This is a genomic window from Methanoculleus sp., from assembly GCF_030019085.1.
Taxonomy (GTDB): domain Archaea; phylum Halobacteriota; class Methanomicrobia; order Methanomicrobiales; family Methanoculleaceae; genus Methanoculleus.
Genome location: NZ_JASEFJ010000006.1, coordinates 1 through 55,610, shown reverse-complemented (window position 1 = coordinate 55,610; position 55,610 = coordinate 1). Strand labels below are relative to the sequence as shown.

Below are 55,610 nucleotides of genomic sequence, written 5' to 3'. Positions count from 1 at the left end.
GTCCTGGTGCTCCAGAGCACCAGTTTATCGGAGAAGTAGTACTGGAGGAACGCCATAACAGCAGCTATCACCAGGAGGGACCCAAACGGAAACCCAAGCGCGGCAAGGATGCCAAGGAAGATCAGGTAGACTATGAGGAGCAGAAACGAAGTCAGGAACATCCTCATGGTTAGACCGAAGTCGCGCGTCCATTTCATGGTAGGATATATGTTGTGCCGTGCCGATATTAAGTCCTTCGTCGATATCATTCTGAATCTTCGCGCTCAAAACCGCAATCTGACGGCTTTTCGGGGCGCATGTCGGTGCCCTTATCTTTACAGGGCATCATATAGTATTAGAGCGATGACACTGAACGAAGTTACCATAAGCAGGGCAATCCTTGAAGAGCAGCACCGGGCACTCATAGACCACCTTGAGGTTGAGGCCGCCGTCATCGGCGGCGGGCCTTCGGGACTGACATGCGCCGCGCTCCTTGGCGAGCGGGGGATCCGGTGTGCCCTGATCGAGAAGAAACTCAGCATAGGTGGCGGGATGTGGGGCGGCGGCATGATGTTTCCACGGATTGTCGTCCAGGAAGAGGCAAAACGGTTACTCGACCGGTTTGAAGTCACCTTCCACGAGTTTGAGGAAGGCTACTACGTCGCGAAATCGGTTGAGGCTGTTGCCAAACTCACCGCGGCGGCATGTGACGCCGGTGTAGAGTTCTTCAACCTGGTCACGGTCGAGGATGTGATGGTCCGCGGCGACGGCAGGGTGGGGGGCCTGGTCATCAACTGGACGCCGGTCGAGATGGCCGGACTGCACGTCGACCCGCTCACCATCGCCTGCACCTGCACGGTCGATGCAACAGGACACGATGCGATGATCGCCCGGATGATCGAGCGTAAAGGTGGCAACCTTAAGGTCAAAGGCGAGAGTTTCATGTGGGCCGAGCGTGCCGAGTCCCGGATCCTGGAGCACACAAAAGAGGTCTACCCCGGTCTGTTCGTCACAGGGATGGCAGCAAACGCCGTTGCTGGTGAGTGCCGTATGGGGCCGATCTTTGGCGGAATGCTACTCTCCGGGGAGCGGGCTGCAGATCTCGTTGCAAAAGCGCTTGCCCGTTAACTTCAAAACCATTTTCATTGTTACGACGACTACCATAAGGTATGAACGAGATCGATCCGGAGACCCTGGCCGACGCAGCCTACGGGATCTTTGAGATCTACCTCAACCGCGAACTCCGGCGGCGCGGCCCTTACCTCTTTGAGCTTGTTGAGCGGGGGATCGATTTCGAGTCGGATCTCCGTGAGATATTAGGTCATTTCAGAGAAGATTACCCGGAACTTGCAGAGGCCCTGCTTAAACGATTCGGAAGTATCGATGCCATCTACGCCCCCCTGCGGGAGGGGGAGGGAGTTCTCCCCTCAAAAACGACCAGAACATACTGGATAGTCCAGGACGCGCCGGGTCCGCATGAGCGGGGGGTCGACGACGAGAGGGCAGGGAAATGGCTTATCTTCGTCCCTCCTGAAGAGGCGGACGAGGCGTGGCGGAAAGTTCGGGACGAGACGGTGAGAGGGGGACTCGGGATATCCGCGAAGGTCAGCACCGCAAAGCCTGACCCCGACTCTCGCGACAAGCGGAGGGTCATCTACGTCTACACGAAGGACTGGGCGGATGAAGCAGACGTTATGCGGGTCCGCAAACGGCTACAAGAACTCGGATTTAAAGAGCGAATCGGCTACAAACGTAACATCGAGACCTATCGTGGCGAGTACAGCGAGGAAGGCCGAAAGGTCACCTATTACTCAGCCTGAAGAACATATAACCCTGTGACTGCTCCCCCTCCTCTCGTCGGGGGCATCCTGGATGTTACCCCTGAGATTGCAACCCCAATCTCATAATGTTGATCGCCGCGTTCTGGTCGCGGTCCATCATCAACCCACAATGCGGGCAGGAATGGACTTGATCAGAGAGCGTCTTAGCGACGATCATACCACATCTGGAACACTGCTGTGATGTATTCCTGGGTTCACCAGGATCACATGAAAGCCAGTATCCTCCGCTTTGCCCCCCACTTCCCGGTTGAAGACCGCCGGACCGTGAGAGTCTTGATCGTACCCTCGATGGGGCGATAGAGGACGATCTTCACGTCTCTGATCTTCGAGAGATGGAGACGATCTCCCTCAAGTTTGAATCCATACTAGGGTATGTGAAACTGTCGTATCGCCCCATCCCCTTGAACCGTGAGGTATCCGGGGTTTTCTCCTGCCTTTACTCGCCGGAAGAAGCTTTGAACGCAAGGTCAACGCGCATGGAGACATCCTGCACCTGAGAATAGACCTGTTTCAGTTCAGGACACTCTTTTTTCCAGAGAGGGATCTGACGTTTCGACACATAACAGGAGATAGATCGCTGTTCCTGTTCCCACGTGTTCTTTCACATTGCAAGCGTCTCGTCATAGACCCATCGGCATACCTACAGCGTCTGTTCCATGTGAGAGACCTGAGATTGTGTCGGGTAGAGTAGGTAACGATGCGCTTTAGGCACAACGCCATTATGGGAGAGCGTGAACTATAACCGTAGCGGGTGGACGAGCTCTATCCCGGCTTTGAAATGGCGGGGATTAGCCCTGTATTGATCCTAAAAAGAGTATACCAGCGGCGCGCTAAAAATGGCGCACCGGTCTTTACGCCTTACGCTCCCTGGACTTTGGCCGGAGTTCGTCTGAACCACACTTGCGGCAGTGTGTCGCGCGAACTGCGTTCCGGGCATTGCATTTCATGCAGATCTTTACATTGAGGAGACGTGCTTCAGCTTCAGGAAATCTCGCCATGTCAAAAACACCACTTGTCAGCTCTATGCTATTTGTTCTTGTTCCCTCTTAACGGTTCTGTCGCTCCCCGATCTCCTGCTCGATCCAGGCCCGGAACGCCTGAAGGGCACGCGCCCGGTGTGAGACCCGGTTCTTCTCGGCAAGCGGCATCTCGGCAAGCGTCTGCCCCGCATACTCAAATATAGGGTCATAACCGAACCCCTCTGCCCCCCGCGGGGCAACGATCGTCCCGGAAATGACGCCCCGGAAGACCCGGATGCCGTCCTCCCGTGCAAACGCGATCGCCGTCTCGAAACGGGCGCTCCTCTCCTCGATGCCCTCCATCAGTCTCAGGATCCCTGCGTTGCCGATCGTATCCTGGACATAGGCGGCATATGGCCCCGGAAACCCGCCAAGCGCATCGATGAATAGACCGGTGTCATCGACTATCAGAGGCCTTGAGAGCCTCCTGTAGGCAAACTTTGCCTTCCCGCTGGCGATCTCTCCAACATCGTTATGCCGGAACTCCGGACACTCCAGGGCAACATGCTCGACCTCGAGCACCCCTTCAAAGTATGCCGCAACCTCCCGAGCCTTGTTGGCGTTGCTCGTCACCACCGCGATCTTCAGAGATAACGCCCCCGCAGTTCGATCTCGTGCTCCCGCTCAATAACCGCGTCCGCGTCGGGGAAGGCGCCAGAGTAGCCCTCGATGAACGCCTCGATCAGTTCCCCCGAATTGGCGGTGGTGCTCTCCAGCGTCTGGAAGAAGACGTGGAGATCGACCCCTCGGCTCTCGACCTCCGATGATGTCGAGGCAAGCCCGAAATCTATCAGGACACACTGACCGTTGCGGAAGATCATGTTGCTGGTCGTCAGGTCGCCGTGGACAATCCCGGCAGCGTGCAGCCTCCCTACCGTCTCGCCAGCGACCCGGATCGTTTCCGGTGTTGCAACATACTTGAGCAGATCGCCTCGAACCCGCTCCATCACGATCGTGTCGGACGTTATATCCCGGATCACAGGTGTGGGGACACCCCCCCGCCGCGCCATCGATATAAGGCGCGCCTCCGCCCTCGTCCTCTCGGCGATCAAACGGCGATCCAGTTTCGGGTGCCGGTAGCGTTTGCTCAACCGGCGCTTGACAACAGCATCCTCACCAATCTCCACGACAGCTTCCGCACCCCGGGCAATCCCATCTTCTTGCGGGCCGCCAGCAAAGATCTCGCCAGGTTCCGTCCTCCAGACAACCTCCACCTCATCAGCCCTATAACCCGGCCTGATCTGCGACTCTTCGAGAGGAAGGGTGGCACCGTGTTCCAGCATGATCCTGCCCGTATAGGCTATCATCGCGCCGTTGTCGCCGAGATAAGTCCGCTCAGGGACGGCGAACACCGCCCCCCGTTCCTCGCACATAACCCGGAGCATCTCCTGTAACCGTCTGTTTGCACCCACCCCGCCGACAAGGATCACCTCATCCTTCCCGGCGTGGGCAAGAGCCCGCTCCGTCACCTCAACACACATCGCAAACGCGGTCTCCTGGAGGCTGAAACAGACATCCTCCAGCGGGGCCGTGCTCTCCTGGGCGGCGCTGACCAGTCCGGAGAAGGCAAGATCCATTCCCTTCACGGTGTATGGAAGTTCGATATAACCACCCATGCGCGCCAGGTTCTCGATGGCCGGACCACCGGGGTGCGGCAGGTCATGGTATCGTGCAAACTTATCAAGCGCGTTTCCAAGACCTATATCCAGCGTCTCCCCGAATATCCGGTAACGACCATTGAGGTAACCGAGCACCTGGGTGTTTGCACCGCTCGCATAGAGAACGATCGGGTCAGAAAACCCCGTCGCCCATCTCCCGATCTCGATATGCGCCACACAGTGGTTAACACCAACGAGCGGCACGCCCAGGGCTATCGATAGGGCACGCGCTGCTGTCGCCACCGTCCGTAGAGATGGGCCAAGACCCGGGCCCTGCGAGAATGCAACCGCCCTGATCCGTTCAGGGTCGGTCAGCACCCTGGAAATGACATCCTTCATCACCGAAGCATGGTGCTGCGCAGCCTCCCGCGGATGGATCCCACCCTTTGGAGGGACGTATGGTGACGAATGGAGGGCGACAAGATCCTCCCCGAAGAGAGAGGCGCTGAGGTTCCACGCCGTCCCCTCAAGTCCCAGCACCAGCCCCTCTTCAGGTCGTTTATATGACATAGAACAGGTCTTGCTCCGTTATGAGGAAAAGACCGACCGCTACCAGCATAAGGCTCTCGCGGTCGTTTATCGTTATGAGTAGGTTATGGCCTACTTACGGAATTCAGTGTAACCGCACTTGCCGCAGGCCACACGATCCTCATGCTCGGCCATCAGGACGCCGGGACCGCAGCGGGGACAGTGTCGCTTCAGCAGTACCACCGCGTTGCCTTTGACCTCGTAGCACTCGTATCTCTTAGCCGCCATGCTATTCAAGCCTCGCTCTCAGCCTTCGCTTCGCCGCGCTTGAGCAGATACTTGCGCTCAGTTGAGATCTTCGTCTCCTCATCGTCATAGATCCGGGCACGGCCTACAAGTTCCATCTTCCCGAACCGGGTTCTTTCAAGGTCGAGCACGATGAGATTCTCATTCTTGTTCTGCAATGCGGCAAGTTTCTCCTGAATGCTCTTCCGCGAGGGCGTCGGTCCCTCAAAGGTGAGAACAAACTCGAGTTCTCTCCTCTTCAAAACCTCATTCCTCACATCACGGGTAATTTTGAAGTCCATCGATATCCCTAAAATATTGTTGACGGGTTTATTTATACTCTGGGATGATGGTGCGCAGGAGACCCCGGAGATACCGGACCAATGCCCCCATGGTTTGATAAATATCTACCTGGAGAGATTTCAAGCGGACTTGCCTCGCTGCTGACAACCCCCTCTTCTGATCCGTGGTTCTCCATCGAAAAATTGGCATGGAGAGTTTGTATTCTCCAGGTCTCAACAGTCTCAACAAAACCTCAAGGAGAATCCTGTTTCAGTCCCGGGCGCAGCCGTGAAGGTGCAATCTTCAATCACTACCAGAACCCTTTGAGAGTACGGCCAGCGGATTGGTCGGAAAAAAAGACATTCACCAGAGCGTTTTAGTGGTCCCCACTGCCGCGGGACATTTCACTCACGTACAAAACACTCCAGCATGACCTTTGCCTCCTGCTTTGCCGCCTCGTCCACAACCCGGAGGACCACACCCTCCCCGGGCTGACCGTACAGGACGGCGACCCCCGTCGGCGCGGCATAAACCAGCGGGATGACCGCCAGATCCTCCTCCCCCTCGACGAAGATTACAGCAGGTCGGTTCCGCACCGCCTCGTCGATAGCCGCTACCAGCTCGTCGGTGATCGTTCCGGCAGGGTTCTTCGCTGTCAACCTTCTTGCCCTGAGCAGGGGTGAACGGTTACAGGGGCTACGCATCGTGTAACCGTCGATGATGGCGATATCGGGGACAACCCCTGCAGCAAGAAGGTTGTGGGTCACCACATCACCTACGGCACAGACCACCCGCCCCTCAAGCAGGGGAAGGAGTTCAGAGATGCTCCCATAAAGGACGCCGAAGGGTTTTTTGAAGAGTTCCCGGTGGGCTTCCGGAAGCCGGAGCATCAGCGGACCTTCAGCGCGTAGCGACCCGGCAGGGTGATGTTCATCTTCTTTGCAATATCCGAGTGCTCCGGATCGATAATCACAACGTATCCTGCCCAGTCCTCGCTCAGGTTGGAGGTGCCGCAGATCACGCAACTATCACCTTCAACGACGCGGTGGCACTCGCGGCAGACCCTGACTACCTTTTTACCCCCTACTACCATATTATGTCGCCCTCCTCTTCTTCTCCTCCTCGAACTCTTCCTCCAGCCAGGCAAGTGCACCCAGGCCAGGCTGACGCATGGTAAGACCGATCTTGCTCTCCCGAGGTTCACGCTCGTTTAGCGAGAGGGCAACTATCCTGCCACGGACGCCATCGCCGACGGTGATCGACCGCTTTGAGTCCTGGCAGATCAGTCTGCCATTCACCTCATCGTAGTTGATGTACTCGTCAGAGATCTGGCTCACGTGTAGCATCGCGTCGATCGGGCCCAGGCTGACGAATGCACCGAAACTTGTCGTCTCCACAACCTCGCCCTCGATCACCTCCTGGAGCGTCAGGCGGAGGACGATCGCCTCGAACCTGACATCGTAATAGACAGCGCCGTCCCCCGGGATCAACTCCCCCTCACCGACATCGAGAATATCTGTAACCGCAATGAATATCCCGATCTCCTTTGAGATGCTGCCTTCCAGCTGTTCCTGCAGTACGTTGAGGATAACTCTCTCCAGGTCATCCCCAAGGCGGTGCGGCGGAACCCGCACCTTGTCCTCCAGCGTAACTTTATAGTACATGATTTTCACCTATCCACTTATCAGTTCCAGCGTTCTTTCCTTCCGCATCGAGACAACACCGATCCCTTCACGAAGGAGATCGTTACGCAGGCGGCGATCGTTTGTGACCACGATGCATCCTTCCCGCCTGGCATACTCGATCAGCCTATCATCCACGGATTCCGCACTACTCCCGCTAGGCACGATCCTGGAGCGCCTGGCCAGCTCAAGACCCACACGTGCGGCAGCCGCATCGCGCCCGTGCCCCCGTGCAAGCCCTGAGAGTTCACCGACCACCTCCTCGAGCGTTATCGACTCAAAATCGCCCAGGAGTGCCATCAGCCCGTCGTAGAGATCGATACCAAACTGAGCCGGCATGGTGAGAGCGTTTGTATCGAGAAGCACCTTCACTCGACCAGAACGCCCATGCCGATCAATCGCCATCGCCCGCCAACCTGCCTGCTTATGGCAATCCTCGCACCAGCCTCCGCACAGACCGCCCGTTTAAGTTGAACCTCGACCTGGTTCTTTCTGGTGCTTGTGATCACGCCAACGGTGACCGCGGTGCCGACCGCGAGCATAAGCGGCTCTTTATGCTTGAGAGGCTCGATTATCTGCTCACCGCCCACGCCAACAACCCGTTCCATTAGCGTTACATCAAACTTAAGCCGTTCCCGGACCGGCGGCAGTCTCCCGACAAGCCCTGCAACCTGACCCGCGAGAGCGTCGCTCTTAGTCAGTGCCGGATCGAGTTTGGTCGCGATGCCGAGAAGACCTCCTGGAGTGGCTTCGGTCACGCGGATCTTGCCGGCGTTGATGGAGGTGATCTTTGTTATGATGGGTTCCCACTTTGTCCGGTTCTCCACCTGCAACTGTCGGCCTGGCCTGATCTCGATCTCATCGCCCTCGTGCAGCACCCCCCGGATGAGAGACCCGCCGATGACACCGCCTTTCACATCCCGCCAGTTGCAGCCCGGTTTATTTATATCAAACGAGCGTGCGATGAGGAGAAGCGGGTCGAGATCAGGATTGCGTTCGGGTTCCGGGATGACTTCATCCAGCGTCTGGATCAGGGCGCCCATATTGACCCCCTTTTGTGCAGACACCGGGATGATGGGGGCGTTCTCGGCAATAGTACCCTTTATGAACCGTTTGATCTGTTTGTAATGCTCCAGTGCCTCCGCCTGGGTCACCACATCGATCTTGTTCTGGACGATAACAATCCTTTTTATGCCGATCAACTCGAGCGCCATCAGGTGCTCCTTCGTCTGGGGCTGAGGGCATGACTCGTTCGCAGCGATCACAAGCATCGCACCATCCATCAGCGCCGACCCGGATAGCATCGTCGCCATAAGCGTCTCGTGACCCGGGGCATCGACAAAAGATACCGTCCTGAACGGGACGGCCTTTCCTCCGCAGTTAGGGCATTCAGGGGAGGTTGTGTAAGCATCGCTACCCTCACAGTTCTCGCAGCGGTAAAAAGTCGCGTCAGCATACCCAAGACGGATGGAGATGCCACGCTTGATCTCCTCGCTGTGCCGGTCTGTCCAGGTACCGGTCAGCGCGCTGACCAGAGTGGTCTTGCCGTGATCGACATGACCCACAAGCCCAATATTGACACCGGGAATGAATACATCTCGCAAAAGTTTTCGAACCTCCTTATCCATTTTATAGTGACACTACTTATACATAATCAGTAGCGATTGCTTCCGCATGCCCTGCCACGTTTTCATACCACGCGCCGACCTTCACGCCGTTTGCCGTACCCAACTTAGCATACAAAGTGTGAATATAACCTTTATTGTTAGCGAAAATTTATACCCATAAAGGATGATATGAGAACTGATCACACCATGGCAGGTGATACAGAACTATCACGCATAGGGATCTCGCTTCCAAAGAACCTCCTCGATAAGTTTGACGAGATCCTGGAACTCCGGGGCTACTCTTCCCGGTCTGAGGGGATACGGGACTCGATACGAAATTACATCACTCACTACCAGTGGATATCCGACGTGAAAGGCGAGCGACAGGGTGTCATAACCATGGTCTATGACCATGAACAGCGTGGACTGCTCCAGACGCTCATAGATATACAGCACCAGTACACCAGCAACATTCAGGCCTCACTCCATTCGCATGTGACGCATGAGAAGTGTCTAGAAGTGATCCTGGTCAGGGGGGACGGGGCAGTAATAAAAGATATTACCGAGAAACTGATGGCACAGAAGGGTGTGGAGGCGGTGAAACTCACCACCATACCGATCGAGGATTAACCACCCCCCTCGCAACTCTGGTCGGTTCCAACCTCCCACACCTTCTCGAGCTGCTCCTGGATCTCCCTGTGTTCCCTAACATAGTCCTCGAGAGAGCGCTCTTTCTTTCTGGCCTCTTCCTCCGCCTGCTCTGTTCTGATAAGTTCATCCACCAGGTAGTAGAGGCCGGTGGTATCAAGTTCAGCATACACCCGGTCGTCGATCTCCTCGATCTTTACGACCTTCCCCATCGTGCCGGTACGGGGGTACCGGACGACCGCGCCCACTGCAATCTCATCCGTGCTCATAACATGCTAGAATAGATCTGCCACACTATTAAGGTATCACCCCCAACGGGATCATGAATGCCGATCACGATTCGCCCTGTAGAGAAGGTCTACTTTGACGGTAGCCCCCGGTCTCGCTCCCCGGAGGAGACGGATGCCGTTTTGGAGCCCCTTATGAGAGGGATCGGAGTTACCGAGATAATCGATATAACCCCGCTCGACCGGACCTGGATCCCTGTATTTGCGGCAGTTCGACCCGGAGCGGCACGTGGAGCGGTTCGGGTTCACACAGGAGCAGGTAAAGAGGCGAACCAGGCACGGGTATCGGCGATGACGGTGGCGATCGAGCGCTACTGCGCCGAATACCATGGTGACCATATGGAGTATGCCTCCTACGAGGAGATCGGCCCTGCACGGGCGTTGCACCCCGAAGACCTCATCCTGCCCCGCGAACTGGAACAGGGGGAGAAGGTCCACTGGACACCGGCAAGAGACATCCTGAACGACGAGGATCTCTACGTCCCGAGCAACGCCGTCTTCCACCCCTACGACTCGCTCGGGTTTACGACGCCGTTATTCCGGAGCGACACAAACGGGCTTGCAGCGGGAAACGTCATGGAAGAGGCTATCTTGCACGGACTCCTCGAGGTGATCGAGCGGGACGCGCTCAGCATCGCTGATGCAGAGCGAAACCCCGGTCAACGACTCACCATAGAGAGGGATTGTGCCGCCCGCAACCTGCTGGAGCGGTTCGAGCAGAACGGGATCGAGATTCACCTCTGGTTGCTTGATGGGAGAACAAAGATCCCCACCGTTGCAGCCACCGCAGACGACACCGTTACCAGGGACCCGGCGATGATCCTAACAGGGTCTGCCTCCCACCTCTCGCCAGAGGTTGCGGCTTTTCAGGCACTCACGGAGGTTGCAAAAAGAAGAGGGAGTAATCTCCATGGTGGCGCCGGCGATCCCCGACGGGAGGCAATCATCAGGAAGGCGGGTTACGAAAGGTTGAAGCGTATCAACAGGATCTGGTTTGGCAACGCTGATACCGTCGAGATCTCCGATATACCTGATATGAGCACCGGCCGGTTCGACCTGGACATCCGGCGTGTACTCGATGAGGTCGCGCCCCACACTGACCGGGTCTGCGTCTGCGACCTCACCAGAACCCCGATCCCTGTGGTGCGGGCAATCATCCCGGGTTTCGAGGTCTCATTCATGGACCCCCGCCGGCGGCGGTCCGCCAGGGATGCGGGGTTTACTCCTCCCGTGATGTAACTCCCAAACCCTGACGGCGCTCAACAGAACCGGACCCTCTTTAAGATCCGCACAACCCTCTCCGTGCTCCGGCGCACCGGCTTTTCTACCGGTTCAAACCGCTTCCCCGCAAGAGCCTGGAATATCGCGCCTACAGCCTTCCCGGACGACGGCCCGTAACCTCCTTCAAGCGTCAGCGCGAGAGGCAGGTCCGTCCCGTCGATCAGCATCCCGGCAAGCACACCGTAGTCGGCGGGTTCAAGGTTCATTCCGCCATGTCCGTCGTCTGCGAGAGCGTCCTGCCCGGCCGAGACAATCAGGGCGTCCGGGCGGAACCGAACGATTGCCGGGATGAACACCTCTTCAAATACAAGAGCGTAATCAGCGATGGTTGAGCCTGCCGCAAGTGGTGCGTTCAGGGTGTAGCCCCGGCCTGCACCGGTGCCGATCTCGTCCACCCAGCCTGTCCAGGGGAAACTGTTCTCCTGGTGCACCGAGCAGAAGAGCACACGGTTACTTCCGTAAAACACCTTCTGGGTACCGTTACCGTGGTGAAGGTCCCAGTCCAGGATCGCCACCCGGTCGAAAGATAAAAGCGCTTTTGCCGCAGAAACAGCGGCGTTGTTGAAGATGCAGAAACCCATTGCACGGTCGGGTTCAGCATGATGCCCAGGCGGACGGACAAGTGCAAAACAGTGTTCTCCGTCGATCGCACGCTCCACCGCTGCAAAGGTGGACCCGGCAGCATGGGCCGCAGCTTCAAAAGAGTGGCAGGTGACATAGGTGTTAGCATCTAAAAAACAGGCCCCTGTTGCCATCTTTCGCACCCAGCGGATGTAATGAGGGTCGTGAACCAGCTCGAGATCGGTCTCGTCAGCAGGGAGGGGGGAATGCCAGCGCACGTTCTCGGGTATATACTCGAGGGCCGCCCGCAACCGGGCAGCCGACTCGGGGTGAGCCTCCATATCATGCCGGGTGAATATGTCACCGTATATTACCGAGTAGCGCATTCCTGTCAGTTTATGGTGCGCCCCTGCTGGATATCTTCTTCAGTAACATCGAAGGTCTGGCCGGTGCCGACGATCCGGTAGGGCCCGGTCGTTCTAACCTCCCCCGACCACCCGGAGGTTGCGTATGGAACGACGAACCTGCCGTTCTCGCTCTCCTGCCGGTAGACGAACTCCCGGCCGGTGTTTGTGACCACCGGAACCTCGATGATCCCCTCACCCCTTATCGTGGCTCCGGGAACATACTCGAATATCTTGACCGCTTTGAGGTCAGGGCCGCCCGCACCCACGTTGCCGTAGATGTTCTGGGGGGTCTCGTGAACAAGCCGGTAATGTTTGAGCGCCGGCACCCGCTCAAGTGGATACAGGATCGAGTCCGCCTGGTACTCGTAGTGCAGGTTCAGAATTGTGGCGTGAGAACCTGCCTGTGCGTTCTGGTTATAGGCTGTTGCCGCCGCGGCCGCTGCGGTGGCGTTCATCTCCCGCGCGCTGATGATGACCGGGTAGGAGGCGTTTGCCATCTCCGGTTCGATGTACTCGACATATAGCACCGGGCCTGTTGTCGGTTCGGTCATGGAACCATCGAAGTTGTGGAGACGCGAGATCATCGTCATGTAGTAGTCCTGGTTGTAGAACTGCATCGCCTGGTAACCCGTCGATCCGGCACCGAGAGGGACGAAGAATACCGGCTGGAATCGCAGCCCTCCCGCGTCATCGGGGTCGGCCCAGGTTGCCGGGGCGTGGAACTTACCCATGACGACCTGATAATCGGTTATCACATAACGCGTACCTATGTTGTCCAGGATGCGGTTTGCGGCATCCTCGGATGTCGAGACCAGATATACCGCCGAGCCGTTCGGCCCTGCAACGCCGTGCTGGAAGGGGTTGTTGTTCGGGATCCGTTTCGAGATAAATGTGATCCAGTGACCGTAGTCCCACCAGGACATGACGCCGTATGACTCTTCGGGGTAGGTGAAGATCTCCTGATCGTATATTGCGTAGTAATCGACACCGGGATCGGGGGTATTCTCGCCCATCCACTCGAGGGCCTCCATCCACTGTGAGTCCATGCCGCCGTATTTCGCGCTGTTTGCGAGAGCTATGTTCCCAAGGAACGATGTCCCGGCAAAGAGGAGGGTAAAGACAACAACCAGAACAAACCCACCGACCTTGAGGTAATCGGGCTGATCACGCTTCCTGGATTTCTCTTTAGGGGCATCAGCGGCCCTTGCCCCTTTCCTGCTCTTCTTCTTTGGGAGCTCTTCCCGTTTTTCTGCTTTTCCCTTCGCGGCGGACGCGCTATCTGTGCTTCTTTTCTGGATGAGGCGTGCAACGTCTTTCCAGGTTGCGTCTATGACCGCGCCTGCAAAGAACGCCGATAGGAGCGCGATGTTTACGGCAAGGTAGTACTCGTAGCGGACATGCGCGGCGGTCGATGTCAGGATGATCGCAGTCCAGATCAGGACGAAGATGTGAGCAGGGTTCGTCTCCCTGCGGTTCTGCCAGAGCATGGTTGCAACACCCCCGGCCGCAAGCAGCAGTCCCCAGTGGAAGGTCGCCCGGGCGGCGTCAAACGACCATGCCCGCGCCTCCTGGACGGTTGTGGTGACAGCCTCCTCACCGAAGAAGGCGAAGAGGCTTGAGATAAGGAGGTTGTAAATCTCAGGCAGAGCGACATAGAGCACCGTGGTGACAACGGCCGCGACGGCAAGAAGTGTGAGAGGAAAGTAGTATTTAGGCCGTTCTTTCAGGAAGACCGATAGCCCATAGAGCGCTGCCGTTCCCGCAATGAGGGCAGTGCTGGCTATGACGTGTCCGATGGTGTAGAGCGAGAGGTCAAGTCCCGGATGCGGGAACCCGAACGCCACGGTTCCGATGATAACTACTATGAAGACTATGGCGTTTACAAAGACCAGATAGTCGCTCGACCTCTCCTGGAAGTAGTCCAGAATGAACTGAACCAGGGTGAACGCAGCGACGATGAGCGCAAAGAGGATCATCGTCGGCATGTTAAAGTAACCAAGGAGATAGGCTACCCCGGCGAAGACCGCTGTTATAGCAGGGATCTTCAGACTCTGAAGGTTCTCCCTGGAGATGGTGACACCCCTGGCCGCAAGCAGCGCCGCCACATAGGCGAGGACAAAGATCGTCGAGAATAACGTCTCCGCGATGTGGTGATCGACAAAGCCAAAGAGGGAGCGGTATGCGTAGTTGCTACCGATGACCGCGATCAGACCGGCAGCGATTAGACCGGTCTTCCAGTCGGCGATCTTTCGTGCCAGCAGGTAGACGACCGGCACCATCGCCACGGCCATCAGTGGCGGGACCCAGGAGGCCACCAGCATGATCTCAGGCCGCGTCGTCGCCCCGAGAAGGAGACAGAGTACCGATATGATCTCGATGAAGAGCGGGCCCCAGTAGATGACGTCTCCTGTGGGGTAGAGGGTCATCGCGTCAAACCAGGCGTAGGCAGGGAAGTTTGCCAGGGTCTGTTCAACCTGGCGGAGATTGTACCACGGATCGTTTCCCAGTAGATTCACACCCTCGTCGGTCACCAGTCCCTCTGCAGGGATACCCCGCGTCCAGAGCGTGAGCAACGCGAAGATGACGATAAGACCGATGATGATGTACGGTTGGTATTTCTTGATATCCATCTGAGCCATCGGACACTCCTTGTTAAGAATCAGTTTCCATTCAAACCAATATAACCTTGGTGTATCTGCGATTGAAGAAAGATACAGTTTCAGACCCTTCCCGTCAGACGGGTAAAGATTCTCTCAAAAGATTCTGCTTTCTTCTTCCAGCTGTGCTCCTCAAACGGGATTGTACAGCGCCGCGGGTTACTCACCGCCTCATCCACCCCCTCAAGGAACTCCTGACTGTCCCGGTATACGGTGATATGATCCCCGCCCATCCTGAGCATATCGGGGATTGGTGTGGACAGGATCGGCTTCCCGCACGCCGAGTACTCGAAGTACTTGTTTGGCAGGGCGATATCCACCCATTGAGGGGGGGAGAGCGGGATCAGACAGAGATCCATCGGCGCGATATAGCTGGGGAGAGCACTGTAGTCAACGGTGCCTGTGAAATGCACCCTCTCCGAAACGCCGAGCCTGGCAGCAAGCCCCTGCAGTTCGTCCATGTAACCGGTGAAGAGCGAACCACCGACAATCAGGAGTTCAGCGTTCGGGTGCCGCTTGAGGATCTCCGGGAACGACTGGATCACCTCATCGAGAGCATACCAGCGTTCGATTGCTCCGGCAAACCCGAGCACGAAGGCGTCGGGCGCGATCCCGAGTGCGAAACGCATCGTACTTCCATCCATGGGGTGGAAGATGTCCGTGTTGACACCGTTTGTGATCAACTCCGCCTCGTAGCCGTATGTCCTGAGTTTCTCGACAAGACCCGGAGAGACCGTCGTGATCAGATCGCTATGGTCGAGGTTGTAGCGGGTTATGGCAAGGATACCTTCCCTGAGCACCCACTTTATAGCGGGATTTTTGTAGTAGGCGGCGGCCGAGTCAGGAAACCAGTCCTTGAGGTCAAAGACAACCGGTACACCATGCCTCTCAGCTGCCCTGACCATGGCCGTCCCGGCCAGGACATGTGCCCCGACGACGACGTCGATGCCGTGGTCGCGAATTATGTTGCTAATGACCCGATAGTGGCAGGGAGCGTTCAGGGTGTAGTGAAGGATGGGGTTTTTTATGGGGAACCACGTCGCCTCATGGACGTGGAGCAGGGTCTCGCGCACCTTTCCTCTGCTGACATGAAAGTGAGGCACGTGGACCTCGTGCCGCCTCGCAAGTTCCTCAAATATGTTGTGGTGCCTTGAAGGGATCGGGTGGTGGATGTAATCCTGGGTGGAGACTAGCAGGATCCTCATTTATACCATCGGTCTGATTGCAGGGCCTGGAGTTCACTGACCGCATCACATATATACGCCCGTTCCTCATCCGTAACCGACGGGTGAACCGGCAGGCTCACGACCGATGCCGCAAGGTCATCTGATACCGGGCACGACGCCGTTTCGCCCGCGCTCCCATAGACCGGTTGCCGGTGGAGGGGGATAGGATAATGAACGGCCGTCCCAACCCGCCGTTCCGCAAGAGCGTTCATGAACGCCTCCCGCGAAAGCGGATATCCGGGCGGGAGTTTCACAACATACTGGTGGTAGACGTGCCGGACTCCCGGCGCCACGAAGGGCGTCACGAGACCCGCGCCCGCCAGGTGGCGGTCGAAGTAGTGGGCGTTCTCGATCCGGCGTTCGTTGAAACCCTCAAGCCGTTCGAGCTGCACCATCCCGATCGCGGCGGCGATGTTTGTCATCCTGTAGTTGTAGCCGATGACGGTGTGGAGATACTTCTGGCTCTGACCGTGATCTATGAAGAGTCTGGCCCGCTCAGCGAGACGTTCGTCATCGGTCGTGACCATACCGCCTTCACCTGTGGTCATGTTCTTCGTCGGGTAAAACGAGAAGCACCCGATATCGGCCAGACTGCCTGTCCGTCTCCCATGATACTCCGCGCCGTGCGCCTGGGCAGCGTCCTCGATCAGTATAAGACCATAATCATCGCAGAGCGCGCGGATGGTATCAATCTCAAAAGGCTGCCCGAAGAGGTGGACGCCGATCACAGCCCTGGTGTCTGGCCGAATGCAAGCCTCGACCGAAGCCGGGTCGATGTTGAACGTCCGCTGATCGACATCCGCAAAGACCGGTGTTGCCCCGCAGAGCGAGACGCTCGACGCCGTCGCAAAGAACGTGAAAGCTGGAACTATCACCGAGTCCCCATGACCGATACCGGCAGCAAGGAGTCCAGCATGCAGCGCAGCGGTACCTGAGTTTACGCCGACCGCGTGGGCGGAACCGCAGTAATCGGCGAACCTGGACTCAAAATCCGCGACGACCGAGCCCCGGGCAAGCATCCCTGACCGCATAACTTCGGCAACGGCAGCGATCTCCTCCTCCCCGACCATTGGCCGGGCAACGGGTATCATCATCGGCACCGCCTGGCCTCAGGAGGGAGGGGGCGGAACCGTGCCGGCGCCCCCACCGCGAGCGTCCCCGGCGACACATCCCTTGTCACAACCGCTCCCGCGGCGACAAACGCGCCCTCCCCGACCCTGACCCCGGGGAGGATCGTCGAGTTCGCGCCGATGACGGCATCGTCCCCGATAACCGGACCACGGAGAGACTCGTGCGGCCCTGGAGGATAGCGATCGTTTGTCAGGACGGCGTTTGGGCCTATAAAAACCCGGTCACCGATCCAGGAACCGGTGGGGATGTAGACCAGGCTCTGGATGCGGACGTCGTCGCCGATGGTGCAGTCGCCCTCCACCACCGTTGCCGTCCCCACCGCCACGCGGCTGCCGATGGTCGTCTTCTCACGGATCAGCACGTTATGACCGGTCTGGAACCCATCGCCGATCCTGACGTCGCAGTAGATGATCGTGCCCGACCGGAGGATCGCGTTCTTACCGATGTTTGCACCGGGATAGTCCTCCGAGCCCATCCGGTCACGGGATGGAAACCCGATGGTCACCGGTTCGAATATCATCGCCCCTTCACCAAGGGCGTTACGTCCATACTCTATCATTCAACGGTCACGCTCTTTGCCAGGTTCCGTGGTTTGTCGACGTCCCGATTCAGGGCGCATGCGGTGTGGTAGGCAAGCAACTGAAGGACGACAGACGCGGTCAGCACCTGAACCAGAAGATGTGTGTTCGGGATGGGGATGAAGATGTCCACAATCTCGGGAAGTTCAATATCACCGGCAACCCCGACGGCGATGACAGGGGCCCTGCGGGCCTTTATCTCCTTTATGTTCGAGGCCATCACCCCATAGGTCGGGCCTGGGGTGCAGATCGCAACCACCGGTGTCTCCGGGGTGAGAAGGGCAAACGGCCCGTGCTTTAACTCTCCGGCGGCGTAACCCTCGGCATGAACGTAGGAGATCTCCTTCATCTTGAGGGCGCCTTCCATCGCTACCGGGTAAAACGGCCCTCTCCCCACAAAGAAGACGTGCTCGACCTTCGAGCATAGATCAACCGCATCCTGGATGTCCAGGAGCAGGACGTCCCCGATTGCAAGGTGCGCGTGCGAGAGGGCATCGTCAAACTCTCCGTCGCAGCGGATGTTGAGGATCTCCATCAACGCCGCAAGTTGTGCCATGTAGGACTTCGTTGCAGCGACACCGATCTCAGGGCCCGCCCGCATGAGGAGGGTCTCGTCAGCGATACGGGTGACCGTGCTCCCCTGCATGTTGGTGATTGCAAGCGTCGGGCAGTTACGGGCTTTCGCCATCTTCAGGGCAGCGATCGTATCCGCCGTCTCGCCAGACTGCGAGACCGCGATCACAAGCCCGCGGAGGGGCGGGGTGAAGTACTTGAACTCCGAGCCCATCTCGACGCGTACCGGTATGCCGCAGAGCGATTCTGCCAGGTACTTGAAGACCAGGGCGGTGTGATATGACGTCCCGCACGCAACCAGCGTGATCTCATCGGCCTCCATCACCATACGCCGCACGTGCTCATCTATACCGGCCCTGATAGTCTCGTAGAACGACTGGGGCTGCTCGTAGATCTCTTTCAGCATGTAGTGGGGAAAACCGCCCTTTCGTGTATCCTCAAAACACCAGTTGATCAGTTCGATCGGGCGCTCAACCTCCAGACCACCATGATAGATGGTGTAGCGACCCGGCATGAGATCGGCAACATCGCCGTCCTCAAGGAAGATCACTCGTTCCGTGTACTCAAGGAGCGGCGTCATATCCGAGGCGGCAAAAACCTCGTCATCGCCGATGCCCAGGACGAGGGGGCTTGCGTCGCGAGCAGCGACGATCCGCTGGGTGTCGCCGGCGATCACAAGTATTGCGTAAGAGCCCTGGAGGAGCGGAAGGACCGCGTTGACCGCTGCCAGTAGATCTCCGTCATACTTCTCCTCGATGAGGTGGGCGATCACCTCGGTGTCGGTCTCAGATCTGAAGGTATGCCCCCTCTCCTGGAGGTGTCGCTTCAGTTCGGCGTAATTCTCGATTACGCCGTTGTGCACAACAGCGATCTTTCCCTCACAATCCATGTGCGGGTGGGCGTTGATCTCGTTTGGTTCACCGTGCGTCGCCCAGCGGGTATGCCCTATACCGGTGCACCCCACAAGACCGACCGCACCGGGATCGCCATCAGGGATGCGACCGGCCTTCTTGTAGACCTCGATTGCGCTCCCGACCGTCGCGATCCCGAAGGAGTCGTAGCCCCGGTACTCGAGTCGCTTCAACCCCCCCAACAGGACAGGGGCTGCGTCCCGCCTCCCCGTGTAGCCAACGATCCCGCACATCTACATCACCCTTGTGCCGTCCTCGATCCTGCCTGCCAGCGTCCGCCCCTTAATTATGCTGACGTTGTTACCAACGATGCAGTTCTTAAACGTTGTGAACGGTGCAGCCCACACCCCTTCTCCGAGAATCGCGCCAAACTCCTCTCTCTGGACGTGATCCCCCACCTCAATGAGGCCTGGTGAAGGAGTGGTTGTGATATGGTCGGCAAGGATGCAGCCCTGGCCAAAGACCGCCGAGAGTATCCTTGAATGCGACCCGACCGTGACATCACTCATAATGATCGAGTCCGCAACGTAGATGAACGGCTCGAGCACCACGCGATCGCCGATGCTCGTATCGGGCATTATCACGGTGTTCGGCCCGATGTTACAGTTGCTTCCTATACTTACGGGGCCGTAGATCACAGTGTTTGGACCCACTGTGGTTCCTTTGCCTATGCGCACGACGCCCCGGCGGACGACGGATGCATCAACCGTCCCCGCGACCCCCGGCTGGATCCCACGGAGCATCCGGGTGTTCAGTTTCAGGAGGTCCCAGGGGTAGACCGCGTCCTGCCAGTCGTCTGCCGGGATTGCGCGTATCTGCCGACCGGCTGCGATCATGGCCGCCACAGCATCGGGGATCTCGTTTGTCTGAATGTAGGAGAAGATCTCCGGTGTAAACGAGTAGATCCCGGTCGATACCGTGAACGTCGGAGCGTCTTCGGGCTTCTCGACCATCTCGCGGACTATCCCGTTACGGATCACCACAACCCCGAAGTTTGAGGGGTTGGGGTGCTCGGCCACGAGCATCGCGTTACGCACGCTCTTGATCCGTGCGATCGACCCGGCGTTGATGTAGTTATCGCCCGGGAGGACCAGGAAATCGCCCCCGATCTCCGGTTCAGCTGCCCTGAGAGCGTCCCCTGTCCCGAGCTGGCGTTCCTGTACGACGACCCGGAGTGGAACGTTAAGGCTGTTGAGGTGGCGGATAACCTCCTCCTTGCGGTAGCCCACAACCACAACGATCTCCCGGATCCCGTTCTCCAGCAGTGCATCGATGACATAATCGATGACCGGCCGGTTTGCGACAGGGAGCAGGGCTTTGGGTTTGCTCCGGGTGAGAGGACGCAGACGACTCCCCTCTCCCGCTGCTAAAATCACTGCCTGCATAATATCACCTGATGACCGAGTTCTCCTCGATGCACCCCTCTACAAGGGAATGCGGGGAGATCCGCGTGCCGCTCCCGATGGAACTCCCGACGTTGACCGAGCAGTTGATCCCGAAAAGGACGTCGTCACCGATGATGGCACCAAACTTCCTCCGGCCGGTGCTCTTCCCACAGACCTTCACCGCTCCGTTGTCATGTCGGAGGTTTGCAACCTTGGTTCCTGCCCCGAAGTTACACCCGCTCCCGATGATGCTATCGCCGATGTAGTTGAAATGAGGAACCTTTGTCCCCGACATTATGATGGAGTTCTTGATCTCGGTAGCGTGGCCGATGTGGCAGTCATCACCGATGGCGGTAGAACCCCGGATGTATGCGTGTGGGCCGATAACGCAGTTCTCACCGATGATGCATGAGCCCTCGATGCAGGTTCCCGCCCGGATGACTGTCCCCTTCCCTATGCTGACCGTCTCCGGAACTGCGCAGCCGGGCTCGATCGTCCCGTGCTTTTCGTGATGCATACCGGAGAGGATCTCCGCGTTTGCGTCAAGGAGGTCCCAGGGGTGACCGAGATCGAGCCAGTAGTCAAGGAGGTATCCCCGGAGCCTCCTCTCCTCTATGTAAGATGTGAGGGCGTCGGTAAGCTCGAACTCCCCGCGCTCAGAGACCCCGACACCCAAAAGAAGGTCGAAGATATCGGGATCGAAGATGTATGCACCCGCATTGATCAGGTTGCTCATCGGTTCTTCCGACTTCTCCTCAAGACCGGTGATTAGACCATTCACAACCGTCACCACGCCGTAGTCCTGCGGATGGTCGGTCTCGTGAATCCCCATGCAGGGGGCTTCCATCCGGCAGAGGTTCCTGATATCATCCGATCTTAGAATCATATCGCCGTTTAAGAGGAGGAACCGCTCTTTCACCATGCCGGACGCCGCCCGGAGAGCATCAGCGGTGCCCATCTGTCTGCGCTGTGTCACGTATGAGATCTTCACACCAAGATCGCTCCCGTCCCCGAAATGGTTGCGGATCTCACGCTCACAGTAACCGACTACAAGGATGAACCCGGTGATCCCGGCGTCACGGGCGGCGATGATCAGGTGCTCGATCATCGGGCGGTTGGCTACAGGGAGCATCACCTTCGGGCGCCGGGCGGTCAGGGGTCGCATCCGTTTCCCCTCTCCGGCTGCAAGTATTATACACTGCATGTAATCATCTACTCCAGACTGCGTCTCGCCCGTTCGAGGGTGGCAGACGCTGCTTCAAGCATCTCTTTTGCCTTTTCGGGTGTCCTGCCCTCGGCGGTTATCCTGACCTTAGGTTCGGTGCCGCTTGCCCGGATCAGGTACCATCCATCCTCGTCCTCAAACCGGATGCCATGTGCTGGTTCCTCCGCCCCCATCGCCGCCATGACCTTTGCCGGGGCCGGAAGAGGGTACGACCTGCGGAGCAGGGTGTAGCGGGGCATCCGGTCGAGTTCTTCGGCGATCGACCATTCAGATGCAATCTCGCAGAGAAGGGCCGCAGCGTAGACACCATCGGGACAGAGAGAGTGGTCAGGGAAGATCCAGCTACCCGATGGCTCGCCCCCGAAATCACCCCAGGACAGGAGTTCCTCGGAGACGAAACTGTCGCCGACAGCGGTTCGATGCACATCTGCAATCTCCTCGATGGCCATCGAGGCATCGACGGTTGTGACCACCCGTTTCCGGTCGAGATACTTCACAAACAGCATGAGGAGATGGTCACCATCGATGTAGCGGCCTCGCTCATCAAACGCCATCATCCTGTCGGCGTCGCCGTCATGCACGACGGCGCAGGCGGCATCCCGTCGGCGGACGATCTCCCCGATGTAGGGGAGGTTTGACTCAAGCGGCTCAGACGGCCGTGCAAACTTCCCTGAAACGTTGCAGTTCAGGCCGATTACCGTAACTCCTGCTTCTGCAAGAAGATCGGGGGTTATGACACACCCGGCACCGTTGCCACAGTCAAGCACAGACTTGAGGGGATGGGAGAAGCTGATCCTATCCAGGATCGCCTCTCTGTGTGCGTCAACCGCATCGATAGAGAGGATGCGACCCATCCCATCCCACTCTTTCCAGTGCGTCTCATTGAGCGCCTCTTCAAGCGCGGCCTGCTGTCGGACGGTGAACGACGAGCCATCCGGGTTGAGGAGTTTGACCCCGTTGTAGGACTCCGGGTTATGTGACGCGGTGATCATGCATCCCGCATCGGTGTTTCGTGTTGCGTATGCGACCGTCGGTGTAGGCGCAATTCCGCAGGAATAGACCGTTGCACCGCTCGCGAGCATCCCGGACACTACACTGTGCTCAAGTAACTCGCTGGTGGTGCGGGTGTCGCGACCGAGGGCGATCTCAGATGCCCCTGCAGCGGCGGCAGAACCGATGCGGAGCGAAAGATCAACGAGATCGTGGCCGAACTCCTGCCGAATGCCGGAAGAGCCAAAAAGCATACTTTCTATAGCCTCTTTGTGCCTGAAAAATGTATTCATCTACCGTAGGGGCACCAGTGTTCGAGGTTGAGAAGCCCGCTGATCCCGGCAGCGGATGGACCAAGGAAGATCATACGTTTCCTATCCCTGTAGGTGTCGATGCAGGCAACTCCGGCGTCGGTTGTCAGGCCGTCACCTGCGACCAGGATGAGATCAGCCTCCTCGGGGGAGTCTACAACCTGCTCGGCGAGCAACCGTGCAAGAAGAGGCATCGGCCCGAGAAGGTAGACCCGTTTCCCGGCGGCCTCATGAGAGAGAGCCTCAAGGCATGGGCCGTGACACTCCTTCGTGCATGGCTGCAACCTCCTGGTCAGGCAGAGGAATGCCGAGACTGCGTTGATGATCGCGCCTGCCGCCGCCCGTTGTTGCGGGGCCGTGAGCGGCGCACCGAACATGAAGGAGATCCGGGTCTTCGCCCGGGTCGGTTCGTTTGTGACAAACTGCCCGCTCCGGCCACCAAATTGAGCCTCCATACAGACCCCTTTTGGGTACTGACAGTGGTCTGCGTCGTAATTTACACCAAGTGTTACAATGCCATCCTCGCAGCCACTGCCAGCGAGGATCTTCTCCAGTCTCTCGACTGCATCCTGCCAGAAACTCATACTTCATTCTCCGTATCCCACAGCAATACTCTCACAGGGGACCCATCCGCACCTTTGAGCCGCATTGGTAGTGCTACCATAAAATAGTCCCCCTCCGCAACGCCAGAAAGGTCGAGCAGTTCAAGTATGACAACACCGCACCCGAGCAATCGGCGGTGGACGGAACCGTCAGAGTTGAACCCCTCTATCGAGGGGGCGTCCGTCCCGATACAGGTGGTCCCGGCAGCGATGATAAGGTCTGCCGCCTCCATAGAGAGAGACGGGTAACCGGGATCAAACTCCCGCAGCGCCGAGAACCGGGTCTTTAAGAGGACGGTCTTCACCCCATCCAGGCGGGCGAGGAGGTTGCTGGGGCCGATGACCTCTCCAGCATCGGTGCAGTCCAGAACCCGTGCCGGTCCTACCAGCACCTCTGGCGGAATCTCATCTACCGTCAGACCTCCCTCGATGTAATGTGAGGGGGCGTCGATGTGCGTCCCGGTATGGCTACCGAGGGTCATCTCGGTCACACGGTACTGCCCGTTATCGATCTCGCGGAACCGCGGCCGGACATCTCCAGGGTAGATTACGGTCTCAAGCGATAGATCCCGGGTGATATCGTGGACTCTCAAGATTAGTAACCTCCCTGCCATCCGAACTGCCCGATCAACGGCACAAAACAGACCCCGCCAAGCTGGATCGGCTCGATCCTTTCCCCTCGTTTGACAAGTTTGATCAGTTCCTGGTACTCCCGCGAACCCACCGGGGCTACCAGTCGGCCGCCTTCCGCCAACTGATCGATCAGGGGCCGGGGGATCTCAGGCGCTGCCGCCGTGACAATGATGGCGTCATACGGCGCCCGGGGAGGGTAACCTTTCGTACCGTCGCCGACTATCACCTCGACGCCGGTAACCCCGGCACGGGCGAGGTTCTGCCTTGCCTTCTCGGCAACTCGGGGGAGGCGTTCTATGGAGATGACGTTACCGGCAAGTTCTGCAAGGATCGCCGCCTGGTAACCACTGCCGGTCCCGATCTCAAGGACGCGGTCTCCGGGCGAGAGTTCGAGTTGCTCGGTCATGACGGCGACTATGTAAGGCTGAGAGATGGTCTGACCCTCACCTATGGGGAGGGGCCGATCATCGTAGGCCGCGTGCCTCAACTCTTCCGGCACAAAGAGGTGTCGGGGGATCTTCCTCATCGCTTCGAGCACCCTCCGGTCACTGACCCCGCGCGCCCGGATCTGGCGTTCCACCATCGCCTCTCGTTCCTTCTGGAAGAGATCGCTCTCCGTCATCTCACACATCATCGACTAGAAGCCTGATTCGGCCTTGTCTATGGCAGCGTCGATCTGCGCCTGCAGGACAGGAGGGAGACCGTTGATCTTCACATCCAGGAATCCACGTATGATGGTCGCGGTAGCCACCTCCTCAGAGAGGCCGCGTGCCATGAGGTACTCAATCTCCTGGCGGGCAATCTTTCCCACCGCAGCCTCGTGTGAGAGTTCGGTACCCGTGATCGTACCCTCGATCTCGGGGATGGCGTGGATTATACCGTCCTTTAATATCAGGCCCCTGCACTCGATATGCCCCCGGGTGTTGTCTTTCGCGCCACGGATATGCCCGCGGGAGATGATGGTGCCGCCAGTGGTGATCGCCCGGGTGACAAGTTCAGCACTGGTATGCTCGGCACCGAGGATAGCGCGGGAGCCAAGATCCAGGGTTGAACCCGGTGTCGCAACCACGATGCTCGAGAACCGGGCCACAGCGTTCTCTCCTACCAGGCTGGCCGTGGGGTACATATTGATCTTCCTGACCGGTTGCATGCAGACGTAGTTAGAGAGGAACGTTCCACCCTCCTCAACGATGGTAGCGCTCCGAGGGAAGACTGCGATCCCGCGGTTCCAGTTATGGATCATCGTGGATGTGACCTTTGCACCTTTGCCGACGTAGATCTCGGTCACACCGAGATGCGCTCCATGCTCTTTCTGCCAGGAACTTGCACAACCGGAGATTATGTGGATCTCGGAGTCTTCATGCGCGATAAATATGTTGTGGACGTGCTGCACAGGCCCCTCACGGAGGAAGAGGCATGCCTGGAGGGGCATTTCGATCTTTGTGCCGGGATGGGCTATTACAACAAGCCCCTGGGGGTTCTCCTGATCTGCCACGTAACGGGTGTATTTGTCCTTATCTCGAGGTACGGCCTTCCAGTAATAATCCCCTACCCAGTCGTACTTCTCGAGGGCAGCCTTGATGGGGAGCATCTCGACCCCCTCTGCCATGCATGTGGTCTGGATCACTTTCTGGTCGATCTGGAAGAAACTCCCACAGCGATTCCGCATCTCCACTTCAAGACCGGTAAGGGCAAGACGCTCCCGGTCTTTCTCTGAGAGGTGTTCCATGTCAGTTATGATATCTGTTTGCAACGCAGACACTCTCCGTATCCTTTCTCTTTGACAAGACGCAGGATCTCACGGGGGTTCCCGTGACACCTGATCTGGCCTTCGATGATCACATGACCCTGGTCGGCGTCCACGTAATCGAGTATGTAGCCGGTATGGGTGATTATCAGGCCGCTCCGACGCCGGTTGACGATACGGACATCCTTCTCCAGCAGGGTTGCGATCTCCCTGCCCATCAGGTTCATGTTCTCCAGGTCAACACCGCTCTCCGGTTCGTCCAGCATCAGGAAATCAGGCTGCTGAACCTTCAACTGGAGGACCTCGCTCCGCTTGATCTCGCCACCGGAGAAACCGACGTTGATATCCCGGTTGAGAAACTGTTCCATGTTGACCGACCGCGCAAGCGCCTCCACTCCATCCTCCTTTAACCCGGATATGGCTGTAAGCAGTTTTCCGAGTTTCAGCCCGGAGATCGCTGGCGGGTTCTGAAACATCATGCCTATACCGAGGTGGGCGCGCTCGTGGATCGACATCCTGGTAATGTCCTGCCCTTTAAAGACGATTGAACCGGATGTGATGGTGTAACCGCCAAACCCCATAATGGTCTTGAGGAGCGTACTCTTCCCCGAACCGTTTGGGCCCATCAGGACGTGGGTCTCTCCACGCCCGATGTGGAGGTTGATGTCGTGGAGCACTTCGGTGCCATCAACTTCCACGTGCAAATCACTGATATCCAGCATACGGCACTCCGTTTCATGTATCTGCCAGAGGACACATAAAAACTTGCAAGACGGCTAACCTGGAGTTATAAGACGAGGATAAAAGCCCTATATCCCTTATAACGCCACCAGGAATGCGTTTCTCCAGATTAAACCTGGATGAATAGACTAAAAGACAATATCGGCAACATTTTGGGATAAAATGGCTTTTAGAGTCATTATAGGACAGGATTCGAACACCCAAATTTTCACTTTCACACCGCGCGCGGCCTATCGTTAAATAAACGGCTTACCTCGTTATCATGCATGGAAAACTCAGAACTCACAACTTTTGCCTGCCTCGTGGAGCGGGCCGCCCGGTACCCGACCATAACGCGCCGCAACCAGATGCGCAAAGAGGCTTATACCGCCAGCAGGACTGCCGTGGACACCTCATCTCAAGGAGCACGCCTGAAGGGCATGGTGTAACCCTGCCGGAAGAGGCTGTCAGCCCTCCAGATACGCCCGCGCCCTGAGGTACGAACCGGGCCGGTCGTATGCACCGCTGACCAGTTCGTTGTGGAGATCGACGACCGCCTCAGCCTCACCGAGCAGGGAGTTGTAAGCCTCTACAGCCTGGTTGTAGTCCCGGACCATCCTGTTGTACTCGGCGACAAGACGGTTATAGTCCATCCAGTCCCCCGCCCGAGAGAGTGTCGTCATCCTGGCATTCAGGGTGTCGAGGGCATCACGCATCGCCTCGATATCCAGGGCACGTGCCTCAAGTTCCGTCTTGAGATCCGCTGCACGGTCGCGTAACGTGGAGAGTGCACGCTCAATCGTCTGAACCTGGTTGCAGGCGGTGTAGTAGCGCTCACCATCCCCGACCAGGATCAGCAGCGGATCGGAGGAGAGGGTCATGCCATCTGAGAGTGTTGCAGGCGGGATGCCGACGTAACTTACGTTTGTAGTCTCGATGTAGGCGAAAGAGGTGTTGCGGTAGTCGCATCCTGCACTCTTCACCCCGACTGCCATGTGGGTTTCGTCTTCAAAGTAGAGGAGCGCAACCCCGTAACCCTCCCGCGCGAGGAGACCTGCGAGAAGGAGGCTTTTGTCGTCACAGTCGCCAGCAGCGTCCACAAAGGTCTCGATCGGGAACTTTGGTTCAGTCACCGAGGCATCGGTCTCATACGGGATCGACTGCACGAATACGGCGATCAGCTCGAGGTAGCGGTCGTCATCGAGCCCTCTCCGGTCACGGATCTCGCGAAGGGCACCGAGCAGGTCAGTGTAGAAGGGTTCCTGATGAGGTTCATTTATGAACGCCAGGTAGTAAATCGGGATCCACTCTTCTTCCGGTATATCCGTGTAGAGTTGGAGACTCCTGTCTGCCACTTTTGCACCGGCGTATACCGCCGGGTCAGGGTCAATGCGGATCGTCTCCACCCCATCCTCGAAGGGAAAGGTATAGACCGGGGTCTGGTTGAGGCTCGCTCCCTCCACAGGGACGATCGCCGGCGGAACAAAATCGGGGCGAAGGAAAAAGCCAAGACATCCTCCCCCAATTACGGCGACCAGTAGAATCAGGACCAGAATCCGCTTCCCCATACCCAATCCCCATACCCAATCAGATATAATCGGGAAGGTCTGCCAGCGAGTCGATGACCACGTCCGGGGTGATGCCCAATCGGCGGACGGCCTCTTCCCGGTACTTCCCGGTTCTCACAAGTATACCCTTCATACCACAGCCCCGCGCACCGCCGATATCGGTGATGATGTCATCGCAGCTTCCTCAGGGCACGCCCCCATATCCTGAAGCGCCAGCCGGAAGAACGCCGGGGAGGGTTTCCCGATCACCTCTGCCTCTCTTCCATTAGCATACTCGAGCGCGACCACCACGGGGCCGGCCGAGAGCATCAGTCCATCTCCCCCCATCCAGTAACGGTCTTTCTCGAGGGCGATAAGGTCAGCCCCCTCCATCAGGAGTCTGAACGCGCGGTTCAAACGGTCGTAGGTGAGACCGCCACCCGCGTCGCCGACTACGACCGCATCGGCACCCTCCTCCACGGCCGAGATCCCGTTCTCCTCGAGGTCCGCCCTGACATCGGGGGTGGTCAGAAGGTAGCACCACGCCCGCCCACCTTCCCGGAGGTGTGCGGCGGCCGCGCGACCGGGGCGGTGACGATCCAGGATTCCGGGATGTCATAACCGAGGCGATGCAGGCGCCGCGCAACTGAACGCCTGGAACTGCGGGTTGTGTTGGAGACGAACCGATAGGGTATCCCGCGCCGATAGAGTTCCCGGAGCGCCCGCCCTGCACCTTCAACCGGTCGGTCACCAACGTGAAGGACGCCATCAATATCGATCAGGACTGCTCCAATCTTCATCCCACTCTTCCCGATTGTCCCTGGAAGTATTTATGTGGGCGGCCAACAGCGTGCGAGACGAGCAAGGACGATCAAACCAGTTCACCGACACAATCAAGTCATCCCGTTGAACGTCTTCCGGTACCCGGGAGGGGGGACGGGAGTGGGGGACGGGAGTGGGGGGTGGTCCCGGGGAATCGTGCCAGGGCGGAGGAATTTCACCCCCCCTGTCTCGGCATGCCCTGGAACGACATATTTTTCTCGCGGGACGCCCCATCACCCCGCGCTCATACAGCCCCGCCGCTGCCTCAGTCTTTCTCGCGTCTCATCCGGAGACTCTCGTTCATTGACCGCCCAATCCATCTTTCTGCATCCTTCAGGACTAGCATCTCGCAAGTAATTGGGCACGCCGAGATCCCGATGGCTGGCGGTCTGCCGGGCTGCACACCCCCTCGCATCAATCCGGAGAGATTCTTCAAACCTTGGCACAGCCTGAAGGAACTGGTTTGATGGCCCAGAGCGTTTGAGCCAGCACGGGACTGGATCTATCCATCAAAGCCGGTTGGGTCCATCCACCAGCATTTCAAACAAACATCGGCTGGAAACTGCCTGTTTCCGGCGGCCGGCATCTCAGACACCAGGGCTGTTCACTTTCACGCCGCGGGAGTCAGGTTGAAGATCTCCTGAGACAGAGATCGGAATGAGAATGGTTCGTGCATCAGATCGGGTGAGATGGTCTGCCCGAGATCTACAGAAGGGGTATCTTCACCAATCCAGCGACGTGGAGGCCCTGAGGTTCCGTGACACTCTCATCAACGACTACCATGGCCTGGCGATCGAGGACGTTTTCAACGGCCGGGAGGTGAGGTGCTCGAGTGGGAGTTGCTATGCAATCGAGTCCCGAAACCCGATCTCACTTGGCGCCCGAGAGCGCGAACGTGCGACGGCAGCCATCTTCTGCGATATCAGCCTGATCCGGGGTATCGGCCCGGCAACCCGGCAGAGATTGGAAGAACGCGGTTACCGCACCGTCCCCGATCTGCTGGGACACCCGCGCTACCGCCGGGAGGCTGGCCGACTCCTCGATCTGGTAGCAGGGGGAGATACCCGGGAACTTGTTAACTGGATCGAGCGGCGGCACCGGCAGAGCGATCCGCTCCTCCTCGAGGCCAGCAGGTTCCACGCCCCGGAAGATTTCGCCTTCCTGGATATCGAGACCCTGGGGCTCTCCTCCAGGCCGATCATCCTGATCGGCCTTGGCCGGGTAGAGAGAGACTCGATCGTTCTCCGCCAGTACCTCCTCCGCTCCATCGAGGAGGAAACCGCTGCGCTGGCCGCCGTCCTCCCCGACCTGGAGGCAGAAAGAACCGCCCTTGTCACCTTCAACGGCCGTGCTTTTGATCTACCCTACATCCGGGATCGACTCACCTCTAAAGGTATCCCGGCAACCCTCGACCTGCCGCATTTCGATCTCCTCCGGTTTTCACGCCGGCGCTGGAGAGGTTACTTACCCTCCTGTCGACTTGGCAGTCTTGAGACGGCGGTTCTCAACATAACCCGGACAGATGACCTCCCGAGCGCGATGGTGCCGGAGTTCTACGAGACCTACCTGCGTACAGGAAACCCCGGCCCGCTCATACCCATTGTAGAGCATAACAGGCAGGATATCATATCTCTTGCCCGACTATTCGCGCTTCTCCGGGGAGATGACAGGACCGCAGCAACGGAAGAGGCGTCAATACCAGAAATGAGGCAGAATAGGGATGAGATGAGGTCGCAAAGGTGACCTTCCCACCGGCCGGCAGGTTCTCTCAGGCCAGATCCTCCTCATCGAAGGTGAAGACCTCCTCGATGGTGGAGCCAAGAGCCTTTGCCACCCTGTAGGCGAGTTTCAGGGATGGGTTGTACTTCCCCTTCTCGAGAAAGACGATCGTCTCCCGCCGGACGCCCACCTGGCGGGCCAGTTCCTCCTGGGTCATCCCGGCCTTCGCCCGAAATTCTTTGATCCGGGTCTTCACCCGGCATCCCCCCTCAAGCCACGTCACCCTGGCGGAACAGGTACCACTGGAAGATCCGTGCGGAGAATGCCATCAGCAGGATGGCGGATATCAGCACCGCCTGGACGCTGAGGACTAACAGACCAAGGTAATCAACCCAGAAGAGGAGCGCGAGGAAGACCATGGTGAGCAACCAGGAGTAAGAGACAGCATATGCCCCGAGTTTCTGCGTCCGCTCGTCCTTCTCCAGATCATCTTTATATCTCCAGTACTGCACACCGGTCACCGCAACGGTCACAAGACCGATCGTCACCAGAACCGAAGAGAGCGCTTCCGTTCCGTCCGCAAGAAATGGGAGGATTATGCCCGCAACGGCGAGGATCACTCCCGCCCCTATCTTTACCGCGTAGGTTCGCTTCATCATCACACCAGTTGTCTATTTCTAACATCGTGTTAGAAAAATATAACCCTACCGATATAGACACTCGCACCGGCAGGGCCGGGTTGAATAGTCCCTCCAGCGGGACGTGCTACCCGCCGCTCCGGGGTCTCATAAGGTGCAATAAGAACAGGACAGGCCAAAACAGGTATAAATATGGATGGTGTGGGAGGACCCGATTAAGCCTCAGGTTCCCGGATCACCGACCTGACGGTCAGAAAGACCGGACCCCGGAGGTCCACCTTTTTGTTGTGATCTGTGATGTAGCGCATCACGTAGTCCTCTACACGCAGGTTGACATCTGAAGGGAGTTTTGCCATCTTCACCTGGACACGAACCTCTTCACCGCATCTGGCCGCCTCCTCGATCCTGGCGGCTGCAAGCCCGGCCACAGCGTCCAGGTAGGTGATCCCGGTGGAGACGCCCTCCTGACGGACCGTCGCCCACTTAGCGGTATCCGGCACACCAAGCACCGACCCGTTGTGAACAAAAACCTCGTTTAAGCAGGCAGGACCGCAGAGTTTCGTGTTGGACTCGGTCTCCTCGACGACCACTTCCACCTTCCGTCCCGCGACCTCTCCTCTCCAGGCGACAAACGCGCACGGCCCTGGGGCTGCTGCATGCTCCACCGCCGTAGCTCTGATACCCTCTGCCATATGTCGCCCTGTAGCAGAAGCCGGTTCTTCACGGAGGTGTATGGCCCCCGCAATCTCGCGGTCGGAGACCTCCTGCGGGAAGAACTGGGGGTAGGTCAACTGACGAATATCGTTTGACTGGTAGACGATCATCGCAAGCCGCTCCACCCCAAGACCAAGGTTCATCACCGGGACGCCGATCCCGTACTCCGCGAGCGCCGAGGGAGAGTAGAGACCAAAAGTGGCGACCTCCACCCACCCAAGCGAGGGATGGCGCGCATAGACCTCCGTCTGCGTTCCGGGCATGTAATACTTTGACCGCTTCTCGTCGGGCTGAAACCTGAATTCGGTGAACCCGAACGCCGAGAGAAGCGCCTCACTGACGGCTTTCCCCTCTTCGATGGTGACGTTCTCCCCGGCAACGACACAGGAGGCCGAGTGGTAGGCCATAAGGCGGGTTGGCCCCTCCTCCTGCTCCCGCCGGAAACACCGATCCACCGAAAAGAGCCTGAGGGGCAGACGGCGCCTATCCCAGATGGAAGAGAGCGTCAGGAACCAGCCGCTTGTCATGTGGCTACGCAGGGTGTTGCGCGACGACTCTGGAGCCAGATCCCGAAACTCCGGGAAGACCGCATCAAGGATATGCACCACGGCAGCGTCATCGGCCTCGAGCACACTCGCAAGTTCGTGCACAAGCTCATCGCCGTCGATCTTTCCCTTCTTATAGCCGTGTAGGGTCTCGCGGAGTTTCTCCTCCGTCCCTGCAGTGAGAGCACGACCCAGGATAGCCTCGATCTCCTCGATCTGCATTCTTGCGATCCCGACGTTTGGACGGGGCAGCCCGCCAAGGTAGAAGACACGGTCAAGGACCGCCATTGCTTCAGGACCGAACTGCCGGTAAATATCAGACTCTTCAACTATCACGGGGTTCATCGCCTCGTCAAACCCCATCGCAAGGTAGGTCTCGCGAAGCCGCTGCACTATCTCGAAGATCGGGTGCGTCCTTGCCCGGGTATAGCGAAGCCGGGGGTAACGACCCGAGACGCCCGGCGGCGTCAGGACAGACGGCCCCTCATACCAGGCGTGCTCGAAGTCCTCTCTTGCCTTTTTTTTGAATTCTTCTGGATCAAATCTCATACATCTCTCTCCAGGCAGACAACCCGGGAAAGCGGGCTCTCGTCTTTAATGAAATAGTCAGAGTGCTGCGAAACCATCTCTGAAAATTCCCGGATCTCGCGGTGTTCCGGCATCTGCTCCCTCAGCAATCGGTTTCTACTGTACCCAAGATACATATAACCCTTTACCTCCACAAACCGGGCACCGGAGTCCTGGTAGATCGCCGCGTAACGCTCTGGAGAGAAGTCGTTGTAGCCGCGAACCAGCGTGGTGCGGATGGCCGACCGTCGCCAGGAAAGCCCTGCAAGGCTCTCCAGCACCCGGTCCCAGTAATCCTCCGCCGGCCGACAGAGACGGAGGTAGGTCCCCCGGTCGGGCGCATCCAGGGAGACGTAGGTCTGGTATGGCCGACACCGACCGAGAACGTCCGGCCTGGTGCCGTTCGAGACCAGGAATGTGGTGTAACCTTCCCTGTTGAGACCGTCCACCAGTTCCGGGAGACGCGAGTAGCAGGTCGGCTCCCCCGAGAGGGATATCGCGACCATCGTGGGGTTCAGGGCCTCAGCGAAACGTTCTGGCGCGACGTAGGGGGAGACCTTGTATCCCGCGAGAGCCCTCTTCTGGGCACGCTGGAGGTTTGCAATGATGACCTCCGGCGGGCACTCTTCCTCCTCCACGACCTCGTGCTCAAACGACCTCCAGCAGAAGAGGCACCGCTGGTTGCACCGCAGGGTAGGGGTCATCTGGACACAGCGATGGCTCTCTATACCATAAAACTGCGCCTTGTAGCACATATCCCCACCCCTGAGCGCCCGTTTACACCACATACATGGTTTCACGGCCGCTGACGAGGTGGGGGTGATGAACTGGTAACCCTGCCTGCGCAGGGCGTTACATGCTTCTGAGTGCATCTATCCCGAGGGTCTCAAGTGACTCCTTCAAGGTGTTCCTGACCGCGTCCACAAGTGTAAGGCGACTGTTACGGATCTCACCCTCACTCTTCAGAACCGGGTCATAGTGGTAGAAGGCGTTGAAGAGGTCGGCGAGGTCGCGAGCGTAAGCAGCGAGGAGATGCGGCCGGAGCTCCACAACAACCTGCTCAATAACGGCCGGGAATCTGGCCAGGTGTCTGGCAAGCGCGATCTCATGCCCGGTCTCATAATGATACGCCGGTTCGAACTCTCCGGCCTTCTCCAGTATGCTGCATGCACGGGCATGGGCATACTGGATGTACGGACCGCTCTGCCGTTCAAAGTCCAGTGCCTCCTTCCAGTCAAAGACCGTGCTCTTCTCGGGCGAGACCTTCACAATATCGTAGCGGATGGCAGCGATGGCGACAGACCTCGCGATCGAGCACCGCTCTTCCTCTGGGAGGTCTGGTCGCCTGGTGGTAACCTCCTCAAACGCCTTCCCTGCCACTTCCTCGATCAGTTCATCCGCCGAGACGAACTTGCCCGCCCGGGTGCTCATCGAACCTTCGGGGAGTGAGACAAACTCAAAGAAGACGATCTCCGGGGGCTTCTCACCCAGGAGTTTCAGGGTGACCTGAAGCTGGGCGCCGATCAGTTTATGATCCGCTCCAAGCACGTCGATCATACGGTCGTAGTTACGCCCTTTCCAGGTGTGGTAGGCGAGATCCCGGGTGCTGTAGACAGATGTGCCATCGCTGCGCCGGAGGATGTATCTCTTCTCAAAACCAAACTCAGATAGGTCAACCCAGAGGGTCTCATCCTCTACAGCCTGCGGTAGACGCCGGACCCGTTCTATGACCCTGTCCACGTCACCGATCCGGACAAAGTCGCTCTCCCAGACAAACCGGTCGTGAGAGACGTTTAAGGCGGCCAGGGTCGCCCGTATACCCTCAAGACAGAGAGATACAGCCTTCCGGAACTTTTTAACGGTATCTGGATCCCCGCGTTCCACCTTCTGCATTAGAAGATCGATCTCCTGGGTGATCTCTGGATTCTTCTCGATCTCCCGGTTCGCCGCTATATAGACCCGGGCAACGTAATGATCCTCTTTCTCACCCTCCCTGCGGGGGATCTCAAGGTGATCGAAACCCCAGGAGACGATGGCGATCTGACGACCCATATCGTTCAGGTAGTACTGAACCTCAAGCGGGTAACCAGCCTTCCGGAACGCCCGGGCCAGGCTGTCCCCGATGACAGTGTTACGGATATGCCCGACGTGGAGCGGCCCATTCGGGTTCGCGCTCGTATGTTCGAGCACAACCCGGCTGGAACGGCGGGGAAAACTACCATAACCTGGTTCAACCGCCTCCCTGACCGCCTCCGCAAGGAGCGTCGGTCCGAAGTGGAAGTTGACATAGGGGCCGGCAGATTCAACCTGGATATCGCCGAGATCCGGGTTTCCTGCAAGTTTTTCCGCGATATCTGCTGCGATCTTCTGTGGTGGCCGCTTCTCCTTCTTTGCAAGTCTAAACGCTATCGTTGAGGCAAGATCAGCATGATCCCCCCCTGTGGTGAGGAGGACGTCCTCCTCACCGGTGCATGCCCGGAGCATGCGTTCAATCTGGTGATATTTCTCCTGATACATCAGTACCCGGTCCTGTAACGCAGAATTGCAGCGATTCCGCCGAACGCATTGTAAAGCATCGAACCTTCCTCAAAATCATCCGAGATTATCTTGACCGTCGTGTTACTCTGATCAGCAAGCGCGGTCAGTTCATCGATGATATCGCTCTCCTCAGCCACATAGAGCGGTGACGAATCGTTTGGACAGGTACCAAGGTCGAGATCCTTAATGTGCTTACCCGGCTCGACGCTGACCGTTCGCTCCTCGGTGTAGTCACAGTTCGGGCAGGCAAGTCGCAGTCTGGCTCTCCGAAGTTTATCGGAGAGGAGGAGGGTATCGACGGCACCAAGTTCCAGGTTCTTACGTACACTCTCCTCACCGTAAGCAGCCGCTCCGTTATCCTTTACCAGTTCCTGGAGGAATCGGTTCATCACCGTCTTCTCCTTGATGACTTCAAGACCTTTCAGCGCATCCGATGCGTTCTCGACGAGTTCAGCAAGTCCTGAGTCGTTTGTGTAGGAGACATCAAAGAGCCCGATGATCCGTTTCTGCAGCTCATGGTGCAGATAACCACCGGCCTCAAACTCCTCCTTTGTCGGGGTCGGGCCGCCGATAAGGACACCCTTGAACCTCTCGAAGAAATCCTTCTCGCCAAGGAAGATCTCGCTCGCGAGATCACCAACCTTCTTGTAGAACTCATTTATGGCAATAAGTCGCAGCCGCTGGAACCGGACACTCGACTGACCGCCTTTTCTCTGTTTCCCGGGTACGGTTGAGGTTACGCCGCGGACAGGTTCAATCCGGTTGCCCCGCAGGAAACCTATGTAAGCCTCCCGCCGGTCGATGACGATCAGGCCATAGACCTCCTTCTCTTCGAGCATCTGCTGCAGGGGTTCGAGTTCGAAGTTTGAACTGCAGCGGTACATATAGGTGTTGAGCGGTTCGGGTGGTTCGATTATCTCGCACTGGAGATCAGTGCGGTCGCCACCGACGTTTATCGTGCCGCAGAAGATCGCCAGACCGTTCTCCGGCGGGCGTTTATAGTACTTCAGGCGGGATAGGATGGAGGATATAGCACTCTGGACGTTTGTACGGGTCTGTTTGCTCTTGATGTTTGAGCACTGCCCGAACTCGTCGCGGAGCTGGGCGGTCACATCGGAGATCTGCTTATCCGGCGGTATGTATAGTGTGATAAGCTCGGTGCCGCTCCCTTCCTTCTCCGCAAGCCTCTCAAGCGTCTTTTTGAACTCGTAGCGCTTTCGCGCCGTTTCCATCTCTTGCGTCTCTTCCATCGGGGTTCACCAAGCTTTATTATTGATGTTCATTTGTCGAAGCTACTATATGTTTCTCCCTGGATCGCATAAATATGCGCACATTCATTGAAGCGCTCGATCCAGACACCGGCAGACAAGGCAGATGGTCTTTGCATCGACAAGCGTTCCGCCAGAGATCATTCCGGGAAGGGCGGAAAGCGGGACACGAAGAACCTCGATAAACTCATCATCATCCATCGTATACTCAGAACTCGGAGATAGGCCTTCTGCCAGGAATAACCAGATCCGCTCGTCAGTATAACCTGGAGAGGGGTAGATCCAGCCTTTAGGCACGAATCTCTCCGCTTTCATGCCGGTCTCCTCGATCAGTTCGCGGTAGGCGGTCTCCTCCGGTTCCTCACCCTCATCTATGGTGCCTGCCGGGGCTTCCAGTATGTATTCGTCAATCGCAAACCGGTACTGTCGGATCAGGTAGCAGGAGTCCCCCTCGACCGGAAGGATCGCAACCGCACCACCAGGATGGACTACCACCCGTTCTTTCTTATCGCCGTCAGGGAGCGTGACCACTTTTTTCTCGATCTTCAGTCGTTTTCCCCGGTAGATCTCCATGTTCATGCCTCATACTCGATTGGATCCTCAAATCCGAGTTCCCGGAAGGCCTCTCTTCGGTAGTGGCAGGAAGAGCATACCCCACACGCCCGGTCGTTGTTGCGGTAGCACGACCACGTCAGTTCGTATGGGACACCCAGCGCAATCCCCGCCCTGATGATATCCGCCTTTGTCATCCGGACAAACGGTGTCATCAGTGTAATCCGCGGGTCAACCGCCGTCCCAAGGTCGATCACGCGTTGGAACGCCTCGATGAACTCCGGTCGGCAATCTGGATAGCCGGGGTAATCACCGGTCTGGACACCGATGAAGATCGCCGCTGCATGCCGGGCTTCCGCGAGACTGGTTGCGATGGCAAGGAGGTTTGCATTCCGGAAGGGGACGTAGGTATTCGGTACACCTCCACTCTCACCGACGTAGTCCTCGACCGGGATCGATGGATCCGTCAGACTTGAGGCCCCGATCTTCTTGAAGTGCTCAAGGCTTATCTCGACAAACTCTATTGCCTCAAGTCTCTGTGCGATTGAACGGGCGCATTCCCGCTCCTTCTTCTCCGTTCTCTGGCCGTATGTGAAATGGAGCGCGATTATATCGTAACCCATGTCCTTTGCAACGTAGGCAAGCGTGCTTGAATCCATCCCCCCTGAGAGGAGGCAGACTGCCTTCATCTAACTCATCCCCAGGATCTTGTGTAGTTGCACCTGAAACCTCACAGGAAGGTTCTCATTCACTATATACTCTGCAATGGCACGGTAATCGGTCCCTTCCACCGGCGATATGAAAAGATCGCCCCGGATCCTGTAGTTTCCCATGACCGCCCGCGCGTAGAGGAGGTCGTCCATATCAGCCACCACAAACTTGACGCTATCGCGCGCGGTTATCCCGGGAAGAAGTGATAGATCGCTTGTCTCGCCCGATGAAGGACATTTGACATCCATGCATACGGAGGCGTACTGCTGCATCTCCCGGAAATCCAGGCTACCGTTGGTCTCGATCTCGACTGAATAGCCATGAAGTTTGAACTTTTTGAGTAACTCCATGACTTCAGCCCGTTGCAGGAGCGGTTCGCCGCCGGTTATGCAGATGTATGTGCCGCGGAGCAACCAGACCCGATCGAGGACCTGCCCAACGCTCATCTCCTCCCCGCCTTTCAGGGCGTAGGGGGTGTCGCACCAGGCGCACCGGAGGTTACAGCCCGCAAGCCTGATAAAGGTGCAGGGCCGCCCCTGGTTCTTTCCCTCCCCCTGAAGGCTCCGGAAGATCTCACTGACGATCATAGGTGCGCTCTGCGTAACAGGACGTGGACTCCCACACCCGGATCTTTACAACACGGGCGTCGCTTCCCTGCAATGCGGCATCGGCATTGATCATATCTGCGATCACAGTGGCAAGGGTCTCGCTCGTCGGGTCACCGCTGGTGGTGACGACCGGATGAAACGCCTCGATACACGTCGCCATAGGATCATCCTTGTTCAGGATCACCTGGTGATCAAACCGCCCCACAACCTCTTTGATGCAGTTGTAGTCAAGGACTATTCCAGTGCGCTCATCTGCCGTACCCTCGACCCATATCTCAACCCGCCACTGGTGACCATGCAATCGAAAACACTTTCCCCGGTAGTGGATCAGGCGGTGGGTCGCCTCGAAAAAGACCTCTTTATAAATCCGGGCTCTCATCAATGAAGGTTACCCGCGAGATATAATATTATATCAGGTCGTATCCACACTACCTGGACAAGCAACCGGCGCGCAGATGGGTTCCACAATATATAAATCCGTAACGCGCGTTGTTTTATAGCACAGCAGGAGTTGCTCCTATCTACAAATTTAACAGATACGAGGGTATTCGATGGGAAACGGTAAATTTGCAGCCCGAAAATTAAAGCGTGACGGCAAGAAAAAGCGGTGGCACGATCCGATCTATGCGCGGCGCCAGCTCGGGCTTGATGTCAAGTCCGACCCCCTTGAGGGCGCCCCCCAGGCTCGGGGAATCGTTCTCGAGAAGGTTGGTGTCGAGGCGAAGCAGCCGAACTCGGCTATCCGGAAGTGTGTCCGTGTGCAGTTGATCAAGAACGGACGCCAGGTAACGGCGTTTGCCGTCGGTGACGGTGCCATCAACTTCATCGACGAGCACGATGAAGTCGAGATCGAAGGCATCGGCGGGAGACTGGGAAGGTCGATGGGTGATATCCCCGGTGTCCGCTACGTTGTGACCAAAGTGAACAACGTCAGCCTGCGCGAGATGGTCATCGGACGCAAGGAGAAGCCACGGAGGTAAGTGGATAATGACAGAGTCTGAGTCAGAAACAAATGTCCAGCAACTCCTCTTCAACCGCTGGGACATGAGCGAGGTTGAGATCCGGGATCCGAGTCTCGCCCGCTATGTGAACCTGCACACGATGATCGTGCCGCACACCTGCGGCAAGCTCGCCGGCCAGCAGTTCAACAAGAGCAACATGCTGATCGTGGAGCGCCTGATCAACAAGATGATGCAGACCGAACACAACACCGGCAAGAAGGAACTTGCCATCCGCATCGTCCGGGATTCCTTTGAGATCGTCTACCAGAAGACCAGAAAGAATCCGGTACAGGTTCTGGTTGACGCCGTCGCGAATGCCGGACCCCGTGAAGAGACCGTCCGATTGAAGTACGGCGGGATCAACGTCCCGAAATCTGTCGACACCGCGCCCCAGCGCCGTGTCGATACCGCGCTGCGGTTCATAGCAGATGGTGTATACCAGGCAAGTCACAAGAAGAAGAAAAGCGTGAGCGAGGCCCTTGCCGAGGAGCTTATCGCGGCCGCGAACGGTGATACTCGTTCGTATGCCATCTCAAAGAAAGAAGAACGCGAACGTATTGCAAAGGCAGCCCGTTAAAGACCCTCCATTATTTTTGGTGCTTTTTCATGACCCGACGAAAGAAGATGGTAGAGCGGGTGACGGAGCTGATGGACAAACCGGAGCAGATCCGGAACATCGGCATCGTCGCCCACATAGATCACGGAAAGACAACTCTCTCGGACAACCTGCTTGCCGGCGCAGGCATGATCAGCGAGGAGCTTGCCGGCAGGCAGCTCTTCATGGACTCCGATGAGGAAGAACAGGCGCGCGGCATCACCATAGACGCAAGCAACGTCTCGATGGTCCACGAATACGACGGTAAGGAGTACCTGATCAACATGATCGATACCCCCGGCCATGTGGACTTTGGCGGTGATGTGACACGCGCCATGCGTGCAGTGGATGGTGCTGTTGTCGTGGTGGACGCCGTGGAGGGCACCATGCCCCAGACGGAGACTGTGCTCCGCCAGGCGCTGAAAGAAGGTGTCCGCCCGGTTCTTTTCATCAACAAGGTCGACCGACTGATCAACGAGCTGAAGGTGAACGAGCAGGAGATGCAGATCCGCCTTGCAAGGGTGATCGACAAGGTCAACAAGCTGATCAAGGGGATGAACGAAAAGATGTACAACGAAGGCTGGAAACTGGATGCCGCAAAGGGCACCGTAGCCTTCGGGTCTGCCCTATATAAGTGGGCGGTCTCCATCCCATTCATGAAAAAGAGCGGGGTCTCGTTCAAGGAAGTCTACGAGAAGTGTAACAGCGGCGACATGAAGTGGCTGGCTAAGAACAGTCCACTGCATGCAGTCCTTCTTGACATGGTGGTCAAGCACCTCCCAAACCCCATCGTGGCCCAGCACCGGCGTATACCCATCATCTGGCACGGTGATTACGACTCTCCCGAGGGGAAGGCGATGATCAACTGTGACCCTAACGGCCCCGTATGTCTGATGGTCACGGATATATCGTTTGACCCACATGCAGGCGAGGTCGCCACAGGTCGTCTCTTCGCAGGAACACTCCGCAGGGGTACCGAATGCTACATCATGGGTACCGCGAAGAAGGTAAACCGTATCGCCCAGGTCGGGATCTTTATGGGTGCCGAACGAATCGAGGTGGATTTGCTCCCGGCCGGTAACATCGCCGCCGTGACGGGTCTAAAGGACGCCATCGTCGGTTCGACCGTCACGACACTCCTTGAGATGACCCCGTTCGAGTCGCTGAAACACTACTCTGAACCGGTCATGACCGTCGCCGTTGAGGCAAAGAACATGAAGGACCTCCCGAAACTGGTTGAGGTTCTTCGCCAGGTGGCCAAGGAAGACCCGACTGTGCAGGTCTCGATCAACGAGGAGACCGGGGAGCACCTGATAAGTGGCATGGGAGAGCTTCACCTCGAGATCATCACCGGGCGTATCAAGCGCGACAAGGGCGTCGATATCATAACATCCACGCCGATCGTCGTATACCGCGAGACCGTCACCGGTCGGGCAGGCCCGGTTGAGGGGAAGTCGCCGAACCGCCACAACCGGTTCTACATCGAACTCGAACCGATGGACCCGGCGATCGTTAAGTTGATCAAGGATGGTGCGGTCTCGATGAACCAGCAGGCGCTTGAACGGCGTGACATACTGGTTGCCGCAGGGATGGATAAAGAAGAGGCCAAAAACGTCAGGGCGATCGAGGCTACCAACATGTTCATCGACATGACAAAGGGTATCCAGTACCTCAACGAGACTATGGAGTTGATCCTGGAGGGTTGGCGCGAGGCGCTCCGTGGTGGTCCGCTCGCCGACGAACAGGTCCAGAACCTGAAGGTTCGACTGGTAGACGTGAAACTCCACGAAGATGCCATCCACCGTGGCCCCGCCCAGGTCATCCCGGCGGTCAGGAGTGCCGTCAAGGCGGGTATGCTGATGGCCGGCGACTCGCTCCTCGAACCCATCCAGAAGATCCAGATCACCGTTCCGGCCGATCTGATGGGTGCGGCAACCTCGCAGATCCAGGGTCGCCGTGGCCAGATCTTTGATATGCAGAGCGAAGGTGACACGGTGACGGTCATCGGTAAGGCACCGGTCGCCGAACTCTTCGGGTTTGCGGGGGATATCAGGTCCGCAACCGAGGGGCGCGCGATGTGGAGCACCGAGTTCGCCGGCTTCGAACTGGTTCCGGCAGGCCTTGTGGAAGAGGTGGTCCGGAGCATCCGCCGTCGCAAGGGCCTGAAGGAACAGATCCCGCGGCCGGAAGATTACCTGTCATAACCAACCCCGATACCCTCATATTCTGTTTTTTATCCGCAGCGGGCGGATGCAGGTGCAAAAGCACGAGTCACCCGGCGATTTTATTAGACCTCTTCATCCAGGTGCATACAGCGGGCAGGCCAGATATACGATAGGAAGACACCCTGAGCAGCAGGTCACGCTACAGGGTATGGGTGGCAGACGGCGGGTTTTTCTGTCAACCGCTATAGAATGATATGGTTGACATGAGAAAGCAATCCTCCTATACGGAAGTGAGATAGATGTTACGGATCCCGCAATGTATGAGCACCCAGCACCCTGACAACGTTAACCTGCCGTTTTTTGCCGAGAGCCCTGAACTCGGTGGGGACGATGAGGTGCAGGAGGCGTATTACGCCTACTCTCACCTCGGGTGCAGCGAACAGATGTGGGACTGCGAGGGAAAAGAGGTTGACAACTTTGTGGTCAGGAAACTCCTGAGCCGTTACGAGAGTTTCTTCCGGGAGAAACCGCTTGGACGGGATGTCTTCCTCACAATGCGCGTACCAAACCCCAAGGTCGAGAGCGCCGAGGCAAAGATCCTGCTTGAGACCCTTGAAAGCATCCCGCGCTCATTTGATACGGCATGCCTCTTTTACGCTGAAGAGTGCTCCCCGATATTTGAGGTTATCCTGCCGATGACCACATCCCATCTAGCCATCGATAACATCTACCGCTACTATACAGAGATCGTGGTTGGAAAACAGGAAATACGCCTCAGGGAGGGTGGACCAACCATCGCTGACTGGATCGGGAGATTTCGACCTGACCGGATCAACGTCATACCCCTCTTTGAGGATATGGCCAGCATGCTTGATGCCCACAACATGGTCAGGCTGTACCTCGAGGACAAGGATCTCGCCGACCAGCGTGTCTTCCTTGCCCGCTCCGACCCCGCGATGAATTACGGGCTTATCAGCGCCGTCCTCCTGAACAAGATCGCGCTCCTGAACCTTCAGGAGGTCTCAGAGGAGACAGGAACGCGTATTCACCCGATCATCGGTGTCGGTTCAGCACCATTCAGAGGAGGTCTCACACCACTGACGGTCGATCGGGTCGTTGCCGAGTACCCTGGCGCACGTACGTTCACCGTTCAGTCGGCGTTCAAGTATGATTACCCGCTTGAAGACGTCCGAAGGGGTGTCAGAATGCTGGAAGACCGTCAGCCCACAAAACCCACGCAGATCGACGAGAAGGAGGTAATCGATCTCATCTGGAGGTATACACGAGCCTACGAGCGCTGGCTGGGACCGTTCGCCCCTCTGATAAACCGGGTTGCCCGTTATGTTCCGGAGAGACGGAAACGGAAATTACATATCGGTCTCTTCGGTTATGCGCGAAACACCGGCGGGATCACCCTGCCCCGGGCAATCAAGTTCACCGCCGCTCTATACTCGATCGGCCTTCCGCCAGAGATACTTGGCCTGAATGTGCTGGATGACGCGGATATCGAGTTTATCCGGAAAGTCTATGTCAACTTCGACGAGGATTTGAGAACCGCCTGCAGGTTCCTCAACACAAAGACCGGTTTTGTTCCACCTGACCTTGCAGCCAGGGTGACCGACCTTGTGGACATTGTCCCGGATGAGGAGCATGCCCGCCTCACGACCGCCATCTCCCAGGCACTCCGCGAGAACGAGACCGGGGGACTGACCTCGCTTATCCTGGAGGCTGCAAACCGGCGAAGATTCCTGGGGTGAGGGGATCCACGGACCTGTGCTAAAAACCACATAATGCCCGTTAGAGTTACAGGCATACCGGATGAAAATCGGGGGTCATTTTCATACGAAAGGATGGGAAGTTATCTGATGATGAAGTCCATCGAGAACGTGGTCTCGTTTCCGGTTACTTCTTCCCAGGGGCGCCAGTAGATCGCGATAAACTCGGCGGAACCTGGCTCTGCAGCGACATACTGCCACCGGTGCACGCCTCCGGCGCCAACCAGTTCAGTCTCAGGTGCGATGTAGGTCTCGTTCAGATATTGAAGACCGACAGAGGAGGGGACGTTCCACCTGTAGGCCGGTTGTCGGGTTCTCATCCAGGGCGATGGTGACCCTGCTCCCCACCGGTAGCGTGACATTCGCATTGTTATGCGTCTCGTTGAGGGTGTAGTTCTCCACCACGGGTGCCGTCGCAGCCTGTTGTGGGTGTCGCACCAGGTGTTCCCTCCCCTGTCGGCTGCGACGTGCATCCGGCCCCAAAGAGAGAGATGAGCAGCAGCCCTGCGATCAGGACGCCATAGAGACTTTTTCGCTGGTACATATGCGATAAGATTACAGAGATCTGCTAAAAACCTTCCGTAAACGACCACGGGCAGATGTAGGTAGTGACTCAAGCGCTCGAACCCCGGCTCTCAACCCACCCGGAAGCGTCCAGAACCCATGCTCTCTTATAGCCGCGGATAACCTGAAATCCCTGTTGCCAGAGCCAGAATGTGCGAATTGACTCCCCAACTTCGTTGATCTCGCAATCTCCCGCAGCCACTATCCAGGCGCCCTCATCCGCTTTCATGCGGGGGCCATCCTCAAGAGGATGGACACGAAGATTACCCGGATCTCCGACTGAGAAATATTTCCCAATGCTATTGCAGAGAGATACAGCAAAGAGGGCCATGCCAGTGGGTTTCGGACGCCCGTAATGACCGCTACCAGAAGCGTCCCCTCAATCAACCCACCCGCTCAGAACTCCTCTTCACCCGTAATCTCACGAAGGGCACGGCGGATCGCCGTCCTTACTTCAGGCTCCACCTCATTCTCAAGGGCCGCGAAGAGGGCATCGGTCGCCCGCGAGTCGCGAATTTTCCCGAGTGCGTCGGCGGCAGCTGTCCTGACATCCTTCTTCTTATCCGCAAGCAGGGGAAGGATCGGTTCGACAGCACGGGGGTCACCGATCTCTCCAAGCGACCAGGCAGCACCGCGCCGCGCCCAGCGATCCTGATCGTTGAGGAGAGGGAGGAGGGGTTCGACCGCCCGAGGGTCGCGGACCTTCCCGAGCGCCTGCGCCGCGACCCACCTGACCTCGTTCTCGGGATCCTGCAGCGCGGTGATAAGGGGTTCGACCACCCGCGGATCACTGCACGTCCCGAGGGCTTCGATCGCCCGCAGTCGGTAGGGGGTGCTCTCATCAGAGAGCTGTTCGATGTACTTCTCGATGTTCTCCTCCCGCCGTTTATCCCTATCCTCCATGAGACGTTTTACCGAGCGCTCCAAATATATCCCTCCGGTTTTCTGCTTGTTAGACAGAGTGTCACTCGCAGTATATAGCACCTGGCATGGCAATCCATCAAACAGCAATACGTTTGTTTTTCCCACATCCACCTTTTTACAGAGATATTTCGTCCTCGCCGACCACCTCGAACCTGACGATCCTGTAGGTGTAGGAGCGACCATCCGATGCGGTGAAGAAGAGGAAGACCATCAATCCGAGCTCATCAGAGATCCATAATTCAGCATCGTCATCCAGTGCGTGCTGTTCAAATCCGAAACCGCTGAGCGCCTCATCGAGGGCAGCATCCGCCTCCATGTCCCTGACCATCTCAAATGTCGCTGCGAGGGGGTACTCCTGTGCCTCGAGCGCGGATACCTGGAACCTTGCCTGCATCTCAGCGAGGAGCAGGTTATCCAGGGTTGCCATGATCTCCAGCACTATAGGATCCAACTCGTCTGACCCCATATCTGTACGTTGGATGTTACCGATATATGGTTGTTCGGTGACCTGCACCCGTAACCGGGCAGCGTCGTTGCGCCATCGACCACGGAACACTCTCTCCATGAAATCCGGAAGATAGGAAGATGATCTCCATGACAGTCCGGAAACTATCGCTATCTCGCTCACGCTGCCATCATATCGAAACCCTAAAACATCCTGACGTTAAAAGAAGCCTGATGGCAGAAGACAGGCTTAAGATTGTCGTGTTTGGATCATTCAATGCAGGCAAGTCAAGTTTCATCCAGGCGCTTGACCCACGCAGCCGTCATATTGAGGCGTCCTCAGAAGAGGGTCCCACCACCGTTGCGCTCGATTTCGGTAGGCTGAAAGTGAATGGCAGGGCTGTCTACCTCTTCGGGACACCCGGGCAGGAGCGGTTCGAGTTTGTCCGTCAGATCCTCTCACGGGGCATGGACGGCGCCATCATAATTGTGGATGCAACAAAAGGCGTGGACACAATGACCAGACACCTGCATGCCCAGTTGAAAGCGCTCGATGTGCCGCTCGCGTTTATGGCAAACAAGTGCGACTGTCCTGATGCGATGCCCGATGCCATCTGCCGCGATCTCCCGGGGGAGATGGTATTCCCCATCTCTACCTTAAACCGGGAGAACGTCCATGCGGCACTCGAAACCTTTGTTGAAAAACTGCCTATTCGATAACGATCTTTTTATGCCCGTAAGTTACCTCATCTCTACGCAAGATGTGCCCTGGCGCGACTTATGCCCGGGAAGTTTCCCGGCACCTCATGGATATTCTCTCGAGCGGAGACGCCGAAGATCTCATTGCTTACCTCGTAGCGGAGAGCAAAATCCCGGGTCACAAGGCGAACCTGGAGCTGATAGAGGCGTTTGCCAGGTCTGTGCGGGAATTTGCTGCCGCCGATACGGAAGATTGTCGGATACTCTGGGATCTCTGTGTTGAACTCGCCTGTATATCACCCGAAGATGCACCGACGGACGACCCAAACGAGTTACTCTCGATCTGCGGTGTCAGGGGCGTCGGGGCGATTGGCACGATATCGCCGGAGTGCGTGAAGGTAGCGCTCCGGAAACTTGCAGTGAACTCCGAAGACCCACGGTGGCGGATCCGGGACGCCGTGGCTCTCGGGCTCCGGGATCTCCTTGCCCGGTACCAGGACGTGACCCTCTTTGAACTAAATGGCTGGTTGGATAGTGGTTCGTGGCTTTCCATGAGGGCCGTGGCCGCCGGGATTGCTGACCCAAACCTGCTCAGTGATCCAGAACTTGCAGAGGCAGCGCTCCGACTTCATCGAAAGATCCTGATCCGTGTCTATACCGCAGGTGAGAGGGATTCCGAGGCTTTCCATGCGCTTCGAAAGACGCTCGGCCACACACTCAGCCAGGTCGTTGCCGCCATCCCATCCGGCGGGTTTGAGTACCTGCGACAGGTCTCAACACTGGAAGACCAGGATATGCGGTGGATCGTGAGGGAGAGCCTCAAGGATAGCCAAATTGAAGGACGGTATCCCGAGACAGTGCGCCACATCCGGGCACAGATGGAGTAAGGACAAGGCCCCATCTTTCCACAGTATACCGCCTGGATTGGTCGTTCTACAACAGCACCACGCTGCCAGGGGACGGAACAATTTTTGACTAAACACAACCCCATTAGATCCAGGAAACCATGGCTCGCGAACTTGACGAGAAGGATTTTGCCATCCTTCGAAAACTGGCCCCTGAATATAGCGGTATCCTCTGCCCCGGGTCCGGGCATGAGTTTCACTCGATCCTGCCGCCGGTCTCAAACCACATTGCCAGGGATGATGAGGATTTTGCAGAACGGGTTGCCCGGCTCTCAGAAGAGGACTGGGCGTATCTTACGGACCTGATCCTCTCCGGCCGAGAAGACCTGGGATGTGTGCCAGAAGAGGACATCGAGACCATCCTTACCCATATCCGGGAGACAGTGTCGGAGGGGGCGGCCGAACGTGCCCGCAGACTCTACCACCTCTCAGGCTGCGGAACGCTGTAGAGATGGCCTCAAATCAACGATCTGTACCATAAAATCTCCACCTTTTCCCGGCAGAGTGTGGCGGTTGCATCTGTAAAGCCATGCCAGAGACGGGATGAAATCTCAGGGGAGTTTCTCGCCTGGGACGTGGTGAGGAGTCCCCCTGACACTCTATCGAGAAGGGAATCGTCCCTATGGGGAGGGGCTGACGGGATGTCCCCCGCCCCCTGTCTCTCCTGCGTCTCCGGTAATAAGGCTTCTCGCGGAAACCACCTCCAACGCCCGACCGCTCACGCAGCCTCCTCCCGCACCCCACGAGGGGGCGGGCGAGCAGTGTGTGGCGATTGGCGTATGAAAGCCTTGTCCCGAACGCAGATGAGATTTCTGCATATCATAAGGGGACTATCGTTCACCGACCTGCCTCTACCATCTCTATCCACCTTCCTCCTGAATAGCGTCTCGCAGAAACCCCGGATGACGACCGGTCTTTTGGGGGAATACGCATCCCCTTCCTATCCCTCCACCGGGCGAGGTTTATCAAACCAGGGAGCATCTTGAAGAAACAGGTCTGATGGCTTCATAGGGGGAGGGGGTCGCATCCGGAAACGGTATATCTCCAGGCGATAAGAAGACCAATATGGAATTGAAAGAACAACTCTCCGGTGTCCCGGGAATGCTCCGGCCGTTCAAAGGATTCCTTCGCAACGCAGGGCTCAATGCGGGCGATCAGGTTGTCTATTACGGGTGCCCCGGTACATGCACACCCTTCATCGAACTCCTGGGGTTCGCCGTCCGCGACCTTCCTATCGAACAGGTTTACGTGCCCTACGTCAACGAGTCTGATGCAAAGGTCATCCGCCCTGTCGAGGGCGTCGGTATGCAGGTCTCCACCGAATCAGCCAGGAAAGTCGAACCGAAGGTGATAGTCCTGATGGGTGGACTCTCGATGCCGGGCGTCCCGATCACGAAAGAAGCCGTGCAAAAGGTCGTTGCCACCCATCCGAAGGCAATGGTCGCGGGCGTCTGTTTTATGCAGATGTTTGAGAAGATGGGCTGGGTCGAGACGTTCGACTTCAACATCCTCATCGATGCTTCAATCGACCCGGTCAGGGTATGGCAGTGAAAACTGACGGCGCAGTCTCACAGCCACCGGACATCCGCCTGCATGAGATCCGACAACGGTGATCACCTGGACAGACACCCTGCCACCCATCCAGCGCGGGGTCTCCGGTCGCGGGAGGGTTCTACCGGATACAGCCGTATTTCTGCAAAAAACCTATGTTTATTAGGTTAGAGAGCAAACCAATTCACACTATCTCCCTCACCGGAGATATGCCCGGAGATACGCAATCACTTGAAGTGGTACGCGCACCCCCCGTGCCGGCCTGGATAACCTGGATAAGAAGACATCCGCGGGTGAAACCGTGTCAACAGAGATAGCCAGAGTACTAAAGACCATGGACTATTCAGATGCCGAGATTCCCGGCCTGGTGGGATCGTTTCCTTCCACGGTCATCGAATACCTCCGGGACTTCCGGTTCCAGGAGGTCCGCGACATCATCGAGACGCTGCTCTACATCTACATAGCCCAGAACAGTGCCTCTTGCCGCGGGGAAGGAAAGGGCGTGATCGAGCAGAGTTGCTACGCCCATACCTCCGGCCCGCTCTTTGCCCTTACAGACATAGGCCTCATCGAGTCCCTCTCCTGGCACGGCACGACGCTGATCAGGCCGACCCCCTGCGGTGAGGCGATCGGTCGGGACCTGCTGGAGGCGCGGCTCCGGAGACTGAATATGCAGGTTCTCGCCCGCGAGACCCACGAGATCGTCCCGGTTCTCCTTGCAGGTACGGTGAAGGGGTCTTTCATCAACAAGACGTTCCCATCAACACCACCCCGCAGCGATGAGACGTTCATAAATTTCCTGCTCAAATACTGCCCGCGTCTATTTGAAGAATGTGAACGGTTCGCTGCCAGGCTAAAAGACTCTGGTTGCGCCGTCCTCGCCTACGCCTGCGACCTTGACACCGGCATGATCGACGGTGTTGTCTACACCTTCCCGCCAGAGTTTGCCTACATCCTCAAGGAGATGCTCGAACGGATCGACCCTGCAGTAAGGGATCACTACGATATGCTCCTTGAGTCCTTCTACTCGACGTTCACCGTTCTTCGGTACCTTGCTTTCGGCGAGGACTATGAGCGTATCCGCGCATCGCGTGCCCTCCGCCGCGAACTGTCACAGGTTCTTACGAGCCTTACCGATGTAGTCTACGTTCTGGAAGGGATTCCAGAGGATGATGGGGTCGACCTTGCCAGGTTCATCGTCAAGGACCGGAACCTCTACGAGACGCGCCTCCGCGGCCTCAAACATGCACTTATGAACGAAGTTGCAGGGAAGATCGTTATCGACCACCCACCCATGCCGACAACAGAACCTCCCAGGAAGATCGAGGATGCACAGCCTTCCAGGGAAGGGACAGCCCTCAAGGCACCGACAACCGGGTACGTAGAGGAGGATGAAGAGGCGTGGGATGATCTTGCAGTACCCTCCGTGGAGGAGGAAGAGATCGAAGAGATGATCGAGGTCGTGGCACACCCACCGCCAGCACCACCGAGAACCGTTCCTGTGGCGGAACCCCGGCGCTCCGGCGGGCTAGATGTCTTCCTCGGCTACACCAGGGATGAACTACAGGTCAACTGGTCGCCCGGCAGGCTTAACAACGGCCATATGATCATCATTGGTGGGTCGGGGGCCGGTAAGACCGAGACAATCCGTTGTATCGCCTCAGAACTCGCAGCACAGTCGATGCCGGTTCTCCTGATCGATTTCCACGGGGACATGGCAGGGACGGACAGCGATATCCGGTCATACAAGATCCGGGAGGGTGGTCAGTACTACTTTAACCCGCTGGAACTCGACCCCGGGATAGATGAGATCACACCACTCCGGGCTACTTCAGACTTTGTCGATGCCATCTCGATTAACTTCCCGACACTCGGCATCCAGCAGCGCCGAAAGTTAAAGAATATCATAAAGGACTGTTACCGGGCCGCCGGTATCACGGCGGATACCGCAACATGGACACGGGTGCTCGATTTTGATGACATCGAGGGGGAGATCCTGTCCTGCGAGGACGAGACAATCCCTGCATACCTCGAGGACATCTTTGATTACAAGCTCTTCTCGGGGGAAGAGAAGATCTCGATCCCTGCCATACTCTCCGGCGGGATCACCCACATCAACTTAAACGCCCTCCCGGAGAGCCTGCGCTACCTGTTTGCAGATCTCTTCCTCCGCCGGATCTATTATACCCTTCAGGCTATGGGGGAGATCCCACGTGGAACCGATGACGAACGGGCGAAGTTCCGGCTCTTCGTCATAGTCGACGAGGCAAAACTCCTGGTGAGCCAGAAAAGCGGTTCGAAGACGGCCATCAAGGCGGTGCTGAACAAGTACGCCACCGAGATGCGGAAGTTTGGCGTCTCGCTCATCCTGGCATCCCAGCTCATCGCTCACTTCAACGAGGAGATCCTGGCAAACATTGCCGTGAAGTTCTGTATGCGCTCAGAGAACAAGAAACAAGCCCAGGAGAACGCCAGGTTCTTCGAGGTGAGCGAGAAGGATCTTCTCAACTTCCAGCCAGGCGAGGGTATCCTGATCATCGGCTCGGAGAAGATGAACATAAGGGTTGTCCCCTTATCTGAGCGAAAGACCTGAACCTGGAAAAACTTTATCCTGAGACAGCACCGGACTCTTCCATATGCCAGGATCGGATAAGGTCGTAGATGAACGGAAGAGACTGGATCTGGACGATCAGGAGCACCCGATCTTTGTTATCCAGAAACACGCAGCGAAAACGCTTCACTACGACTTCCGGTTGGAGGTTGACGGCGTGCTTAAGTCCTGGACGGTTCCAAAAGGGCCGTCTCTCGATCCAAAAGAGAAACGTCTCGCCATACCAACGGAGGACCACCCACTTGAATACGCCAACTTTGAGGGAGTTATCCCGGAGGGGAGTTACGGCGCCGGTTCAGTTCTTCTCTGGGACCGAGGGACATACCGTAACCTTACAGAGAGAAGAGGAGAGAAAGTAGGGATTGAAGAGGGGCTCAGGCAGGGCCACATATCGTTCTGGCTCGAAGGGGTAAAGATCCGGGGTGGCTATGCTCTCACCCGGTTTAGGACCGGAAAAAGCGAGGCCTGGCTCCTGGTGAAGAAAGACGATGAGGAGGCAGACCCTGCCAGGGATCCGGTCGTTACAGAACCTCAATCTGTCATCTCAGGGCGAAAAATCGAGGAGATTTCAGCAGAGGGAGATAACCGATAATGGACGAAAGACCTTCGGGCAGAAAGCCACCGGATTTCCCGATGGAGATGGGGGAGTTTATCTGCCCGGTCTGCGGCAGGAGTTACTCAACGCTTGAGGAACTCCATACGCACGTGCGGCGGGTTCACCGCACCCCGCCGGAGGTGAACGGACTGCCTCCGGGTGATCGTGCAGGACATCTCCCTGGCATTGAGTGAGGGGGCGTTGCGGTGCGCGCTGGCCCACGGATCTGCTTGACTCCATCCAATCCCTGAAAGGTCTCGGTATTCACCCCCATCCAGGTTTTCAGATTGAAACGCTGACAGTTCTAGGCACTTAAAGCCGAACGGTAACTTTTCCACTTAGATTCCAGCGGGATAGATACCGCCGAACGCTGCAGACAAAATAATTGTCTTTTAAGACCAGATCACTCTGAAACCCATGGAGGATTGACCTCAGAAAAAACCTGGTTTCTTTTAAAATTCATATTTAGTATTACACTTATACTGTAATATTCACACTTAAACCCAGAGAAGCCACGCAAAGTCATTAATTTCAAAATCTGTCAATTATATGGCATATATTCCTTGATAAAACATGATTGCTCTGGTATAACCGCAAAATAACGGATATTTTCAATTTGTATAATACATAAGTTTAAAATCAGGACTATCAAAAACTACAGAGATCAATCGATCGAAAGTAGTCTCGAAGGTGGATAAGATGGTTGGCAATGTAATGACAAACAACGTTGCGGTAAGTAACGTTATGGCAGAGATCGCAAGCGATGCGGAGATCGTTGCGCAGTTTAAACAACGAGGTTGCTGGGGACTCTACACCAGCGTGGACCTGAAAGGGTGCAACCCGGCATCCATCCGTGATCCAGAGAAGATACACCAGTTCATTATTGAACTGTGTGACCTGATTGACATGAAGAGGTTCGGCGAACCACAGATCGTTCACTTTGGCCCGACTGAGAGGGTTGCAGGTTACTCAATGACCCAGCTCATTGAGACATCGCTAATCTCCGGCCACTTTGCGAACGAGACCAACGCCGCCTACCTGGACATCTTCAGCTGCAAGGAGTACGAACCATCGAAAGCAGCGGAGTTTTGCAGGAACTTTTTTGGAGCAGAATCGGTAACTTACCAGGTGCTGTTCAGGGACTGAATACCAGCATAGCATAAAAATATCATAAAAAACGCTTAACTGACTGGGTATGACGGTTAGTGGCGCTGCCATATTCAGGGAGTCTGATCCTGGAGTGCAGCGGGGCACGCTCCTCACCTTTTTGTCAGGGCCTGGGCAGAGGGGATGCGGCTCCAGTGAAGAGAGAATGTACTGACTGCGCCATCTACCCCGGCCAGAGGATTGGGGGCTATATATCCACTACGCCGGTGTTGTGCCGTGGTCCCATGAACCTCTGAGGGGATTTCCAGGGATGTGCATGGCCGCAGGCTGTGTGCGCTCCAAAAAGCAGCATCCCGGCAGCCCACATTACCGCGCCCTGGCGAGTTTCACCGCCGGGTCCCGTGGCCGCTCATGTCCTGATAACGGTTTTTCATCGGTTCACAGATCGGATCAACCCGAGAATCCCATCTACGTCCCGAACGCGGTTTCCGTGTGGCAATCGCCACGCACCTTCCACCCCTGATAAGAGGCCTGGTGGTCGGCGAAAGAAGTTTAACGCGAGTGGCTAAAGGGCGTTGATGAACCGGTCTTATTCTTCCCGCGCCTGCTATCAGGAAGAGACAGCAGGTTCGCATTTCAGATTGTTGATTTGATGGTCCGAGAATTAGCGCGCCCTTTCAGAAAGCCTGATCTGCCATAAACCTCTGTCAGGCCCCTGTCTTCAGGGGCAGGAAGAAAAAAGAGAGTTTTTCAGGGCCCCTCATAGGGATTCCGGAGACCCTTCGGGGTTCCATCCGCCTTCAGACCCACAGTCTTGCGTGCATCCACGTTCTTCTGGTTCTTTGTGATCTTCTCGGTGGCGAGTTTCGTCACCATATCAAGACCTGGCTTGACCTTGTCGATTGGTTTTGTCTCAAAGAGACCTGCCGCGATGGCACCGTCCCAGACCTCGTTACCCCTGGCATTGCGCACAAAGACCGTGCTCCAGCCATCGGGGCTGCCAACGGAGCCGCTTGAGATATCGGCCAGGTTCGCAACGTAGTCCAGACAGACGTGGCAGCCAGGCTGCACGTACTTGTGGATCAACTTGAGTGGCATCTGGCTGACCGCACCGCGTTCGGTGTAGACAGTGAACTTGCCCTTGCCGATGTCCATCTTCTTGACAGACTCCATCTTCTGGTTGCAGTGGTCCTCGACCATCGCCTCAAGCCCCTGGTAGGAGAAGTTCTCCATGCAGAAGATACCCAGCGCAAGGGCGATCTTGTCGTCGACGTCACGCAGACCGATCGGGTAGAGCTGAGCCTTCCGGACTGCCTGCATCTGACAGGGTGTACCCACAATGCCGACCTTATCAAGACCGTAACTCCGGGTCACCTCCTTGATCAGGCAGAGGTTCGGGCTGATGTTGTAACGCGTGCCGGCGGCGGCAAGAAGTTCGGCCTTCGTGGTCGCGACAACCGGTTCAGGCTTCCAGGGCTCGTCGCCAGGGCCCGCAACGATGGCACCATCGATGATACCCTCTTCGAGCGCGTAGGCAAAGAGCGTGGTTATGATACCACCGTCCTGGGACTGCTTCAGGATCTCCTTGTCGGTCGAGCGTGCCGCGATTACGGACTTGTAGTTACCGAGTACGTCCATTGTTCTCACCTCACTGCATAGCACCCTTGATGGCATCCATGATGCCCTCGTAGTTGTTCATGACGTCGAAGTTGAACCAGCTCCTGGGGCACTGCGCGTAGCAGGCGCCGCAC

The 55,610-nt window shown here is 57.2% G+C and carries 63 protein-coding genes and 2 pseudogenes (1 of these 65 running past the window's edge); 18 read left to right on the top strand and 47 right to left on the bottom strand.

Annotated features, from left to right (window positions below):
* A protein-coding gene (gene htpX / locus QMC91_RS04585) for a zinc metalloprotease HtpX (RefSeq protein ID WP_300236027.1) crosses the window boundary here: on the bottom strand, window positions 1-197 show its start. It extends 685 nt beyond the left edge of the window; only the first 197 of its 882 coding nucleotides appear in the window; the start codon lies at window positions 195-197; the stop codon falls past the left edge of the window.
* A 145-nt stretch (window positions 198-342) separates the two neighbouring features.
* On the opposite strand from htpX, the gene QMC91_RS04580 reads away from it, so the two are divergent.
* Both QMC91_RS04580 and QMC91_RS04575 read left to right on the top strand, forming a co-directional pair.
* Window positions 343-1,107 carry a sulfide-dependent adenosine diphosphate thiazole synthase gene (locus tag QMC91_RS04580; RefSeq protein ID WP_300236024.1) on the top strand — a complete coding sequence of 255 codons (765 nt, stop codon included), beginning with the start codon at window positions 343-345 and terminating at the stop codon, window positions 1,105-1,107.
* A gap of 41 nt (window positions 1,108-1,148) precedes the next feature.
* Window positions 1,149-1,799: a putative phosphothreonine lyase domain-containg protein gene (locus QMC91_RS04575; protein WP_300236021.1), complete on the top strand. Its 651-nt coding sequence runs from the start codon at window positions 1,149-1,151 to the stop codon at window positions 1,797-1,799.
* A 55-nt stretch (window positions 1,800-1,854) separates the two neighbouring features.
* On the opposite strand, the pseudogene QMC91_RS09975 reads toward QMC91_RS04575, so the two are convergent.
* The 11 genes and pseudogenes from QMC91_RS09975 to QMC91_RS04525 form a co-directional block, all read right to left on the bottom strand.
* Window positions 1,855-2,004, bottom strand: a pseudogene (locus QMC91_RS09975) (zinc ribbon domain-containing protein); the annotation flags it as partial.
* Window positions 2,005-2,671: 667 nt separating this feature from the next.
* Window positions 2,672-2,818, bottom strand: coding sequence for a 50S ribosomal protein L40e (locus tag QMC91_RS04570; RefSeq protein ID WP_214023258.1), 147 nt, complete (start codon window positions 2,816-2,818; stop codon window positions 2,672-2,674).
* A 48-nt stretch (window positions 2,819-2,866) separates the two neighbouring features.
* Entirely contained in the window at window positions 2,867-3,427 is a 561-nt protein-coding gene (gene rdgB / locus QMC91_RS04565) for an RdgB/HAM1 family non-canonical purine NTP pyrophosphatase (protein WP_300236065.1), read from the bottom strand.
* The gene (locus QMC91_RS04560) at window positions 3,424-5,007 is read right to left on the bottom strand and encodes a bifunctional N(6)-L-threonylcarbamoyladenine synthase/serine/threonine protein kinase (protein ID WP_300236017.1); all 1,584 of its coding nucleotides are present in this window, start codon (window positions 5,005-5,007) and stop codon (window positions 3,424-3,426) included. The genes rdgB and QMC91_RS04560 overlap by 4 nt, the downstream gene beginning before the upstream one ends.
* A 90-nt stretch (window positions 5,008-5,097) precedes the next feature.
* Complete coding sequence (locus QMC91_RS04555) at window positions 5,098-5,253, bottom strand: 30S ribosomal protein S27ae (protein WP_300235982.1); 156 nt, start codon at window positions 5,251-5,253, stop codon at window positions 5,098-5,100.
* Window positions 5,254-5,258: 5 nt separating this feature from the next.
* Window positions 5,259-5,513 (bottom strand): 30S ribosomal protein S24e, encoded by a 255-nt coding sequence (locus tag QMC91_RS04550; RefSeq protein WP_366944374.1) that lies wholly within the window; start codon window positions 5,511-5,513, stop codon window positions 5,259-5,261.
* Window positions 5,514-5,936: 423 nt separating this feature from the next.
* A complete protein-coding gene (locus QMC91_RS04545; RefSeq protein ID WP_300235975.1) occupies window positions 5,937-6,422 on the bottom strand; it encodes a GTP-dependent dephospho-CoA kinase family protein in 486 nt (161 codons plus the stop codon).
* On the bottom strand, window positions 6,422-6,625 hold the full coding sequence (gene spt4 / locus QMC91_RS04540) for a transcription elongation factor subunit Spt4 (RefSeq protein WP_300235972.1): 204 nt from the start codon (window positions 6,623-6,625) through the stop codon (window positions 6,422-6,424). The genes QMC91_RS04545 and spt4 overlap by 1 nt, the downstream gene beginning before the upstream one ends.
* Window position 6,626: 1 nt before the next feature.
* A complete protein-coding gene (locus QMC91_RS04535) occupies window positions 6,627-7,196 on the bottom strand; it encodes a DNA-directed RNA polymerase (RefSeq protein WP_300235969.1) in 570 nt (189 codons plus the stop codon).
* Between the two features lie 9 nt (window positions 7,197-7,205).
* On the bottom strand, window positions 7,206-7,580 hold the full coding sequence (locus tag QMC91_RS04530; protein ID WP_366944373.1) for a PIN domain-containing protein: 375 nt from the start codon (window positions 7,578-7,580) through the stop codon (window positions 7,206-7,208).
* 2 nt (window positions 7,581-7,582) lie between these two features.
* A complete protein-coding gene (locus QMC91_RS04525) occupies window positions 7,583-8,818 on the bottom strand; it encodes a translation initiation factor IF-2 subunit gamma (RefSeq protein WP_300235966.1) in 1,236 nt (411 codons plus the stop codon).
* A 210-nt stretch (window positions 8,819-9,028) separates the two neighbouring features.
* Here QMC91_RS04525 and nikR point away from each other — a divergent pair, with 210 nt between their 5' ends.
* Window positions 9,029-9,451 carry a nickel-responsive transcriptional regulator NikR gene (nikR, locus tag QMC91_RS04520; protein ID WP_300235963.1) on the top strand — a complete coding sequence of 141 codons (423 nt, stop codon included), beginning with the start codon at window positions 9,029-9,031 and terminating at the stop codon, window positions 9,449-9,451.
* Here nikR and QMC91_RS04515 read toward each other — a convergent pair.
* A complete protein-coding gene (locus tag QMC91_RS04515) occupies window positions 9,448-9,738 on the bottom strand; it encodes a DUF2098 domain-containing protein (RefSeq protein WP_300235960.1) in 291 nt (96 codons plus the stop codon). The genes nikR and QMC91_RS04515 overlap by 4 nt on opposite strands.
* Window positions 9,739-9,795: 57 nt before the next feature.
* Between QMC91_RS04515 and QMC91_RS04510 the strand changes: the two genes are divergently transcribed.
* Window positions 9,796-10,995 carry a YcaO-related McrA-glycine thioamidation protein gene (locus QMC91_RS04510; RefSeq protein WP_300235957.1) on the top strand — a complete coding sequence of 400 codons (1,200 nt, stop codon included), beginning with the start codon at window positions 9,796-9,798 and terminating at the stop codon, window positions 10,993-10,995.
* A 20-nt stretch (window positions 10,996-11,015) separates the two neighbouring features.
* Here QMC91_RS04510 and QMC91_RS04505 read toward each other — a convergent pair whose 3' ends face one another.
* The 14 genes from QMC91_RS04505 to QMC91_RS04440 all read right to left on the bottom strand — a co-directional run bounded on the left by QMC91_RS04505 (window position 11,016) and on the right by QMC91_RS04440 (window position 26,696).
* A complete protein-coding gene (locus tag QMC91_RS04505) occupies window positions 11,016-11,984 on the bottom strand; it encodes a histone deacetylase (protein ID WP_300235954.1) in 969 nt (322 codons plus the stop codon).
* A gap of 5 nt (window positions 11,985-11,989) precedes the next feature.
* Window positions 11,990-14,644: an oligosaccharyl transferase, archaeosortase A system-associated gene (locus QMC91_RS04500; protein WP_300235951.1), complete on the bottom strand. Its 2,655-nt coding sequence runs from the start codon at window positions 14,642-14,644 to the stop codon at window positions 11,990-11,992.
* Between the two features lie 80 nt (window positions 14,645-14,724).
* Complete coding sequence (locus tag QMC91_RS04495; RefSeq protein WP_300235948.1) at window positions 14,725-15,867, bottom strand: glycosyltransferase; 1,143 nt, start codon at window positions 15,865-15,867, stop codon at window positions 14,725-14,727.
* On the bottom strand, window positions 15,864-16,982 hold the full coding sequence (locus QMC91_RS04490; RefSeq protein WP_300235946.1) for a DegT/DnrJ/EryC1/StrS aminotransferase family protein: 1,119 nt from the start codon (window positions 16,980-16,982) through the stop codon (window positions 15,864-15,866). Before QMC91_RS04490 ends, QMC91_RS04495 begins: the two co-directional genes overlap by 4 nt.
* Window positions 16,979-17,578: a DapH/DapD/GlmU-related protein gene (locus QMC91_RS04485; RefSeq protein ID WP_300235944.1), complete on the bottom strand. Its 600-nt coding sequence runs from the start codon at window positions 17,576-17,578 to the stop codon at window positions 16,979-16,981. The genes QMC91_RS04490 and QMC91_RS04485 overlap by 4 nt, the downstream gene beginning before the upstream one ends.
* Window positions 17,575-19,314, bottom strand: a complete 1,740-nt coding sequence (glmS, locus tag QMC91_RS04480; protein WP_300235941.1) for a glutamine--fructose-6-phosphate transaminase (isomerizing) — start codon at window positions 19,312-19,314, stop codon at window positions 17,575-17,577. Before glmS ends, QMC91_RS04485 begins: the two co-directional genes overlap by 4 nt.
* On the bottom strand, window positions 19,315-20,466 hold the full coding sequence (locus QMC91_RS04475; RefSeq protein ID WP_300235938.1) for a sugar phosphate nucleotidyltransferase: 1,152 nt from the start codon (window positions 20,464-20,466) through the stop codon (window positions 19,315-19,317). It abuts the gene before it with no gap.
* Window positions 20,467-20,470: 4 nt separating this feature from the next.
* Window positions 20,471-21,670 carry a bifunctional sugar-1-phosphate nucleotidylyltransferase/acetyltransferase gene (glmU, locus tag QMC91_RS04470; RefSeq protein WP_300235935.1) on the bottom strand — a complete coding sequence of 400 codons (1,200 nt, stop codon included), beginning with the start codon at window positions 21,668-21,670 and terminating at the stop codon, window positions 20,471-20,473.
* Between the two features lie 8 nt (window positions 21,671-21,678).
* Window positions 21,679-22,935 carry a phosphoglucosamine mutase gene (gene glmM, locus QMC91_RS04465; protein ID WP_300235932.1) on the bottom strand — a complete coding sequence of 419 codons (1,257 nt, stop codon included), beginning with the start codon at window positions 22,933-22,935 and terminating at the stop codon, window positions 21,679-21,681.
* A 35-nt stretch (window positions 22,936-22,970) separates the two neighbouring features.
* Complete coding sequence (locus QMC91_RS04460) at window positions 22,971-23,576, bottom strand: hypothetical protein (protein ID WP_300235929.1); 606 nt, start codon at window positions 23,574-23,576, stop codon at window positions 22,971-22,973.
* On the bottom strand, window positions 23,573-24,187 hold the full coding sequence (locus QMC91_RS04455; protein WP_300235926.1) for a cyclase family protein: 615 nt from the start codon (window positions 24,185-24,187) through the stop codon (window positions 23,573-23,575). Before QMC91_RS04455 ends, QMC91_RS04460 begins: the two co-directional genes overlap by 4 nt.
* A 2-nt stretch (window positions 24,188-24,189) precedes the next feature.
* Window positions 24,190-24,849: a protein-L-isoaspartate(D-aspartate) O-methyltransferase gene (locus QMC91_RS04450; protein WP_300235923.1), complete on the bottom strand. Its 660-nt coding sequence runs from the start codon at window positions 24,847-24,849 to the stop codon at window positions 24,190-24,192.
* Window positions 24,850-24,864: 15 nt separating this feature from the next.
* Window positions 24,865-25,980, bottom strand: coding sequence for a SufD family Fe-S cluster assembly protein (locus QMC91_RS04445; protein WP_300235920.1), 1,116 nt, complete (start codon window positions 25,978-25,980; stop codon window positions 24,865-24,867).
* Entirely contained in the window at window positions 25,962-26,696 is a 735-nt protein-coding gene (locus QMC91_RS04440) for an ABC transporter ATP-binding protein (RefSeq protein ID WP_300235917.1), read from the bottom strand. The genes QMC91_RS04445 and QMC91_RS04440 overlap by 19 nt, the downstream gene beginning before the upstream one ends.
* Window positions 26,697-26,981: 285 nt before the next feature.
* Between QMC91_RS04440 and QMC91_RS04435 the strand changes: the two genes are divergently transcribed.
* Entirely contained in the window at window positions 26,982-27,143 is a 162-nt protein-coding gene (locus QMC91_RS04435; protein WP_300235914.1) for a hypothetical protein, read from the top strand.
* A gap of 18 nt (window positions 27,144-27,161) precedes the next feature.
* On the opposite strand, the gene QMC91_RS04430 is transcribed toward QMC91_RS04435, so the two are convergent.
* From QMC91_RS04430 to QMC91_RS04415, 4 genes are read right to left on the bottom strand one after another with little or no spacing between them, the layout of a single operon-like run.
* Entirely contained in the window at window positions 27,162-28,262 is a 1,101-nt protein-coding gene (locus QMC91_RS04430; protein WP_300235912.1) for a hypothetical protein, read from the bottom strand.
* 19 nt (window positions 28,263-28,281) lie between these two features.
* Window positions 28,282-28,395, bottom strand: a complete 114-nt coding sequence (locus QMC91_RS04425) for an HAD hydrolase-like protein (RefSeq protein ID WP_300235909.1) — start codon at window positions 28,393-28,395, stop codon at window positions 28,282-28,284.
* Window positions 28,392-28,721, bottom strand: a complete 330-nt coding sequence (locus QMC91_RS04420; RefSeq protein ID WP_300235906.1) for a hypothetical protein — start codon at window positions 28,719-28,721, stop codon at window positions 28,392-28,394. Before QMC91_RS04420 ends, QMC91_RS04425 begins: the two co-directional genes overlap by 4 nt.
* A gap of 47 nt (window positions 28,722-28,768) precedes the next feature.
* Window positions 28,769-29,041 (bottom strand): hypothetical protein, encoded by a 273-nt coding sequence (locus QMC91_RS04415; RefSeq protein ID WP_300235903.1) that lies wholly within the window; start codon window positions 29,039-29,041, stop codon window positions 28,769-28,771.
* Between the two features lie 760 nt (window positions 29,042-29,801).
* On the opposite strand from QMC91_RS04415, the gene QMC91_RS04410 reads away from it, so the two are divergent.
* Window positions 29,802-30,806: a ribonuclease H-like domain-containing protein gene (locus tag QMC91_RS04410; protein WP_300235900.1), complete on the top strand. Its 1,005-nt coding sequence runs from the start codon at window positions 29,802-29,804 to the stop codon at window positions 30,804-30,806.
* Between the two features lie 25 nt (window positions 30,807-30,831).
* Here the strand turns inward: QMC91_RS04410 and QMC91_RS04405 are convergent, their stop codons facing one another.
* The 10 genes from QMC91_RS04405 to QMC91_RS04360 form a co-directional block, all read right to left on the bottom strand.
* Window positions 30,832-31,038 carry a helix-turn-helix transcriptional regulator gene (locus tag QMC91_RS04405; RefSeq protein ID WP_300235897.1) on the bottom strand — a complete coding sequence of 69 codons (207 nt, stop codon included), beginning with the start codon at window positions 31,036-31,038 and terminating at the stop codon, window positions 30,832-30,834.
* A 13-nt stretch (window positions 31,039-31,051) separates the two neighbouring features.
* A complete protein-coding gene (locus QMC91_RS04400) occupies window positions 31,052-31,441 on the bottom strand; it encodes a hypothetical protein (protein WP_300236059.1) in 390 nt (129 codons plus the stop codon).
* A gap of 194 nt (window positions 31,442-31,635) precedes the next feature.
* Window positions 31,636-33,228 (bottom strand): O-phosphoserine--tRNA ligase, encoded by a 1,593-nt coding sequence (gene sepS, locus QMC91_RS04395; RefSeq protein WP_300235894.1) that lies wholly within the window; start codon window positions 33,226-33,228, stop codon window positions 31,636-31,638.
* On the bottom strand, window positions 33,225-34,118 hold the full coding sequence (gene twy1 / locus QMC91_RS04390; RefSeq protein WP_300235891.1) for a 4-demethylwyosine synthase TYW1: 894 nt from the start codon (window positions 34,116-34,118) through the stop codon (window positions 33,225-33,227). Before twy1 ends, sepS begins: the two co-directional genes overlap by 4 nt.
* Entirely contained in the window at window positions 34,099-35,763 is a 1,665-nt protein-coding gene (gene argS / locus QMC91_RS04385; protein WP_300235888.1) for an arginine--tRNA ligase, read from the bottom strand. The genes twy1 and argS overlap by 20 nt, the downstream gene beginning before the upstream one ends.
* Window positions 35,763-37,034, bottom strand: a complete 1,272-nt coding sequence (gene prf1 / locus QMC91_RS04380) for a peptide chain release factor aRF-1 (RefSeq protein ID WP_300235885.1) — start codon at window positions 37,032-37,034, stop codon at window positions 35,763-35,765. The genes argS and prf1 overlap by 1 nt, the downstream gene beginning before the upstream one ends.
* 84 nt (window positions 37,035-37,118) lie before the next feature.
* Complete coding sequence (locus QMC91_RS04375; protein WP_300235882.1) at window positions 37,119-37,625, bottom strand: NUDIX hydrolase; 507 nt, start codon at window positions 37,623-37,625, stop codon at window positions 37,119-37,121.
* Between the two features lie 2 nt (window positions 37,626-37,627).
* The gene (gene queC / locus QMC91_RS04370; RefSeq protein ID WP_300235879.1) at window positions 37,628-38,293 is read right to left on the bottom strand and encodes a 7-cyano-7-deazaguanine synthase QueC; all 666 of its coding nucleotides are present in this window, start codon (window positions 38,291-38,293) and stop codon (window positions 37,628-37,630) included.
* Entirely contained in the window at window positions 38,294-38,902 is a 609-nt protein-coding gene (locus tag QMC91_RS04365; RefSeq protein ID WP_300235876.1) for a radical SAM protein, read from the bottom strand.
* The gene (locus QMC91_RS04360; protein ID WP_300235873.1) at window positions 38,889-39,302 is read right to left on the bottom strand and encodes a 6-carboxytetrahydropterin synthase; all 414 of its coding nucleotides are present in this window, start codon (window positions 39,300-39,302) and stop codon (window positions 38,889-38,891) included. The genes QMC91_RS04365 and QMC91_RS04360 overlap by 14 nt, the downstream gene beginning before the upstream one ends.
* A 172-nt stretch (window positions 39,303-39,474) precedes the next feature.
* Between QMC91_RS04360 and QMC91_RS04355 the strand changes: the two genes are divergently transcribed.
* From QMC91_RS04355 to ppcA, 4 genes are all read left to right on the top strand, one after another.
* A complete protein-coding gene (locus tag QMC91_RS04355) occupies window positions 39,475-39,903 on the top strand; it encodes a 30S ribosomal protein S12 (RefSeq protein ID WP_300235870.1) in 429 nt (142 codons plus the stop codon).
* Between the two features lie 7 nt (window positions 39,904-39,910).
* Window positions 39,911-40,501 (top strand): 30S ribosomal protein S7, encoded by a 591-nt coding sequence (locus QMC91_RS04350; RefSeq protein ID WP_300235867.1) that lies wholly within the window; start codon window positions 39,911-39,913, stop codon window positions 40,499-40,501.
* A 29-nt stretch (window positions 40,502-40,530) separates the two neighbouring features.
* Window positions 40,531-42,723: an elongation factor EF-2 gene (locus tag QMC91_RS04345; RefSeq protein ID WP_300235864.1), complete on the top strand. Its 2,193-nt coding sequence runs from the start codon at window positions 40,531-40,533 to the stop codon at window positions 42,721-42,723.
* A gap of 281 nt (window positions 42,724-43,004) precedes the next feature.
* Complete coding sequence (gene ppcA, locus QMC91_RS04340) at window positions 43,005-44,441, top strand: phosphoenolpyruvate carboxylase (RefSeq protein WP_300235861.1); 1,437 nt, start codon at window positions 43,005-43,007, stop codon at window positions 44,439-44,441.
* A 101-nt stretch (window positions 44,442-44,542) separates the two neighbouring features.
* On the opposite strand, the gene QMC91_RS04335 is transcribed toward ppcA, so the two are convergent.
* From QMC91_RS04335 to QMC91_RS04320, 4 genes are all read right to left on the bottom strand, one after another.
* Window positions 44,543-44,779 carry a protease inhibitor I42 family protein gene (locus QMC91_RS04335; protein WP_300235858.1) on the bottom strand — a complete coding sequence of 79 codons (237 nt, stop codon included), beginning with the start codon at window positions 44,777-44,779 and terminating at the stop codon, window positions 44,543-44,545.
* Between the two features lie 50 nt (window positions 44,780-44,829).
* Window positions 44,830-45,003, bottom strand: a complete 174-nt coding sequence (locus QMC91_RS04330) for a hypothetical protein (RefSeq protein WP_300235855.1) — start codon at window positions 45,001-45,003, stop codon at window positions 44,830-44,832.
* Window positions 45,004-45,419: 416 nt separating this feature from the next.
* Window positions 45,420-45,926: a HEAT repeat domain-containing protein gene (locus tag QMC91_RS04325; protein ID WP_300235852.1), complete on the bottom strand. Its 507-nt coding sequence runs from the start codon at window positions 45,924-45,926 to the stop codon at window positions 45,420-45,422.
* Window positions 45,927-46,062: 136 nt separating this feature from the next.
* Window positions 46,063-46,413, bottom strand: coding sequence for a hypothetical protein (locus QMC91_RS04320; RefSeq protein ID WP_300235849.1), 351 nt, complete (start codon window positions 46,411-46,413; stop codon window positions 46,063-46,065).
* Between the two features lie 212 nt (window positions 46,414-46,625).
* On the opposite strand from QMC91_RS04320, the gene QMC91_RS04315 reads away from it, so the two are divergent.
* From QMC91_RS04315 to QMC91_RS04280, 8 genes are all read left to right on the top strand, one after another.
* The gene (locus tag QMC91_RS04315) at window positions 46,626-47,111 is read left to right on the top strand and encodes a GTP-binding protein (protein WP_300235846.1); all 486 of its coding nucleotides are present in this window, start codon (window positions 46,626-46,628) and stop codon (window positions 47,109-47,111) included.
* An 86-nt stretch (window positions 47,112-47,197) separates the two neighbouring features.
* Window positions 47,198-47,977: a hypothetical protein gene (locus QMC91_RS04310; protein ID WP_300235843.1), complete on the top strand. Its 780-nt coding sequence runs from the start codon at window positions 47,198-47,200 to the stop codon at window positions 47,975-47,977.
* Between the two features lie 119 nt (window positions 47,978-48,096).
* Window positions 48,097-48,444, top strand: coding sequence for a hypothetical protein (locus QMC91_RS04305; RefSeq protein WP_300235840.1), 348 nt, complete (start codon window positions 48,097-48,099; stop codon window positions 48,442-48,444).
* A gap of 616 nt (window positions 48,445-49,060) precedes the next feature.
* A complete protein-coding gene (locus tag QMC91_RS04300; RefSeq protein WP_300235837.1) occupies window positions 49,061-49,546 on the top strand; it encodes a DUF2124 family protein in 486 nt (161 codons plus the stop codon).
* Window positions 49,547-49,880: 334 nt separating this feature from the next.
* Window positions 49,881-52,139, top strand: a complete 2,259-nt coding sequence (locus QMC91_RS04295; protein ID WP_300235834.1) for an ATP-binding protein — start codon at window positions 49,881-49,883, stop codon at window positions 52,137-52,139.
* Between the two features lie 43 nt (window positions 52,140-52,182).
* Window positions 52,183-52,749 (top strand): DNA polymerase ligase N-terminal domain-containing protein, encoded by a 567-nt coding sequence (locus QMC91_RS04290; RefSeq protein ID WP_300235831.1) that lies wholly within the window; start codon window positions 52,183-52,185, stop codon window positions 52,747-52,749.
* A complete protein-coding gene (locus QMC91_RS04285; RefSeq protein ID WP_300235828.1) occupies window positions 52,749-52,946 on the top strand; it encodes a C2H2-type zinc finger protein in 198 nt (65 codons plus the stop codon). The genes QMC91_RS04290 and QMC91_RS04285 overlap by 1 nt, the downstream gene beginning before the upstream one ends.
* 505 nt (window positions 52,947-53,451) lie before the next feature.
* Window positions 53,452-53,898 (top strand): S-adenosylmethionine decarboxylase, encoded by a 447-nt coding sequence (locus tag QMC91_RS04280; RefSeq protein WP_300235824.1) that lies wholly within the window; start codon window positions 53,452-53,454, stop codon window positions 53,896-53,898.
* 711 nt (window positions 53,899-54,609) lie between these two features.
* On the opposite strand, the gene frhB is transcribed toward QMC91_RS04280, so the two are convergent.
* Both frhB and QMC91_RS04270 read right to left on the bottom strand, forming a co-directional pair.
* Entirely contained in the window at window positions 54,610-55,497 is an 888-nt protein-coding gene (gene frhB, locus QMC91_RS04275; protein WP_300235821.1) for a coenzyme F420 hydrogenase subunit beta, read from the bottom strand.
* A gap of 10 nt (window positions 55,498-55,507) precedes the next feature.
* A pseudogene (locus QMC91_RS04270) lies at window positions 55,508-55,610 on the bottom strand (coenzyme F420 hydrogenase subunit gamma); the annotation flags it as partial.

Bases quoted from the DNA above. Each gene is read 5' to 3' on its own strand.
- QMC91_RS04580 (WP_300236024.1), top strand. From the start codon at position 343: ATGACACTGAACGAAGTTACCATAAGCAGGGCAATCCTTGAAGAGCAG.
- QMC91_RS04575 (WP_300236021.1), top strand. From the start codon at position 1,149: ATGAACGAGATCGATCCGGAGACCCTGGCCGACGCAGCCTACGGGATC.
- QMC91_RS04570 (WP_214023258.1), bottom strand. From the start codon at position 2,818: ATGGCGAGATTTCCTGAAGCTGAAGCACGTCTCCTCAATGTAAAGATC.
- QMC91_RS04560 (WP_300236017.1), bottom strand. From the start codon at position 5,007: ATGTCATATAAACGACCTGAAGAGGGGCTGGTGCTGGGACTTGAGGGG.
- QMC91_RS04555 (WP_300235982.1), bottom strand. From the start codon at position 5,253: ATGGCGGCTAAGAGATACGAGTGCTACGAGGTCAAAGGCAACGCGGTG.
- QMC91_RS04545 (WP_300235975.1), bottom strand. From the start codon at position 6,422: ATGCTCCGGCTTCCGGAAGCCCACCGGGAACTCTTCAAAAAACCCTTC.
- spt4 (WP_300235972.1), bottom strand. From the start codon at position 6,625: ATGGTAGTAGGGGGTAAAAAGGTAGTCAGGGTCTGCCGCGAGTGCCAC.
- QMC91_RS04535 (WP_300235969.1), bottom strand. From the start codon at position 7,196: ATGTACTATAAAGTTACGCTGGAGGACAAGGTGCGGGTTCCGCCGCAC.
- nikR (WP_300235963.1), top strand. From the start codon at position 9,029: ATGGCAGGTGATACAGAACTATCACGCATAGGGATCTCGCTTCCAAAG.
- QMC91_RS04515 (WP_300235960.1), bottom strand. From the start codon at position 9,738: ATGAGCACGGATGAGATTGCAGTGGGCGCGGTCGTCCGGTACCCCCGT.
- QMC91_RS04510 (WP_300235957.1), top strand. From the start codon at position 9,796: ATGCCGATCACGATTCGCCCTGTAGAGAAGGTCTACTTTGACGGTAGC.
- QMC91_RS04505 (WP_300235954.1), bottom strand. From the start codon at position 11,984: ATGCGCTACTCGGTAATATACGGTGACATATTCACCCGGCATGATATG.
- QMC91_RS04500 (WP_300235951.1), bottom strand. From the start codon at position 14,644: ATGGCTCAGATGGATATCAAGAAATACCAACCGTACATCATCATCGGT.
- QMC91_RS04495 (WP_300235948.1), bottom strand. From the start codon at position 15,867: ATGAGGATCCTGCTAGTCTCCACCCAGGATTACATCCACCACCCGATC.
- QMC91_RS04490 (WP_300235946.1), bottom strand. From the start codon at position 16,982: ATGATGATACCCGTTGCCCGGCCAATGGTCGGGGAGGAGGAGATCGCT.
- QMC91_RS04485 (WP_300235944.1), bottom strand. From the start codon at position 17,578: ATGATAGAGTATGGACGTAACGCCCTTGGTGAAGGGGCGATGATATTC.
- glmS (WP_300235941.1), bottom strand. From the start codon at position 19,314: ATGTGCGGGATCGTTGGCTACACGGGGAGGCGGGACGCAGCCCCTGTC.
- QMC91_RS04475 (WP_300235938.1), bottom strand. From the start codon at position 20,466: ATGCAGGCAGTGATTTTAGCAGCGGGAGAGGGGAGTCGTCTGCGTCCT.
- glmU (WP_300235935.1), bottom strand. From the start codon at position 21,670: ATGCAGTGTATAATACTTGCAGCCGGAGAGGGGAAACGGATGCGACCC.
- glmM (WP_300235932.1), bottom strand. From the start codon at position 22,935: ATGCTTTTTGGCTCTTCCGGCATTCGGCAGGAGTTCGGCCACGATCTC.
- QMC91_RS04460 (WP_300235929.1), bottom strand. From the start codon at position 23,576: ATGAGTTTCTGGCAGGATGCAGTCGAGAGACTGGAGAAGATCCTCGCT.
- QMC91_RS04450 (WP_300235923.1), bottom strand. From the start codon at position 24,849: ATGACGGAGAGCGATCTCTTCCAGAAGGAACGAGAGGCGATGGTGGAA.
- QMC91_RS04440 (WP_300235917.1), bottom strand. From the start codon at position 26,696: ATGCTGGATATCAGTGATTTGCACGTGGAAGTTGATGGCACCGAAGTG.
- QMC91_RS04435 (WP_300235914.1), top strand. From the start codon at position 26,982: ATGGAAAACTCAGAACTCACAACTTTTGCCTGCCTCGTGGAGCGGGCC.
- QMC91_RS04430 (WP_300235912.1), bottom strand. From the start codon at position 28,262: ATGGGGAAGCGGATTCTGGTCCTGATTCTACTGGTCGCCGTAATTGGG.
- QMC91_RS04425 (WP_300235909.1), bottom strand. From the start codon at position 28,395: ATGAAGGGTATACTTGTGAGAACCGGGAAGTACCGGGAAGAGGCCGTC.
- QMC91_RS04415 (WP_300235903.1), bottom strand. From the start codon at position 29,041: ATGAAGATTGGAGCAGTCCTGATCGATATTGATGGCGTCCTTCACGTT.
- QMC91_RS04400 (WP_300236059.1), bottom strand. From the start codon at position 31,441: ATGATGAAGCGAACCTACGCGGTAAAGATAGGGGCGGGAGTGATCCTC.
- sepS (WP_300235894.1), bottom strand. From the start codon at position 33,228: ATGAGATTTGATCCAGAAGAATTCAAAAAAAAGGCAAGAGAGGACTTC.
- twy1 (WP_300235891.1), bottom strand. From the start codon at position 34,118: ATGCACTCAGAAGCATGTAACGCCCTGCGCAGGCAGGGTTACCAGTTC.
- argS (WP_300235888.1), bottom strand. From the start codon at position 35,763: ATGTATCAGGAGAAATATCACCAGATTGAACGCATGCTCCGGGCATGC.
- prf1 (WP_300235885.1), bottom strand. From the start codon at position 37,034: ATGGAAGAGACGCAAGAGATGGAAACGGCGCGAAAGCGCTACGAGTTC.
- QMC91_RS04375 (WP_300235882.1), bottom strand. From the start codon at position 37,625: ATGGAGATCTACCGGGGAAAACGACTGAAGATCGAGAAAAAAGTGGTC.
- queC (WP_300235879.1), bottom strand. From the start codon at position 38,293: ATGAAGGCAGTCTGCCTCCTCTCAGGGGGGATGGATTCAAGCACGCTT.
- QMC91_RS04365 (WP_300235876.1), bottom strand. From the start codon at position 38,902: ATGATCGTCAGTGAGATCTTCCGGAGCCTTCAGGGGGAGGGAAAGAAC.
- QMC91_RS04360 (WP_300235873.1), bottom strand. From the start codon at position 39,302: ATGAGAGCCCGGATTTATAAAGAGGTCTTTTTCGAGGCGACCCACCGC.
- QMC91_RS04355 (WP_300235870.1), top strand. From the start codon at position 39,475: ATGGGAAACGGTAAATTTGCAGCCCGAAAATTAAAGCGTGACGGCAAG.
- QMC91_RS04350 (WP_300235867.1), top strand. From the start codon at position 39,911: ATGACAGAGTCTGAGTCAGAAACAAATGTCCAGCAACTCCTCTTCAAC.
- QMC91_RS04345 (WP_300235864.1), top strand. From the start codon at position 40,531: ATGACCCGACGAAAGAAGATGGTAGAGCGGGTGACGGAGCTGATGGAC.
- ppcA (WP_300235861.1), top strand. From the start codon at position 43,005: ATGAGCACCCAGCACCCTGACAACGTTAACCTGCCGTTTTTTGCCGAG.
- QMC91_RS04335 (WP_300235858.1), bottom strand. From the start codon at position 44,779: ATGAGAACCCGACAACCGGCCTACAGGTGGAACGTCCCCTCCTCTGTC.
- QMC91_RS04330 (WP_300235855.1), bottom strand. From the start codon at position 45,003: ATGTACCAGCGAAAAAGTCTCTATGGCGTCCTGATCGCAGGGCTGCTG.
- QMC91_RS04325 (WP_300235852.1), bottom strand. From the start codon at position 45,926: ATGGAGGATAGGGATAAACGGCGGGAGGAGAACATCGAGAAGTACATC.
- QMC91_RS04320 (WP_300235849.1), bottom strand. From the start codon at position 46,413: ATGGGGTCAGACGAGTTGGATCCTATAGTGCTGGAGATCATGGCAACC.
- QMC91_RS04315 (WP_300235846.1), top strand. From the start codon at position 46,626: ATGGCAGAAGACAGGCTTAAGATTGTCGTGTTTGGATCATTCAATGCA.
- QMC91_RS04310 (WP_300235843.1), top strand. From the start codon at position 47,198: ATGGATATTCTCTCGAGCGGAGACGCCGAAGATCTCATTGCTTACCTC.
- QMC91_RS04305 (WP_300235840.1), top strand. From the start codon at position 48,097: ATGGCTCGCGAACTTGACGAGAAGGATTTTGCCATCCTTCGAAAACTG.
- QMC91_RS04300 (WP_300235837.1), top strand. From the start codon at position 49,061: ATGGAATTGAAAGAACAACTCTCCGGTGTCCCGGGAATGCTCCGGCCG.
- QMC91_RS04295 (WP_300235834.1), top strand. From the start codon at position 49,881: ATGGACTATTCAGATGCCGAGATTCCCGGCCTGGTGGGATCGTTTCCT.
- QMC91_RS04290 (WP_300235831.1), top strand. From the start codon at position 52,183: ATGCCAGGATCGGATAAGGTCGTAGATGAACGGAAGAGACTGGATCTG.
- QMC91_RS04285 (WP_300235828.1), top strand. From the start codon at position 52,749: ATGGACGAAAGACCTTCGGGCAGAAAGCCACCGGATTTCCCGATGGAG.
- QMC91_RS04280 (WP_300235824.1), top strand. From the start codon at position 53,452: ATGGTTGGCAATGTAATGACAAACAACGTTGCGGTAAGTAACGTTATG.
- frhB (WP_300235821.1), bottom strand. From the start codon at position 55,497: ATGGACGTACTCGGTAACTACAAGTCCGTAATCGCGGCACGCTCGACC.